Raw genomic sequence first — 52,189 nt, forward strand, 5'->3', positions numbered from 1 at the left:
TTCCTGAAGTACGATCCGGTTGTTCGCAAGCACGTGATGTACAAGGAAGGCAAGATCAAGTAATCCCTCCGGATTGTTTGAACTGCTGTTCCACACAGAACCCGCCGCAAGGCGGGTTTTGTGTTTCAGTGCCGTGAAAAAGTTCCCGACCTGCCTGCATGAACACATGCAGCGGCAGCATCAGTGGGGTACAAGTCATCGCCTACAATCGGACAGATGAGTGCAATCGATACGCCCACTGTGTGTGAAGTAGCCATCGTCGGCGGCGGTGCCGCTGGTGTGTTGGCCGCCATCGGCATCCTGCGCGGCGCACGGCGGCCGCTGCGCTTGTTGATGATCGAGCCGTCGTTGCCGCTGGGCCGTGGCGTGGCCTACGCCACCCCGCGCGAGGAGCATGTGCTGAACGTGCCCGCCGCGAAGATGAGTGGCTTTCCTGAACAGCCCGAGGATTTCCTCGATTACCTGGGTACTGTGCCGGCCTTCGCAGGTATCCCGCGGGAAACCCTGGCGGCGCAGTTTGTATCGCGCGGCCACTACGCCAATTACCTGCGCGAGCGTCTGCAGCAAGCCGTGGATACCAGTCCGGCACAGCTGGAAATCATTGCCGCGCGCGTGCAGGCCTTGCAGCCGGAAGTGGATGCGGTGCGGCTGCGACTGGATTCGGGGCGCGACGTGCAGGCTGGCAAGGTGATTCTTGCGGTCGGCAATGCGCTACGGCCCTTGCCGGCGCGTGGTGCCAGCAGCCTGCCCGAAGCCAAGCGCATCGAGGCCTGGGATTACGCTGCGATGGCGGATATTCCCGTTGCAGCCGACGTGGCGATCATCGGCTCCGGCCTGAGCATGGCTGATGCGGTGGCCACGCTGCAGGCCAACGGCCACCGTGGGCGCATCCACGTGATGTCGCGGCATGCGTTGCTGCCGCTGCCGCATGCCAAGGGCGCACCGGCCGACTACGACCCCGCGCCGCTGCTGGTGATGAACCTGCGCCAGCGCCTGCATGCCCTGCGCCAGCATGCCGCCGACGCGGCCGTGCGGGGCATTCCTTGGCAGAGCGTGATGGAGCGCATCCGGCCGCTGGGCCAGGCCCTGTGGCAAAGCCTGTCGGCCGACGACCAACGGCGCTTCCTGCGCCATGTGGTGCGCTACTGGGATGTACATCGGCACCGCATCTCCGCCCCGCTGCATGCGCAGCTGCTGGACGTGCAGCGGCAGGGCCGCCTGCAGCTGCATCGCGGCCGCCTGGAGACCGCCGTGGCCGAAGGTGCGTGCGTGCGCCTGGCTGGGTTGGACCGCTGGCGCAGGCCGCTGCAGCTGGAAGTGCAATGCGTGATCAACGCCACCGGCGTGGAGATGCGTGCGCAGGCCATGCGCAACCCGCTGCTGCAGCAATTGCTGGGCAGTGGCGTGGGGCGGGCAGGACCGCATGGCATCGGCGTGGATACAGCACCGGATGGCCGCCTGGTCGATGCCGAGGGTGTGGTCGAACCGCGCGTACAGGTGATTGGCAGCCTGTGTATCGGCAGCCTGTGGGAAAGCCTGGCGATTCCTGATCTGCGTGGGCAGGCGGCGGTGGCGGCAAAACAAGCCCTGTAGTGCTTCTGCCCCCTCCCTTTTGCGCAGCAAAGGGGAGGGTTGGGGAGGGGTTGGCTTTTGAGGTCTTTCCAGCACTGCCGGCTTCGCGGCTTACGCCGCTCTAAAGGGGGGCTGGTAAAGCCCCTGCCGAGCATGGCTCGGCACTACAGGTAGCGTTGGCCGGCTTCCCGTAAAATGGGCGCATGGATGTCTCCCACTTGCTCGACGGGCTGAATGCAGCCCAGCGCGAGGCCGTTTCCGCGCCTCCCGGTCACCACCTGATTCTTGCCGGCGCCGGTTCCGGCAAGACGCGTGTGCTTACCCACCGCATCGCCTGGCTCAACGAAGTCTGTGGCGTGCCTACCCACGGCATCTTCGCGGTCACCTTCACCAACAAGGCCGCAGGCGAGATGCGCCATCGCATCGACGCGCAGCTGGCCAACGGCAGCCGCGGCATGTGGATTGGTACCTTCCACGGCCTGGCCCACCGCTTGCTGCGTCTGCACTGGGCCGAGGCCAAGCTGCCCGAAGCCTTCCAGGTGATGGATTCGGACGACCAGCTGCGCCTGGTCAAGCGCGTGGTGCAGCAGTTGGAGCTGGACGACGGCAAGTATCCGCCCAAGCAGGTGATGTGGTGGATCAATACGCAGAAGGATGAAGGCCGCCGACCGCAGCACATCCAGCCCGAGCCGCATGACCAGTGGGGCGAGACCCTGCGCCAGGCCTATGCGGCCTACCAGGAGCGTTGTGATCGCGCCGGCCTGGTCGACTTCGCCGAGCTGCTGCTGCGCGCGCACGAGCTGCTGCGCGACAACCCGGCGCTGCTGGCGCACTACCGCGCCCGTTTCCGCGAAATCCTGGTGGACGAGTTCCAGGACACCAACGCCATCCAGTACGCCTTCGTGCGGGTACTGGCCGGCGACAGTGCGCATGTATTCGTGGTCGGTGACGATGACCAGGCCATCTACGGCTGGCGCGGGGCCAAGGTCGAGAACGTGCAGCGCTTCCTCAAGGATTTCCCGGGCGCGCAGACCATCCGCCTGGAGCAGAACTACCGCTCCAGTGCCAACATCCTTGGCGCCGCCAACGCGGTGATCGCGCACAACCCGGACCGCATCGGCAAACAGTTGTGGACCGGCAGCGGCGACGGCGATCCGATCGACCTGTTCGCCGCCTACAACGAAATGGATGAGGCGCGTTACCTGGTCGAGCGCGCGCGCCAGTGGGTGCGTGATGGCGGCAGCTATGGCGATATCGCCGTGCTTTACCGCAGCAACGCACAGTCGCGTGCCTTCGAAGAAGCCCTGCTCAGCGAGCAGGTGCCGTACCGCGTCTATGGCGGCATGCGCTTCTTCGAGCGTGCCGAAATCAAGGATGCGCTGGCCTACCTGCGCTTGATGACCAACCGCAACGACGATGCCGCGTTCGAGCGTGCGGTCAATACGCCGACGCGTGGCATCGGCGAGCGCACGCTGGATGAAGTGCGGCGCATCGCGCGCCAGCAGGCGCTGTCGCTGTGGGAGGCGGCGATGCTGGCCACGCAGGGCAATGACCTGACTTCGCGGGCAAAGAATGCACTGGCCGGCTTCCTCAACCTGGTCCAGCAGATCACGGTGGAAACCGCTGAGATGGACCTGGCCGAGCGCATCGAGCATGTGCTGTCGCGCTCGGCGCTGCGTGAGCACTGGGGCAAGGAAAGCCGCAACGCCCTGGATTCGGAATCCCGCATCGACAACTTGGACGAACTGATCTCGGTGGCCTCGCGCTTCGTGCGTCGCGAAGACGACATCGAAGAAGGGGCCGAGGACATGACCGAGCTGGTAGCGTTCCTGTCCTATGCCTCGCTGGAAGCCGGCGAAGGCCAGGCGCAGGCCGGCGAGGAAGGTGTGCAGCTGATGACGCTGCACTCGGCCAAGGGCCTGGAGTTCCCGCTGGTGTTCCTGGCTGGCATGGAAGAAGGCCTGTTCCCCAGTGCACGTTCGCTGGAAGAAAGCGGACGCCTGGAAGAAGAGCGGCGTCTGGCCTATGTCGGCATTACCCGTGCGCGGCAGAAGCTGGTGCTGGGCTATGCCGAATCGCGCCGCATCCACGGCCAGGACAATTACAGCCTCCCGTCACGCTTCCTGCGTGAGATCCCGCGCGAGCTGCTGAACGAGGTTCGCCCCAAGGTGCAGGTCTCGCGCCCGGCCTCGCTCGGCGCAAACCGGGTGATGGGTGGCCACGCCAATATCGAAGCGCCGCCGATCAAGCTCGGTGCCTTGGTGAATCATCCCAAGTTCGGCGAAGGCATGGTCACCGACTACGAGGGCAACGGCCAACACGCACGCGTGCAGGTCGAGTTCGCCGACGCCGGCTGCAAGTGGCTGGTGATGGCGTATGCGAACCTGACGGTGATCTGATCAAGCGGTAAGCCATGTAGCCACGTAGCCCGGGTAAGCGCAGCGCACCCGGGGAATGACGCGCGCATGAGCTAACGGGCAAAGGGCTGCCGAGCATGGCTCGGCACTACCGCTGGGACGGCGGGCCACACTGGGAGGTATGGGTCAACGTTTGAGGGTCCCGGTTTGATTTGGCGCAAGGCATGGGGGCACCATCGGGTGTGCAATGGTGTTACCACCCCTTTCATCCAAGGAGAACTGCCATGTACAAGCGCATCCTGATCGCCACCGACGGTTCCGAGCTTTCCGCCAAGGGCCTGGCCAAGGGGCTGGAACTGGCTGCCCAGTTGGGCGCACATGCCGACATCGTCACGGTTTCCGAGCCTTGGGCGGTGGGCATGTACGACGCCATGGGCTGGAGCGCCGGCTACGAGGCCAGTCCGGAATACAAGAAGGACCGCGAGGAAGCTGCGCAGAAGATCCTGCAGCCGGCCTTGGCTGCAGCCCATGCGGCCGATGTTGCCAACGTCCAGACCCACCACGTGCTGGACCGTTACGCCGCCGACGGCATCATCGACACCGCCAATGCCTGCGGCAGCGATCTGGTTGTGATGACCTCGCACGGACGCCGTGGCGTCACCCGGGTACTGCTGGGCAGCCAGACAGCCGAAGTGCTGGCCCGCAGCACGGTACCGGTGCTGGTGATCCGCTGAGGCTTTCAGCTTCCTCCCTTTCGCGCAGCGCAGGGGAGGGCTGTGGAGGGGGCTCTTGGCTGGAACCACAAAAAGCCCAAAGCAAAACCACCCCCCTCCCAACCTCCCCCTTGGCTATGCCAAAGGGGAGGGGCAAAGCTTGGCCCCCTCCCTTTTGCCGAAGGCAAAGGGGAGGGCTGGGGAGGGGTGCTTTTCGCTGTGTCTCCAAAGAAACCAGCAACCAGAATCAACAAAGCCCTCGATTAGAGGGCTTTGTTTTGCCGGGGGAGTGGGCCTGCTGGCCTTCAGGATTGGCCGCCAAAAGCACCCCTCCCCAGCCCTCCCCTGCGCTGCGCGCAAGGGAGGGAGCTAAGGCTCACCAGCTATACAGCTTCCAGTACACCGGCTTGGTGCCGTCCTTGTCGCCGTCCATGCGGCCGTCGCCATCGCGGTCGTACATGTAGAACGGGGCACCACGGGACGGCGTCACCTTGACCATGCGCAGGGTGCCACCCACGCGGTACTCCTCGACGGTATCGCCGTTGTCCATCGACTTGCGGGTGATGTCCGCACCTTTGACATCTACCGGCGGCGCGCCGTCGCCCAGGGTGGCGCAGCCAGCCAGGGCCAACAGGGGGATCAGCAGCAAGGGCTTCATGGTGGTGGTTCCTTGGATGGGATGGCCTGATTATGCCTGTCCACGTGCAGCAGCGGCCCGCCGCGTAGAATCAGCGCATGAGCAGATTAGTCCTTATTGACGGTTCCAGTTACCTGTACCGCGCGTTCCACGCGCTCCCGCCACTGACCAATGCAAATGGCGAGCCCACCGGCGCGCTGTTCGGCGTGGTCAACATGCTGCGTTCCACGCTGAAGGAAAAGCCCGAATACGTCGCCTTCGTGGTGGATGCGCCGGGCAAGACCTTCCGCGATGACATGTATGCCGAGTACAAGGCCAACCGTCCGCCGATGCCCGACGACCTGCGCTCGCAGGTGCAGCCGATGTGCGACATCGTGCAGGCGCTGGGTATCGACATCCTGCGCGTGGACGGTGTGGAAGCCGATGACGTGATCGGCACCCTGGCCCTGGCCGGTGCCAAGGACGGCCTGGAGGTCACCATCTCCACCGGCGACAAGGATTTTGCCCAGCTGGTGCGTCCGGGCGTGGTACTGGTCAATACCATGACCGGCAGCCGTACCGATTCGGACGCGGCGGTGATCGATAAGTTCGGCGTGCGTGCCGAGCAGATCGTCGACTACCTGGCGTTGATGGGCGACACCGTGGACAACGTACCGGGGGTAGAGAAGTGCGGCCCCAAGACCGCTGCCAAGTGGCTGGCCGAGTACAACGACCTGGACGGCGTGATTGCCGCCGCCCCGACCATGAAGGGCAAGATCGGCGAGAACCTGCGCGCTGCGCTGCCGCGCCTGCCCTTGAACCGTGACCTGGTCACCATCCGCACCGATGTGCCGCTGGAACAGGGACCGCGCGACCTGAAGCTGCGCGAGCAGCATGTGGAGGCGCTGCGCGAGCTGTATGCGCGTTACGGCTTCACCCAGGCCTTGCGTGAGCTGGGCGGCGTGGCCGCGCCGGACGTGGCTGCCGACAGCAAGCCCAGCCTGCGTGGCACTGCTGCCGGCTATGCCAAGGCAGCCGACAGCGAGCCGGTGAGCGGCCTTGATCCGGCCATGGCGGCCAAGGGTGAATACGAGACAGTGTTCACCAGCGAACAGCTGCAGGCCTGGGTTGCGCGTCTGCAGGCCGCCGACGAATTCGCCTTCGATACCGAAACCGACGCGCTGGATGCGATGCGCGCCAACCTGGTCGGCATCAGTCTGGCGGTTGAGCCGGGCAAGGGCGCCTATATCCCGGTGGGCCACACCTATCCGGGTGCGCCCGAGCAGCTGCCCCTGCAGCAGGTGCTGGACGCGCTCAAGCCGTTGCTGGAGGACGCCGGCAAGAAGAAGCTGGGCCAGCACGGCAAGTACGACATCCACGTGCTGCGCCGCCATGGCGTGGACGTGCAGGGCTATGCCGATGACACGATGCTGGAAAGCTTCGTGCTCAACTCCACTGCCACCCGCCATGACATGGATTCGCTGGCGCAGCGCTACCTCGGCTACACCACCACCAAGTTCGAGGACGTGGCCGGCAAGGGTGCCAAGCAGATCTCCTTTGCCCAGGTTGGCATCGACGAAGCCGGTGCCTACGCCGCCGAAGACGCTGACATCACCCTGCGCCTGCACCGTGTGCTGGGCCCGCAGCTGGCGGCGGTGCCGTCGCTGCAGAGCGTGTACCGCGATATCGAAATGCCGCTGGTGCCGGTGCTCGCGCGCATCGAGGCCAATGGCGTGCGCATCGATGCGGCCGAGCTGAAGCGGCAGAGCAATGACCTGTCCGCGCGCATGCTGGCCGCGCAGCAGAAGGCCACCGAGCTGGCCGGGCATACCTTCAACCTGGATTCGCCCAAGCAGCTGCAGGCGGTATTGTTCGACGAGCTTGGCCTGCCGGCGCTGGTGAAAACCCCCAAGGGCCAGCCCAGCACGAACGAAGAGGCGCTGGAGGCGATTGCCGAGCAGCATGAGTTGCCGCGGGTGATCCTGGAATACCGCGGCCTGACCAAGCTGCGCAGCACCTATACCGACAAGCTGCCGGAGATGGTCAACCCGGATACTGGCCGCGTGCACACCAGCTACCACCAGTCCGGTGCGGCGACCGGGCGGCTGTCTTCGTCAGATCCCAACCTGCAGAACATCCCGGTGCGCACCGAGGATGGCCGCCGCATCCGCAAGGCCTTCGTCGCCCCGCCGGGCCGCAAGCTGATGGCCTGCGACTACTCGCAGATCGAACTGCGGATCATGGCGCATCTGTCCGAAGACCCGGGCCTGGTGCGTGCGTTCGAGCAGGGCGCCGACGTGCACCGCGCAACGGCGGCCGAAGTGTTCGGCCGCGCGCTGGACGAGGTGACGGCGAACGAGCGCCGCGCCGCCAAGGCGATCAACTTCGGCCTGATGTACGGCATGAGCGCCTTTGGCCTGGCCAAGAACCTCGGCATCGACCGCGGCCAGGCGCAGGATTATGTCGCGCTGTATTTCAGCCGTTATCCGGCGGTGCGTGACTTCATGGAGCGCATGCGTGCGCAGGCACGCGATCAGGGCTATGTGGAAACCCTGTTTGGCCGTCGCCTGTATTTGAATGACATCCATGCCCGCAACCAGGGCCTGCGTGCCGGCGCCGAGCGCGCCGCCATCAATGCGCCGATGCAGGGCACCGCGGCGGACATCATCAAGCGCGCGATGGTCAGCGTGGACGCCTGGCTGCAAGGGCACAGTGACAAGGCCAGGATGATCCTGCAGGTGCACGATGAACTGGTGTTCGAGGCCGATGCCGCATTCATCGACACCTTGCGCGCGGAAGTCGAGTCACGGATGGCGTCGGCTGCGACATTGCGTGTACCCCTGGTAGTGGACACCGGAATCGGGGAAAACTGGGATCAGGCACACTGATTTTCCAGTTTCTTAACGTTAATGCGCCAGTTTATGAAACGGTGCGTCACGGCGCGCCGTATTCAAGAAAACCCCTTGTTTTTAATGGATGAATCCCTCTTAAATATTTTTGGGAGGAAGACGGATTCTTCACGATTCATCAAGGTTGAAGGTGGTGATATAGCTCTCGACAGGCGCAACGTCTGTCGCGGATCTCTCCCATCCCCTGGAGCAGATCTCGGAGCGGGGATTCCTCCCCAAATGCCCGCTCCCCGGCCCCGTCGACCCCCCCCTGGTCGGCGGGGCTTCTTTTTTGTGGCAAATGAAACCGATTGTGGCGACCTTGCGGCCGCCGCATTTGTCGCAGCATCTTTATCCGCGTTGGCAGAGGATGGCCGCATCGGTTGATGGAGGGGAATCATGTCTGACCTGTTTGCACTTGCCATGCCGTGGTGGGAATTCATCCTGCGCGCGATCATCGTCTATGTCGTGGTGCTGGCGATGGTGCGGGTGGCCGGCAAACGCGCACTGGGGCAATTCACACCCTTCGACATGTTGTTGCTGGTGCTGCTGGGCAATGCCGTGCAGAACGCCTTGCTGGGACAGGACACGTCATTGGGCGGTGGCCTGCTGCTGGCGGCCACGCTGATCGTGCTGAATTACTTCGTGGGTTGGATCACCACCCGTAGCCCCATCGTCGAGCGGGTGATTGAAGGCGAGCCGGTGGTGCTGGCGCGTCACGGCCATGTATTGCAGAACGTGTTGCGCCGCGAGCTGGTAAGCAAGGCCGATTTTGCCAAGGCCATGCGCGACGCCGGCTGCGATGAGGTGGAGGAAGTCGACGTGGCCCTGCTGGAAACCAATGGCCATATCACCATCATCCTGAAGAAGGACAGGTAGTGCCGAGCCATGCTCGGCAGAGGCATTACCGATAGGGCCCAATTGTAGTGCCGAGCATGGCTCGGCACTACGGTTGGGGATTGCTTGTAATGCTTTTGCCGAGCATGGCTCGGCACTACAGGTTGTGGTGCTGCTTGTAAGGCCCCTTGCCGAGCATGGCTCGGCACTACAGCCAGTCGCGTGGGACCAGGTAGTCGGCCAGGCGGGCTTCGTCGCTGCCGGTGTCCGGCTGGTAGCCATACTCCCAGCGCACGCGCGGGGGCAGGCTCATCAGGATGCTCTCGCTGCGGCCGCCGCTTTGCAGGCCGAACAGCGTGCCACGGTCGTAAACCAGGTTGAACTCGACGTAGCGGCCGCGGCGGTAGAGCTGGAACTCGCGCTCGCGCTCGCCGTACGGGGTGTCCTTGCGGCGTTCTACGATGGGCAGGTAGGCATCGAGGAAACCATCGCCCACCGCCTGCATGTAAGCGAAGTCGGTTTCGAAATCGTGGTGCAGGTCATCGAAGAACAGACCACCGACGCCACGGGTCTCGTTGCGGTGCTTGAGGAAGAAGTACTCATCGCACCAGCGTTTGTGCGCGGCGTAGCGGTCGGCGCCGTAGGGGGCGCACAAGTCGCGCGCAACGGTGTGCCAGTGCAGCACATCCTCATCGAAGGGATAGAACGGGGTCAGGTCGAAACCACCGCCGAACCAGGCAGCGACCTTTCGCCCATTCAACTCGGCCTGGAAATAGCGCACATTGGCATGCGTGGTGGGCAGGTAGGGGTTGCTGGGGTGGAATACCAGCGACACGCCACAGGCCCGCCACGAGGCACCAGCCAGTTCGGGCCGATTGGCCGAGGCCGAGGGCGGCAGGCGGGTGCCAGCGACATCGGAAAAACCAATGCCGGCCTGCTCGAACACCGCGCCATCGCGCAGGATGCGGGTGCGGCCGCCACCACCTTCGGCACGCTGCCAGCGGTCTTCGTTGAAACGGGCCTGGCCGTCGGCCTGCTCGATGGCGGCGCAGATGCGGTCCTGCAGGCCGGTGAGGTAGTCGCGTACACGGTCGAATTCGTTCATGTGCGTACTGTAGCGCAGCCGCGCTGGCTGGCCTGCTGCAGCGGCGGACATGCAGCGGGTTCAGCTGAAAATGCGGCGGATTTCCGGCCGGTACAGCTTGATGACCAGCCAACCGTGCAGCAGTGCGATCACCAGCGCGCTGCCGCAGGTGAGCAGCAACATGCTCCAGCGGCCTACCAGCAGTTGCACGCGCAGTTCGCGGCTCTGCTCCGACTGCAGGATGTCGGCGGGTATCACGCTCTGCAGGCCAAGCATCACCGCGTCCACCAGCGGTATGACGGCCAGGTTGGCCACGGCGATCAGCACCAGCAACATGACAAAGCCGATGCGGCCCCATTCGCGGTGCTTGAGCAACCCCCAGGACACCACCAGCAGCCCCACCGACGCCAGCAGCATCAGCAGGCTCAGCAGTGCGGCATGGCGGCCCAGCCAGAAGAACACCGCGGGTACCGGCAGGCCTTCGCCCTGCATCCAGCCGACGATGTCCAGATGGCCCAGGCCTACCACCACCACGATCTGGCACAGGCACCACAGGATGGACAGCACCGCCATCAACAGCGAGAGCTTGGCGGTGGTGTCGATGAAGCGGAGGGGGCTGTCGGGGCGGGGGCGGGGGGCAGTCACATTGGCTCGCAGGTCGGGCGGTGCCGAACTATCGCCTGATTCAGCCGGCCTGCCCAGCACGGTGCTGTAGCGCACGTGCGGCAGGCAGGATGTGCTGGGCGCTGAGCGGGGCCAGTTTCACCCCATGCGGTGGCTGCAGCGGGATCCAGGCCAGTTCGGCGATCTCGGCCTGCACGCGGGGTGTGCCGTCATCCAGCTGCACCAGGAAGGCCTCACCCTGCACCCGGCGGCCGGGTTCGTTGACCGCATCGTTCTCGAACACGCCCAGGGCGATGGCGTGTTCCACATCCACGCCGATGTCCAGCTCCTCGCGCAGTTCGCGTACCAGCGTCTGCAGGGCGTCTTCACCGGGCTCGCGCTTGCCGCCGGGCTGGATGAAGGTATCCGAGCCGTGCTTGCGCACCACCAGCACGCGCTGCTGCGGATCGAGGATGACGGCGGTGACGATGCGGATGGGGTTTTCAGTCGTGGACATGTGCTTCCAGCGGGTGGGGCTCCGTGCGGGGAATGGTACTGGAGGCTTGGGTGGTGCTGGAGCAAAGGCAACAGCAAGAGCAAGAGCACGCCTCCCCAACCCTCCCCTGCGCTACGCGCAAGGGAGGGGGCAGCCTGGCTCCCTCCCTTTGGCGCAGCCAAGGGGAGGGTTGGGGAGGGGCGCTCTTTGGCTTTACGCAAAAAACCACCGCACCCCACAAACAGCAAGGGCGCCTCGCGGCGCCCTTGCAGATGTTTACTTCAGTTCCTGCTCGAACAGCTTGAGGATGCGCTTGTACTGGTCCAGCCAGGAGTCGGCACGCGTATAGCCGTGGCGTTCCAGCGGATAGGGCGCGATCGACCAGTTGTCCTTGTGCAGCTCGATGAGCTTCTGGCTCATGTTGACCGAGTCCTGGAAGAACACGTTGTCATCCATCATGCCGTGCGCGATCAGCAGGTTGTCCTGCAGGCCCTCGGCATATTCGATCGGCGAGGAGATGCGGTAGGCCTCCGGGTCGATGTCCGGGGTGTTGAGGATGTTGGCGGTGTAGGCGTGGTTGTACTGGTGCCAGTCACCGACCGGGCGCAGCGCGGCACCGGCCTTGAACGTGCCCGGCGAACGGAACAGCGCCATATAGGTCATGAAGCCGCCGTAGGAGCCGCCGTAGATGCCGGCGCGTGCGCGGTCGCCCTGCTTGGTCTCGACCAGCCAGTCCAGGCCGTCCAGGTAGTCTTCCAGTTCCGGGTGGCCCATGTTGCGGTAGATGGCGGTGCGCCAGTTGCGGCCATAGCCCTCGCTGCCGCGGTAGTCCATGTCCAGCACGATGTAACCCTTCTGCACCAGCAGGTTGTGGAACATCTGCTCGCGGAAGTAGCTGGAATAACGCGCATGCACGTTCTGCAGGTAGCCGGCGCCGTGCACGAACATGGCGATCGGGTACTGCTTGCCCGCTTCCAGCTTTTCCGGGCCGTAGTACTTGGCCCAGACGTGGCCGGCGCCGTGCTTGGACGGCACCTGCACCATCTGCGGCTGCACCCACTCGCGGGCCTTGAACTCGGCGCTGCGGGTGTCGGTCAGCTGGCGGGCTTCACCGCCGCTGCTCGGCAGCACGGCGATCTGCGCCGGCAGGTAGGGCGCGGAATAGCGCACCAGCAGCTGCTGGCCATCCGGCGACAGGCTGAAATCTTCCACGCCATCGAGCGCGGTTACTTCGCGCACGGCACCGCCGTTGGCGTTGACGTTGCACACTTCGTAATCGCCCGGCCACTTCTGGTTGCACAGGAAGTAGAAGCTGTTGCCGTCGGCGCTGACCACCGGTGCCGAGGTTTCCCAGTTGCCGGAGGTGATGGCCTTGGGCTTGCTGCTGCCGGTCTGCGTGTACAGGTGCGAGTAGCCCGATTCCTCGGACAGCAGCCACAGGGTGCGGCCGTCCGGCATCCAGCCGTAATCGTTGAAGCCCCAGTTGATCCAGCCGGCGTCGGTCAGGCGGTGGCGGTTTTCCAGGCGTGCGCTGGTGGCGCTGGTGGTGGCGATCCAGCGGTCCTTGTTGTCATTGGCACGCAGCATGATCGCGGCCTGGCTGCCGTCGGCGTTCCAGCGGATGCCGCCGCCCATGAAGTCACTCATCAGCTCCAGCGGGCGGTTGCCCTTCAGCGCGTCCTTGCCGGCCTTGCGGCGCAGTTCGGCCAGCGGATCGGTGGCGATGCCGGGCAGGTTGTCCAGCGACAGTGGCTGCACCTTGCCGGTGGCGGCGTCGGCCAGCCAGAACGCATGCGGCTCCGGATCATTGCGGCCGACGCGGGTGCGGGTGTCCTCGGCTTCCTCGTAGCCCGACTCGGTGACGTACAGCGGCATCTTGCCGCCGCGGCCTTCGTCGTAGCCCTTGGGCTTGGTGACCACGATCAGGTGGCGGGCATCGGGCGACAGCGCGCTGCTGACGATCTCGACATCGGCGCCGAGGAAGATCGGTGCCGCGGCGCGGGTCGGGTCGGCCTGGCGCCAGCGTTCGCCCTGCTCGCGCAGTTCCTCGCGCTGCGCGCGGTCGCTGCGCAGCGTGGACAGGGTGCGCATCTGCTGGTCGCGCAGCACATCGGCCTTGGGGGCGTCGGCCGGGTTCTTGTCGGCCTTGAGCTGGGCGACCTGGCTTGTGGCGTTGTTGCGCGGGTTCCAATGGAACCAGTTGTTGCTCACCTGCCAGATGACGCCACCATCGCTGGCGAAGTTGACGTCGCTGGCGCGGTCGTTGCTGCGGGTCAGCTGGGTCAGTGCGCCGCTGCGCAGGTCGCGCACGAACACGTCGCCGTTGCGCACGAAGGCCATGCGCTGGCGGCTGCTGTCATAGACCCGGTCGGCGGCATCGAGGGTGCCGCGCTGGTCATCGGCGACCTGCTGGCCGACGCCACCGCTGAGCGGCAGGCGGAAGCTGTCGCGCACCTGGCTGCCCTGGCGCTTGAGCGTGTATTCCACCTGCTGGCCGTTCCACGACCACCAGGCCGATTCCACCGGCGGCCCGATCCAGTCGGGGTTGGCCATGGCCTGCTCGATGGTGATCGGCGTGGGCGCGGCATGGGCGCTGCCGAAAGCGGTCAACAACAGCAGGGACAGGGGCAGCAGCTTGGGCATCATTCGGCACCGGTGAAAGAGAACCCCGCAAGGGTAGCAGCGACCACCTGCGGCAGGCTGGGCCACAGGTCATGGGGGCCGGGTTCGGCGGCTGAGCTGCCGGAATCGGCAATGTTTCAGCTGCCCGAATAGCTGCTGCAGAAGGGTAGTGCCGAGCCATGCTCGGCAGGGGCTTTACCGGTAAGGCCTCAGCCGAGCATGGCTCGGCTCTACAGGACCAGCCAAATGCTGACCCCTCCCCAAGCCCTCCCCTTGGCCTTTGGCCAAAGGGAGGGGCTAGAGCCGCTGCGACTTTTTGACGCACTGCGACATCCGGTCACATCCGGTCTTAACCAATACCGGACCAGAATTGCCCCAATTAAAGGTTTTGCGGAGAAGCGCCGTGGAAGCGCTGCTGTTGTCGCGGATCCAGTTCGGATTCGTCGTGAGTTTTCATGTGTTGTTCCCGGCCTTCACCATCGGCACTGCCAGCTGGTTGGCCTTCGTCGAATGGCGCTGGTTGCGTACCCGCAACCCGGTCTGGCGTGAGTTGTTCTTCTTCTGGCAGAAGATCTTCGCCGTGTCCTTCGGCATGGGCGTGGTCAGCGGCATCGTCATGGCGTTCCAGTTCGGTACCAACTGGCCGCGGCTGAGCGAGGTAGCCGGTACGGTGATCGGGCCGTTGCTTACCTACGAGGTGCTGACCGCGTTCTTCCTCGAAGCGAGTTTCCTCGGCGTGATGCTGTTCGGCTGGGAGAAAGTGTCGCCACGGCTGCACTTCTTCTCCACCTGCATGGTGGCGCTGGGTACCTTGTTTTCCACCTTCTGGATCCTGTCTTCCAACAGCTGGCTGCATACCCCGGCGGGTTACACGCTGGTCGATGGCATCGTGCATCCGCAGGACTGGTGGCAGATCGTGTTCAACCCGTCCTTCCCGTATCGCCTGGCGCATATGGCGCTGGGGTCGTTCATTACTACGTGTTTTGTCATCGGCGGTGTCGGCGCCTGGTACCTGCGTCGTGGCGTGCATGTGGAAGCGGGCCGCAAGATGCTGGTGGCCGCGGTCGCATTCGCCGCATTGACTGTGCCGGTGCAGATCTTCGTTGGCGACATGCACGGCTTGAACACGCTGGAACACCAGCCGATGAAGATCGCGGCGGTGGAAGCGCACTGGCATGAAACCAGGCCGGGCGAAGGTGTGCCTTTGGTGGTGTTCGCGGTGCCGAATGAAAAGGAAGAGCGCAACGATTACGAGATCGCCATCCCCAAGCTTGGCAGCGTGATCCTGACCCACAGCATGGACGGTAGCTTCGCGCCGTTGACCTCGGTGCCGGCCAGCGAGCGACCGCCGGTGGTACCGGTGTTCTATGCATTCCGCATCATGGTTGGCATCGGCACGCTGATGCTGGTGTTGGCCTGGATATCGGCCTTCCAGTTGTGGCGTGGGCGCCTGCTGCAGTCGACCTGGTTGCTGCGCGGCTGGAACTGGATGCTGCCCAGCGGCTTCGTCGCGCTGGTGTCGGGGTGGTTCGTCACCGAGATGGGCCGGCAACCCTGGGTGGTTTACGGGTTGCTGCGTACTGCCGATGCGGTCGGTACGCAGAGTGTGTGGATGACGGTGCTGTCGCTTGCCATCTACGTGATCGGCTATCTCTTCGTGTTCGGCTGGGGCATCTGGTACCTGGTCAAGATCATGCGCAGTGGGCCCAAGCCACATGACCCGCCGCCGCGCGACGACGGCATGCATACCCCGGCGCGGCCGCTGTCCGGCGCCAACGAACCACTGGAGGAGCGCTGACATGGAGATGACAACCTGGCTGCCGGTGGCATGGTTCGCGGTGATTGGCTTCGGCGTGCTGATGTACGTGGTGCTGGATGGCTTCGTGCTCGGCATCGGCATCCTGGCGCCGTTTGCCGAGGACGAGCAGCAGCTCGACGTGATGATGAATACCGCCGCACCGATCTGGGACGGCAATGAAACCTGGCTGGTGCTCGGCGGCGCAGGACTGATGACGGCGTTTCCGCAGGTGTATGCGGTGCTGCTGTCGGGCCTGTATCTGCCCGTGTTGTTGCTGGTGATGGGACTGGTGTTCCGCGGCGTGGCCTTCGAGTTCCGCTTCAAGGCGCACCGTTCGCGTGCGTTGTGGAGCGTGTCGTTCGCGATGGGCTCGCTGCTGGCTTCGTTCGCGCAGGGCGTGATCCTGGGCGCGCTGGTGCAGGGCCTGCCGATGCAGGACGGGCATTACAGCGGCGGTGCATTCGGCTGGTTCAGCCCGTTCTCGATGCTGACCGGGGTGGCGGTGGTCACCGGCTATGCGCTGCTTGGCAGTACCTGGCTGATCCTCAAGACCGAGGGCCGGGAACAGGTGCTGGCGCGCTCGCTGACGCGGCCATTGATGGTGGCGGTGATCGTGTTCATGGGCCTGGTCAGCACCTGGCTGCCGTTCCTGCAGTCGCGGGTGATGGAGCGCTGGTTCAGCGATGGCAACTTCTGGTGGCTGTCGCCGGTGCCGCTGCTGACCCTGGCCGTGGCGGTGGCGCTGTGGCGCAGCGCCATGCACCCACGCCGCGACCTGCCGCCGTTCCTGCTGACCTTGGCGCTGTTCGTGCTGGGCTTCATCGGCCTGGTACTGGGCATGTGGCCCTACCTGCTGCCGCCGCACCTGACCCTGTGGCAGGCCGCCGCGCCGGCGTCCTCGCTGGGCTTCAGCATGGTCGGACTGGTGCTGCTGCTGCCGGTGATCCTGGGTTACACGGTGTGGTCGTACAAGGTTTTCCGCGGCAAGGTCACGGCCGAAACCGGCTATCACTGAACCCCGGCGACATGGCCCGGCTTGCCAGCCGGGCCGCGCAGGGCCAAGCTGGCCGCCCCGTTGTGGCCGGCGTCGCGATGGGCTGTCCATCGAACGAGGTCCTGGTAGTCGCATGTCGGTTGTTCCCGAGCAGTTGTCATCCCCGTCCCGCCACCCGCTGGCCAATGGTGGCCTGCAGCGCCTGCTGGCGGTCGGCGCGGACAGGTCGATCGATCTGCAGACCTTCTTCGCGCATGTGCATGGCGTGGCCGCACTGCTGCCGGCGGGCCAGCATGCGGTCAACCTGTGCGACGACCGCTATCGCTTCCTGGTCGCGTTCTGCGCAGTGGCGCTGCGCGGTCAGGTGAACCTGCTGCCTTCGTCGCGCGCGCATGCGGTCGTCGCCGATGTGCAGCAACGCTATCCGCAGACCTACTGCCTGGCTGACGATGCACAGCAGGCGTTGCCACCGGACAGCTTCGTCCTGCCAATGGAATTGCCGCGTCTTGACGGCGTGTTGCCGCAATTGGCGGATACGCAGCTGGTGGCGATTGGCTTCACCTCCGGCAGCACCGGTGCACCCAGCGCCAACAGCAAGACCTGGGGGTCGTTCCTGACCAGCACCGCGCAGAACCTGCAAGCCTTGCAGGACCTGTGGGGCGAGGCGCAGCCGGCGCTGGTGGCAACGGTGCCGTCGCAGCACATGTATGGCATGGAGATGGCGGTGCTGCTGCCCTTGCTGGCGCCGGCGACCTTGCAGGCAGGGCGTCCGTTCTTTCCGCAGGACGTGGTGCTCGCGCTGCAGCAGGTGCAGGCACCGCGGGTGCTGATCACCACCCCGGTGCACCTCAAGGCGCTGGTGGAGTCGGGCGTGGGCTTGCCGCCGCTGGCCGGCATCGTCACCGCCACCGCGCCGCTGTCGCAGGAACTTGCGGCAGCAGCCGAACAGGCTTTTTCCACCGAGGTGCGGGAGATGTTCGGATCCACCGAAACCTGTATCTTCGCGCGTCGCCGTACCGCGCTGGAGACGGCGTGGACGCTGTTGCCCGGTGTGCAGCTGGAGCCGCAACCGGATGGTACGTGTGTGCATGCGGCGCATCTGGCAACGCCGGTGGTGCTGGCTGACCTGGTGGAGCTGTTGCCCGACAACCGTTTTGTCCTGCGTGGGCGCCGTGCCGATCTGCTGGAAATCGCCGGCAAGCGTGCTTCGCTGGGCGACTTGACCCGCAAGCTGCAGGCCGTGCCCGGCGTGGCGGATGCGGTAGTGGTGCAGTTGGCGCCTGAGCCCGGCCATGCGGTGGGGCGCATCGCCGCGCTGGTGGTGGCACCCGAACGCGAGGAAGCCGAGATCCTGCGGGACCTGCGCGAGTTGATGGACCCGGTGTTCCTGCCGCGGCCGTTGCGCAAGGTGGCGGCATTGCCGCGCAACGATACCGGCAAGCTGCCGCGCGACGCGGTATTGGCACTGCTGCGGCACTGAAGGCGGGGCTGGGCCGGTGCAGGCGGCGCCGGCGCGGTTCAGGCGTCGTGGACGCCGTCGATTTCAATGCGCAGATCGCGCCGGCATACCGCTGCGTGCAGGATGATGCACGGTACCTGCGGCGGCAGATGGGCGGCCAGCATGGTCCGCACGCTGGGCAGTTCGGCGGCGTCGCGCACATAGACCTTGAGGCGGCTGCCAGCGCCGAAATGCGTGGGCAGCGTCGGCCGCTGGGCGCGCGCGGCGCCGATCAGGGCATCGAAATTGGCGAAGGTTTCCTGCAACTGGCGCTGCGTGCAGTCGCTGTGCAGGGTGGCATGGCCCACCACGCTGGCGGTGCCGGACAGCAGCAACGGCAGCTGGCTGCCGGGGGCGGCAAGCATGGCACGGGCGAAACTGGGCGATTGCCGGCCGTACTGGCGCGGATAACGGTAGGCACTGACCTGTCGCGGGTTTTCCAGCGGCGTGCCTGCACTGCATGCAGCCAGCCAATACACCTGCAGCACGCGTATGCCGTCGAGCCGGCCGATCGCCGTGGCCGCAGGCAGGGTGCGGGTGTCGATGTCACCGATTCCGCGCGCGCGGCCTACGCAGAACTCACGGTAGCGCTCGTTGTCGCCTTCGCCATCGGTGATGGCGTCCAGGTAGTTCCAGATCCGCAGCAGGTGCGGATAACCGTGCACCGGCAACGTCTGCAGCAACTGTGCGTAGGCGTACTCGGCAGCCCCGGCAATGCCGCCATGGCTGCTTTCCTCGACCTGCAGCGCACCAAACATCAGCGTGCCGTCGCTGGCCCAGGCCACGCCATTGGCATCGCGGCCGCAGCTGACCGGCTTGTCGCTGCGCCACACTTCCAATTGCGCCACCCCGTCAGCCTGCAGTGCCACCTGCAGGTAGCGCGGATCATCGCTGGCTGCTGGTGCGGTACCGGCGTGGAAGCCGAACACGGCCAGCACCTGCGGATCGGCCAGCAGCGCAGGCAACCGTGCCGGATCGGCGTAGTCCACCTGCAGCGAGGCGGCCACCGCCGCCGAGCTCTGTGCATTCATCTCAACGCCCCGTGACATGGGCAGGCAAACAGGCGCGGCGCGGGGCCGGACGGCAGCGGAACAGGCGGCAGGAGTGGAGCGGGAACGTCATTGCAAGGCGTATCGGTGTCACGGAGACGGCAATGATACCCCGGCATCTGTACCCGTCATGCTTGCGCAACAGTCGGCGATGCCGGATCGTTGCGCCTCTATTTGCCCTGGGTGTGGAAATGTCGCAACAAAGTGAAGCCGAACGCGAACTGGCCGGTCTGCTGGTCGAGAGCCTGAACCTGGAAGACGTGGATGCGGCGCAGATCGACCCGGAGGCCGCCTTGTTCAACGATGGCCTGGGCCTGGATTCGATCGATGCGCTGGAGCTCGCCCTGGCCATCAGCAAGCGCTATGGCTTCCAACTGCGCTCGGACAACGAGGACAATCGCCGCATTTTCGGTTCCTTGCGGGCCCTGTCGGCGCATATCCAAGCCAACAAGACGGTCTGAACGGCGTGACTGCTGCCAGCCCTGAACCCGGCCACGGGCCGGTGGCGCTGGCGCTGCGGGTGATCCTGCTGCTGGCCTATCCGGTGCTGTCGCATGTGGCCAGCCTGCGCAACGAGGGCATGTGGGCCGCGGCCGCCCTGGCCGGGCTGGTGCTGCTGTGCCTGCTGGAACCGCTGGCGCGGCGGCAGGCGTGGGCATGGGGCCTGCTGGCGGCCAGTTGTGCGTTGTTGTGGTGGCTGGGCGGTTCGGCCTGGGCATGGATGCTGCTGCTGGCGCCGCCGGTGGTGTTTCCGCTGCTGGTGGCCTGGGGTTTCGCGCGCTCACTGCTGCCGGGGCGGATTCCGCTCATCACCCGCATCGTGCAGGCCCTGTACGGCCGCGCCGGCATGCCGGTAACCGCGGCACTGGAGCGCTATACGCGCCGCCTCAGTGCTGCCTGGGCGCTGGTGCTGGTGCTGCTGGCGGCGGTGAATCTGGGCCTGGCGATGAGTGCCGTCCCCGACGGTCTGCTGGCCGCCTTCGGCATCCAACCGTGGTGGCCGGTGACCCATGAACAATGGTCGTGGTGCGCGAACATCGCCGATTGGGGCCTGATCGGTGGCTTTTTCGCAATGGAGTACGCCGTGCGTTCGCAGTTTTTCCCGCAACGGCCCTACCGCAATGCCTGGGATTTCCTGCGCCAGATGGGCCAGCTGGGCCCGGCGTTCTGGCGCGACCTGCTGCGCTGAAACACAAGGCTGCCGGTATCCTGTGTGCCAAAGTCGCCGGTACAGCACCTGATGCAGTTCAGTATTCCCTCCGATCATCCCTGCCTGCCCGGGCATTTCCCCGGCCGGCCGCTGGTGCCTGGCGTGGTGGTGCTGGAGCAGGTACTGCAGGCGGTGGCGATCGAGCAGGGGCAGGCGGTCGGCGCGTTGCGCCTGCCGCAGGTGAAGTTCATGGCACCACTGCTGCCGGATCAGCAGGCATGGGTGGAGCTGGAAGGCCAGGCGCCACGCTGGAAATTCCGCGTGTTGCGCGAGGACCAGTTGCTGGTGCGTGGCGAGCTGGTGTTGGCCGAAGGCGACGCAGGCGCATGAACGAGGCGGACTGGAAGCATCGTCCCGAAGGCGGCGGACGGTTCGCCATTCGCCTGATCGGCGGCATCGCGCGGCATGGCGGGCGCGGCATCGCGCGCGCCTGCCTGTACCCGATCACCCTGTACTTCTACTGTGTGCGGGGTGCCGAACGGCGCGCGTCCGCCGATTACCTGCGGCGCCTGCGCGGGCGTCCGGCGCGCGCGCTGGAAGTGGCCCGGCATATCCATACCTTCGCCGCCACCATTCTCGACCGGGTATTCCTGCTGGCCGGCCGCACGGGCTTGTTCGACATCCGCAGCAGCGGTACCGAGCCCTTGCTGCAGCAACTGGACCAGGGGCGCGGGGTGCTGGTGTTCGGTTCCCACCTTGGCAGCTTCGACGCGCTGCGGGTACTGGCCAGGATGCGCCCGGACCTGAAGCTGCGGGTGCTGATGGACCGCGCGCACAATGCCGCCATCACCGAACTGCTGGCCGAACTCGACCCCAAGCTGGCTGATTGCATCATCGATGCCGCACAGGAGGGCACCGCGATCGTGCTGGCCATCCAGCAGGCATTGGAAGATGGCGCGATGGTGGCATTGCTGGTGGACCGGGCGCGTCCCGATGAACCGGCCGTCGCCGCCCCGCTGCTGGGCAGTGACGCTGCATTCCCGGCAGCGCCGTGGTTGATCGCCAACGCATTGAAGGCACCGGTGGTGCTGGCCTTTGGCCTGTACCTTGGCGGCAACCGCTACGACTTGCGCTTCGAGTCATTCGCCGAGGTGGTGGACATCCCGCGCCGCGGCCCGGCGGAGATTCTTTCCACGCTTATCCACCGTTATGCCAGCAGGTTGGAGCATCACCTGCGCGAGGCCCCTTACAACTGGTTCAATTTCTATGATTTCTGGCATCCCCAAGACCGTGCGACGCCTGCTCCCGTGCCTGCTGACCGGCCTGCTGGCCAGTAGCCCCGCCCTGGCCAGTGGCGTCGACGCCACATGGATACTGCGGCAACTGGCGCAGCCGGCGCCCAGCCAGACCAACTTCGTCGAACTGCGTGGCTCGGCGTTGCTGAAGGAGCCGCTGCGGGTCGAAGGCCAGTACCGCCGCCCGGATGCCGGCACGCTGGTCCGCGAGGTGCGCACGCCCTATGCAGAGACAACGACCATCGCCGATGGCCAGGTCAGCATTGCCCGCGCCGGCAAGCCGCCGCGGGTGTTCGCGCTGCAACGCGTGCCCGAACTGGCCGATCTGCAGGCCAGTTTCGGGGCGATGCTGGCCGGTGATCTGGCCGCGTTGGAGCAGAACTACCGCCTGCAGCCCTCCGGCAGTGCGCAGCGCTGGCAACTGCAGCTGACGCCCAAGGCAGAGGCCTTGGCCCGGCGCGTGCGGGCGGTGACCCTGCACGGCCAGAACGCGGAGCTGCGCTGCATCGAAACCCAGCCGGCCAAGGGCGAAGTGCAGCGCACCTTGCTGGGCGGTGCCGCCACCGCCGCGGCCGCCGTTCGCGACGCCGCCGCGTTGAATGGGCTGTGCAGTGCCGGTGGCACGCGTTGAAGCTGTCATCCGCGCAGCGCATTGGCCTGGCCATTGCCTGGTTGCTGCTGCTCGGCGTGCTGGGCATGTGGATCAGCAGCCGCATCCAGGTCAGCGGCGACCTGCGCCAGTTCATGCCCGATGCGCGTACCCCTGCGCAGAAGCTGCTGCTGGATGAGCTGGGCGAAGGCCCGGGTGCGCGGCTGTTGCTGGTCGCACTGTCCGCGGCCGCACCCGAGCAGCTGGCGCAGCAGTCGCGCGCGCTGCGTGCAGCATTGGCCGCCGATGCGCAGTTCGAGCTGGTTGCCAATGGTGAGCAGGCCGGGTTGGAGGCATTCCCCGAGCGTCTGCTGCCCTACCGCTACCTGATCGAGGCATTGCCGGCAGATGCGTTTTCCAGCGCCCGCCTCGGTGAAGAACTGCAGGCGCGCCTGCAGGACCTTGGCTCGCCTGCCGGTGGTTTGATCGAACCCCTGCTGCCTTCCGATCCCACCCTGCAGGTGCTGCGCGTGGCCGAGGCCCTGCAACCAGCCAATGCGCCGCAACGTATCGATGACGTCTGGTTCGATCGCGCCGGCAAGCAGGCGTTGCTGCTGGTGCAGACCCATGCGGCCGGCTTTGATCCTGGCGCCCAGCAACTGGCGGTGGATACGATCAACAACCGATTTGTCGAGATCGCCGCCGACAGCGGCAGCCGCATCGAGCTGAGCGGGCCGGGCGCGTTCTCGGTCAAGATCGGCAACCGCACCGCCAGCGAAGCGGGCATGATCGGCACGCTGGATACCATCGGCATGATCCTGCTGCTGTGGTTCGCCTACCGCAGCTGGAAGATGCCCATCCTCGGTTTCCTGCCATTGGCCAGTGCCGGCCTTGCCGGCCTGTGCGCGGTGGCGCTGGGCTTCGATGGCGTGCACGGCATCACCATCGCTTTCGGTTTCACCCTGATCGGCGTGGTGCAGGACTACCCCATCCACTTCTTCAGCCACCAGCGGCCGGGCCGCTCGGCCTGGGACAACGTACGCGCGTTGTGGCCAACCCTTGGCACCGGCGTCATCGCCACCTGCATCGCCTACCTGACCTTCCTGTTTTCCGGCGTCGACGGGTTGAAGCAACTGTCGGTGTTCACCATCACCGCGCTGGTCACGGCCGCGCTCGCCACCCGCTACCTGCTGCCGGCGCTGATCGACCCGGCCACGCGCGATTTCGCTGACTCGGCATGGCTGGCGCGGGTGTGGCGGCACACCCAGCACCTGCCCCGCCCGCGCTGGTCATTGGCGCTGCTCGCGGGGCTGGCGCTGGCGGTGGTGGCGTTCGCACCCGGTGCGTTCTGGCAGAACGATCTGGGTCGGCTGACGCCGGTGGATCCACAGGACCTGCTGCGCGACGCGCAGCTGCGCAGTGAGCTGGGTGCGCCGGACGTGCGCTATCTCATCACCGTGCGCGGGGCCGACGCCCAGTCCGTGCTGGCTGCCAGCGAGAAGCTGCGCCCGGCCCTGGATGTGCTGGTTGCCAATGGCGAGCTGGAACGTTACGACATGGCCGCGCGCTACCTGCCCAGCGCCGCCACCCAGCGGCAACGCCAGCAGCAGCTGCCCGACGAGGCAGCGCTGCGCACGGCATTGGCCAGTGCGGTGGCAGGCACGCCCTTCATCGAGGATGCATTCGCGCCGTTCGTCACCGACGTGATGCGCGCGCGCGTCGCGCCGCCACTGCAACCGGACGATCTGCAGGGCACGCCGCTGGCGACGGCGGTGGATGGGTTGCTTGTGCAGGGCCAAGGTCATGCGATCGCGCTGGTGTCGCTGAGCGGCCTGCGTGACGTGGCAGCGGTGGCCAGTACCGCCAGCCTGCACGGTGCGCAGTTGCTGGACATGAAGCAGGCGTCCGAATCGCTGGTGGCCGACTACCGCAACCGCGTGCTGTTGGCGCTGGCGGTGGCCGTGCTGTTGCTGGCGCTGACCGTCGGCGTGGCGTTGCGCTCGCCACGGCGCGTGTTGCGGGTGCTGCTGCCGATGCTGCTGACTACCGTGCTGGTGCTGGCGGTGCTGCGGGGGCTGGGCGTGGAGTTGAACCTGTTCCACCTGATCGGCTTGATCCTCGCCGCCGGCCTGGGCCTGGATTACGGGCTGTTCTTCGAACACGCAGGCGACAGCCATGCCGACCAGCTGCGCACCTTGCACGGCTTGCTGGTATGCAGCGTGATGACCTTGCTGGTGTTCAGCCTGCTTGGCTTGTCCTCGATTCCGGTGCTGCGTGCGATCGGCAGCACGGTGGCATTGGGCGTGGTCTGCAATTTCGTGCTGGCCCTGCTGATATCGCGGCATCCGCTGCAGGAGGCTGGACATGCTGGGACGTGAGGAAATCCTGCAACTGGTCCCGCATCAGGGCGGCATGTGCCTGTGGGACGAGGTCGTGAGCTGGTCGGCGCAGGACATCGCGCTACGGGCTTTCAACCACCGCGATGCGGCGCATCCGCTGTGCAAAGACGGCCAGCTGCGCGCAATCCACCTCTGCGAATATGGTGCACAGGCGATGGCCGTGCACGGTGGCCTGCGCGGGCGCGAACGGGGTGGCGCGGTGCTGCCGGGCGTACTGGTCGCGCTGCGCGACGTGCAGCTGCATGTGGCGCGCATCGATGACCTGGTCGATGCACTGGAGGCGACCGCGCAGGTGCTGGTGGAAGGCGAGGGCAGCCAGCAATATGCCTTCCGCATCCATCACCAGGGGCAGCTGCTGGCCGAAGGCCGCGCCGCGGTGATGCTGCAGTTGCCGTGAGAATCCAATGAAACGCAGTGGAGCGAATCCATCATGAGCAAGCAACGACGTGCCCTGGTAACCGGTGGTAGTGGCGATCTGGGCGGTGCCATCTGCTACCAGCTGGCTGCCGATGGTGCCCACGTGATCGTCCATGCCAATGCCAACCTTGCCCGCGCCGACGCGGTGGTGGAGCGGATTCTCGCCGCCGGTGGCAGCGCGCAGGCGGTGGCCTTCGACGTGGCAGACACCGATGCGGTCAGTACCGCGTTGGAGGCATTGCTGGCCGATGGACCTATCCAGATCGTGGTCAACAATGCCGGTATCCATGACGACGCGCCCATGGCCGGCATGGATGCGCAGCGCTGGCAACGGGTGATCAACGTCAGTCTCAACGGCTTCTTCAACGTCACCCAGCCGCTGCTGTTGCCGATGGCACGTACCCGTTGGGGGCGCATCGTCAGCGTGTCTTCGGTGGCCGCGGTGCTGGGCAATCGTGGCCAGACCAACTATGCCGCGGCCAAGGCAGGCCTGCACGGCGCAAGCAAGTCGCTGGCGCGGGAAATGGCCAGCCGTGGCATCAGCGTCAACGTCGTCGCGCCCGGGGTGATAGAAGGGCAGATGGCGGCCGATGCGTTTCCGCCCGAACTGATCAGGCAGACCGTACCGGCCGCGCGCGCTGGCAAACCGGAAGAGGTGGCGGCGCTGGTGGCCTTTCTGTGCAGCGATGCAGCCGGCTATATCAACGGCCAGGTGATCGGCATCAACGGCGGCATGGGCTGAGCGGGGTCGCTCAGTTGGCGACGTCGGTGCTGTCGATGACCGGCGGATTGCGGCGGATGGTGCGGTATACCCGCCAGACGTGGCCATGGCGCAACGCCAGCAGGACGATATGGCTGGTGATGCGGTACAGATCCTGCAGCGGCTTGAAGTGGCTGGGGCGGAACTGTTCGTCGCTGTCGGCACAGCGGTAGCGTGATTCGATCGGCACCGATACGCAGCGTGTCCCCAGCTGGCGTGCTGCGGAAATGACCACCTGCGCTTCGAACACGAAGCCTTCGGCGCAGATATCGCGCAGCGCGATCACCTCGGCCGGGTAGAAGCGCTGCCCGCTCTGGCTGTCAGCAACCTGGTAGTGCGTGCCCCAGGCGATGCCCCAGTCACCGAACTCGTTGGCCAAGCGCCGGTACAGCGGCTGCGAGGCGCGCTTGCGCAGCCGCGCACCGATGATGATGCAACCCGGGTGGCGATTGGCGCTGGCCAGCAGGCGAGGCAGATCGGCGGCGGCGTGCTGGCCGTCCCCATCCAGGGTCAAGACACCTTGCAGGCCACGGCGGCAGGCTTCGGCAAAGCCGGTGCGCAGTGCATGGCCCTTGCCCCTGCGCTGCGGATGGCGCAGCACGCTGACCGGCAGGTCGGCGATGCAGGCGGCGGTGTCATCGGTGGAGCCGTCGTCAACCACGATCACATGGGGAAAGTACTGCAGCACACCCTCGACCACCTGGCGTATGCGCAATATCTCGTTCAGTGCGGGAATGACGACTGCAACGGTTGCGGGTGTCAACGGCGCGTTGTCACTCATGGCTGATGCCGATCTCCAGCCATTGCTCGCCACCGGCCGGCATCCACAGCATGTCCTGGTCCATTGCCAGCGCCTGCAGCAACGGCAACAGCGGGGACATCGCATTGGCGGCGTAAAGCTGCATCAGGGGGCCGGCGTCCGGCTGCGGCAGGTCTGCCGCTGGCGCTTGGGCATGCAACCTCAGCTTCAGTGTCGGCAGGCCGGCGCAGGCACTGCGTGACAGCACCAGTGCGGCGCCCAGCAGGCCTTCACTGGGTGATACGTCGGCCAACGGGCCAGTGGCGCTGCCATCGTAGGCCACCAGCAGCACCGCCGGCTCCCCGGCGTGCAGTTGCGCCAGCGCCTCCAGGAGTCCCTGTGCAAAGCTGTGATCGCCGGCGCTGATCGCGGTAGCGGCGGCATGGGTGCCTGCGCCGATGGTCCAGTAGCCGGCTGCGGCGTTGTGTACCGAGTTGTGGAAGCGCGTGGGTGAGATGGCGTACGGATCCTCGGCCAGCGTGGCGCACATGTAATCGGTGATGCTCAGCTCGCCATGGTTGGAGGTGAACACCGAGGGCAACGTCGCCGGGTCACGGTCGGCAGCATGGCACGCGGCCAGCGCCGCCTCCAGCGCAACGGCCACGGTGGCGGGCGCCCGGCGCCGTTCATTGGCTGCCAGCAACTGCGGCGAGGGCCGAGCGGGCGGATCGAGTGCGCGCTCGCCGCTGCGCATCCAGGCGCACGCGCTGTCCCAGTCCGGCAGCCCATTGCCCCAGAAACCGATACCTTCCAATGTGGCTTCCAGCATGTGTTTCATCCTGCCCTGCCAAATACCAGCGAGCAGTTGTTGCCGCCGAAGCCAAAGGAATTGTTCATTGCGTAGTGGATGTCCGCCTGGGCGTTGGCAAACCGGATCTGTGGGCCGCAGGCCGGGTCCGGGATTTCGCTGTTGAGGGTGCCGGGCAACAGGCCGTCGGTGAGTGCCAGCAGGGCAAACACGGACTCGACGATGCCGGCCGCGCCCAGGGTGTGCCCCGTCCAGCCCTTGGTCGAGCTGGCGTGCAGGCTGTCGGGGAACATCGCCGCGACGGCTGCTGCTTCGATGCTGTCATTGGCAGGCGTGGAGGTGCCGTGCAGGTTCAGGTAGCCGACCTGGCCGGCATCGATGCCGGCGCGCTGCAGCGCGGCCTGCATGGCCAGGCGCGCACCCAGGCCTTTCGGGTGCGGCGCCGACATGTGGTGGGCGTCACTGGATTCACCATAACCGAGGAGCTGCAGCTTGCTTGCCGGGCCGGCATCGGCGCGTTCCAGTACTGCGTAGCCGCCGGCCTCGCCCAGCGACAGTCCAACCCGGCGCGCGTCGAATGGCTGGCACGGGGTGGGTGCTACCAACTGCAGTGCGTTGAAGCCGAACAGCACGCTGCCGCACAACGTATCCACCCCGCCTACCAGCGCGGCATCGGCGAGCCCGGCGTCGATGAGGCGCGCCGCCTGCGCGAAGACCTTGGCGCTGGATGAGCAGGCGGTGGCAACGGTCACGCACGGGCCGCCCAGACCCGTGGCGGCCTGCACGAAGTCCCCCAGTGAGTGGGGTGTATGGATGCGTGAGCGCTGCAGGTCGGAAGGGAAATGCCGGTGTCCCTCGGCGTCGACCTGCAGCCGTTCATAGGCTTCTTCGGTCGCGCCGATGCTGGAAGTGGAGGTGCCCATCACCACTGCCACCCGTGCGTTGCCGTGGCGTGATACCACCTGTTCCAGTGCCGCGGTGATGCCATCATGGTGCAGGGCCATCCAGGCCAGTGCATTGTTGCGGCAGGCAAACGCCTGAAGGTGGCTGGGCAGCACCACTTCTTCCAGTCCACCCACACGGCCGATCCAGCAGGGCAGGGAGGCATTGCCAAAATCATTGCTGCGCAGCCCGCTACGCCGCTCCCGCAGGGCACGGCGCTGTGCCTCCAGCCCGGACCCCAATGCTGTGGTGGCGGTATGGGCAAGGATGTTCAAGGGGCGCAGTCGTGGCGGTGATGCGGGGCGCACGCGATCTTCCATGGGTTCGACGGGGCGGGAGTATATCGACAGCGGCCTGTCAGGCGGCTTGATCAACGGTGCAGCAAACCGGGACACAACAAAATATTGATGTCTCTGAATGGAAGGAATGGAGGAAAATGCCCGCCACGACGGGCGCGGCTCCTTTCAACAGCGCCAACTTTCCGACACAATCCCTGATCCCCATGCAGGGCAAAGCCCGCTGGCATGCAAGCCTACGTCTATAAAAGCCAACGCAAGCAGGACACCTACGTCTACCTCGCCAAGCGTGATGATTTCGACGCGATCCCGGCCTCGCTGGGCGCCACGCTGGCTCCGTACACCTTCGTGCTGGAGGTTGCCCTGACCCCCGAACGTCGCCTGGCCCAGGCCGACGCCGCACAGGTGCGCGCCAATCTGGCCGAACGCGGTTTTCACCTGCAGGCGCCGCCGATGCCCTTGGCGCCGGTAAAGATCGCACGCATCGACGGTCGCGATGACTGAAGCCCTGCGTACCCGCGCTGTCGCCGTTGCCCTGGGCATCGGCCTGCTGCTGACCCTGCTCACCGGCTTCGGTGGCGTGGTGGCGGCCGTGTGTGGCGTGCTGGCGCAACCGGCGTTCGCCCTGGCGGTGTCCTGGGTGCGCCGCAGCCGCACGCTGGCGCCGTCGGCGACCTTGTTCAAACGACAGCTGCCAGGCCTGTTGGGGCTGTGGGTGGCTGGCCCGGCGGTCTTGGCGCTGCTGGTGTCCTGGCCGCTGGCGGCGTTGCACGACAGCGGCAGCCTGGCGGCCGTGCTGGCGCTGAGTGTGGCGGTCAGCGTGGCGGTGCTGGCGCTCTGGCGCACCTGGCCGTTGTGGCATGCGCTGGAGCGCGAGGACAGCGAGCTGCGTGCGCAGTGGCATTCCCTGGCCGGTCGCGGCCTGGATTCCTGGCACGGCCTGGGTGCGGCCGCCGTGTTGCTGGTGCTGTGCGCGGCAGTGGTGGCACCGGCCTGGCCGGCCCTGCTGCCCAGCCACCTGCGCTGGCCGCTGGCCGTTGCCAGCCTGCCGTTGATGCCGGCGCTGCACTACCTGCTGCAGGCCATGCGCGCGGCGCCGGCGCTGGCCACGGTGCCGGCCGAGCCGCAGTTGGGTGAGCGTGTCGAAGGCTTCGACCCGTTTGCCGAGGCGCTGCAGGCCCCGCAACCGCTGGAGCCGCTGGACCAGCATGAACTGGTGCCGCAGCTGTATGCCGCTGCCCGTGGTGGCCGCGTCGACCGTGCCCTGCAGCTGCTGGATGCCGGTGCCGACGTGCATGCCGCCCCGCCGGCCGACTCGCGTGACCAGCGCAGCCTGGTGGTATTGGCGGCGGTATTGCCGGACCTGCGCCTGCTGCGCGCGCTGATCAGCCGTGGCGTGGACGTCAACCAGCCGCATTGTGGGGTGACCCCGCTGCTGGCCGCCACCCGCGACAGCTGGCACGGCCGTCCCGAGGCGGTGATGACGCTGCTGGCCAATGGCGCCGACCCGCGTGCCACCGATGCCGAGGGCAACACCCCGCTGCACCATGCCGCACGCAGTTCCGACCCGGGCGTGGCTGCGCTGCTGCGTGACGCCGCGGCCGAGATCGATGCCCTCAACCATGAAGGCCACAGCCCCTTGGCAGTGGCCTGCCAGGCCGGCAACTGGCGCCTGGCCAAGTTCCTGCTGGAGCGGGGCGCCAAGGTCGAGCCCAGCGACGGCGTGCCGGTGCTGGTGCAGGCCGCGGCCACCGACGACGACGATCCGGCGGGCGTGCAGCTGCTGCTCAAGCACAAGGCGCGGCTGGATGCGCGCGACCGCCAGCGCCGCAGCGCGCTGCATGAGGCCGCCTTGGCCGGTCATGTCGATATCGTCGAAACCCTGCTGAACGCCGGCGCCAACATCGAGCCGCGCGACGCTGCCGGCCGTACCCCGTGGCTGGATGCCGCCGCGCACGGCCGTGCCGGTGTGCTCGAACGCCTGCTGGCACACCAGCCCGACGTCACTGCGGTGGACGGCGAGGGCAACAACGCCGTGCTGCTGGCCAGCCGCGCCGAGCAGGTCTCGGCAGCGCTGATCCGGCGCCTGCTGGACCTGGGCATTGCCGCCGATACCGTCGGCAGCGATGGCCGCCGCGCCATCGACCATGCCGCCGCTGCCGGCCGCTGGAGCATTGTCTCGCTGCTGGACCCGAGCTACCCGTTGCCGGCCGCGGTCAGTGATGCCGCCCAGGCCAGCACCGATGGCGAGGGCCAGGCCGCACCGGTGCTCAACGACCGCGCGCCGTTGGCCCTGCTGCGCGAGGCGCTGGTGTTCGGCAATGTCGACGGCATGGCGCCGCTGGCCAAGCTGTGCTCGGCCGATGAATTGGGCGGTCTGCTGCATGATCCGGAACTGGCCCTGCAGCCGCGGGTGGTCGATTGGTTGCTGGGCCACGGCGCCGCAGCGGAAGTTCTGGACGCCTGCGGTGACACGCCGATGTTCGCACTGCTGTCGCGCGGCGTGGATGCGATCCCGACCTTGCAGGTACTGCTGCACCACGGTGTCTCGCCGGCCGGCAAGGGTGGCCTGACCCGCCTGCTGGCGGCCTGTGCGCAGCATGACCACGGTGCCCGCAGCACCGAACAGTTCGCGCTGGAGTTGCTGGAGCGCGGTGCCGACCCGTTTGGTGCCTCGCCTGCCGGTGATCCGGCCTTGTCGCTGGCGGTCCGCCTGGGTTGGCTCAAGCTGCAGCATTGGCTGCTGCTCAACGGCGCCGACCGTGAAGCCCGCGACAGCCACGGCATGACCGCCCTGCACCTGGCCACCGCGCTGGCACGCGAGGCCGCACTCAAGCAGCTGGTGCTGCAGGGGGCATCGCCGGATGCGCGCGCTGCCGATGGCCAGACGCCGCTGGGCGTGGCCCTGTCCAGTGGTCGCCGTGATCTTGCCGACCTGCTGGACTGGCGTGGCTGGTCACTGCCGCTGCGCGCGCTGCGCGATGCCGATGTACCGGCCGCGGCGATGGCCGGCGACGCCGATGCGGTGCGCCGCCTGATCAACCTGGGCTTTGCCGTGGACGCGGTGGACGCGCAGGGTTGCAGTGCACTGTTGCGGGCTGCCGGTGGTGGCCACGCGGCGGTGGTCGATCTGCTGTTGTCGCTGGGCGCTGATCCGCAGCACGCCGCTGCCAGTGGCGCCACGCCGCTGTCGGCCGCGGTGAGCATGCGGCAGACGACGATTGTCGCCGCGTTGCTCGCGGCCGGTGCCAAGCTGGAGCACCGTCTGCCCGGCGGGGTGACGGTGCTGATGCTGGCTGCCGCGCTGGGCCTGCCGGATATCGTCGCGCGCCTGCTTACCGCCGGTGCCGACGTGCATGCCGGTGACGACCAGCAGTTGGCACCCTTGCATTGTGCTGCGCTGTACGGCTTCACCGCACGTGATCGCGGCCGTTTGCTGGCCCTGCTCGATGCCCTGCTGCTGGCCGGTGCCGAACCGGACCAGGCCTCGGCGGGCACGGTCACGCCGCTGTTGCTGGTGCTGGGCGCCCGCGCCGAGCCGGGCACCGCCTGCGACGAGCACGTGGTGCTGGCGGCGGTGGAGCGCCTGCTGGACGAGGAGGTATCGCTGGAGGTGCGCGACCCGCGTGGCTTCGGCCCGCTGCACCTGGCCGCCCTGCATGGCCTGCCGTTGCTGGTGCAGCGCCTGCTGCGGGCCGGCGCCGACCCGGAAATGCGCGATGCACTGAACCGCACGCCGCGTGACATCGCGATCATGCGTGGTTTCGTCGACGTGGCCGGTGAGTTCGAGCCGGCGGTGCCGGGGGTATCGTCGATGGCCCGCTTCCTGCGCGACAGGAATTGATTCTGCTGCGAATTGAGGGCGGCTGATTCGGGGCTCGCAGAAGCGTGCGTCTGCCGGCAATGCGAGCTGCCACGGTGCAGGAAGCCCGTGCCGGCCACGGTTGCCGGCTTTCAGCGTTCAGTTGCTGGCCTTTGCCAAGCCCCAATCACCTCAGCCCCTGCCTTCATCCGCGTCCGCTTCAAACAGCTGCATCAGATCCGCGCGTGCGTCGCGCGAGGTCTGCATCACCGCTGCTTCATCGTCATAGACCAGGTGCTGGGCCTTGAGCAACTGCTCGTCGTGCTCGCGAAAACGCTGCACGTGGTTGCGGGCCACGCTGTCGGGAATGCCCAATGCGGTGAGTACGCGCTCACTGGCCTCCAGGCTGGAGCCGAACACCTCGCGGAACGGTTCGGCCGACATGTCCATCAGCTTCCACGCGTGCTGGCGGTTGCGTGCGCGTGCCAGCACGGTGGCGCCCGGGTACAGGCGGCGCACCAGGCGCACCGCGCGCAGGTTGGTTTCCGGGTCGTCCATGGCCATAACAAACACCCGGATGTGCTCGGCACCGGCCGAGCGCAGCAGCTCCGGGCGGGTCGGGTCGCCGTAATACAGCTGGTTGCCGAAGCGGCGCATGTCCTCCACCGTGTCCGGGTCGGCTTCCAGCGCGACGAACGGAATGCGCTGCGCGGTCAGCAGGCGGCCGATGATCTGGCCGAAGCGGCCCATGCCGGCGATGAGTACCTGCGGTCGCTGCGCGCCGGCATCCTTCAGCTGGGCATCCGGTGCATGTTCCGGCGCGGCTGCCTGCGGCTTGAGCTGCAGCAGGCGCTGCAGGGCCAGCAGCAAGAGCGGGGTGATCGCCATCGACAGGCTGACGATGGCCACCAAGCGGTCATGGTTGATGCGGCCCAGCAGGTGCGCACGTTCGGCTTCGTTGAACACCACGAAGGCGAACTCGCCGCCCAGCCACAACACGCTGGCCAGGATCAGCGCATTGCGCAGCGGCAGCTTTGCCAGCTTGCCCAGCAACAGCAGGATGGAAAACTTCACCAGCAGCAGGATCAGCACGCCGGCGGCAATCAGTTCCGGCTCGGCGGCCACCCGTGCCAGGTCGATGCCCATGCCCACGGCAATGAAGAACAGCCCCAGCAGCAGGCCCTTGAACGGTTCGATCTGCGATTCGATCTCGTGGCGGAACTCAGAGTCGGCCAGCAGCACGCCGGCCACGAACGCGCCCAGGCTGGCGCTGAGCCCGGCCTCGGCCATCAGCCAGGCGGTGCCCAGCACCACCAGCAGGGCGGTGGCGGTGAACACCTCGGGCATGCGGGTGCGCGCCACCACCGCGAACAGCCGCCGCAGCAAGGGCCGGCCCAGCACGATGGCCGCGGCCAACGCACCCAGGGCAACGCCGGCGTCCTGCCAGGTAAGGGTTTCGTTCTTGACCCCGCCCAGCAGCGGGATGGCGGCCAACAGTGGAATCGCCACCAGGTCCTGGAACAGCAGGATGGCAAAGCCCAGCCGGCCGTGGTCGGAATTGAGTGCCTTGTGCTCGGACAGCAGTTGCAGCCCCACCGCGGTGGAGGACAGCGCCAGGGCGGTGCCCACCACCAACGCGCTCTTCCACGAGAAATGATTGAGCAGCAGCAGGCCGCCGAGTGCGGCGGCGCTGAGCAGCACCTGCAGCGCGCCAGCACCAAACACCGTGCGTCGCATCACCATCAGCCGCGAGGGCGACAGTTCCAGCCCGATCACGAACATCAGCATCACCACGCCGATCTCGGCGGCATTGAGGATGCGGTCGGTGTCCTGCACGAAACCCAGCACCTGCGGCCCCAGCACCACGCCGGCAGCCAGGTAGCCGAGCACGGCGCCCAGCCCGAAGCGCTTGAATACCGGCACGGCGATCACCGCCGCAAGCAGCAGTACCAAGGCTAGTTCGAGACCGGTGCCATGCATGGGGTGTTCTTCGGATGCACCGGTGTACCCCGGCAGCACCATTATGCGGACTGCACCGTCAACGAATGCGAATGCAGGCCCAATCATGATCAGGACAATGTGGCCCAAGGTTGACCTTGCGCGCCAGCAGGGCCAGACTCGCCGCGCTGCCGGCGTTTCCGAGCGGCATATCCCGGAGTCCAACCCCATGTCCAGCGACAGTAGAAGTCGACCGCGTTCGACGCCAGTGATGGCAATCGCCTGAGTGGGGTGATTTGCCTGTGCTGGCGTTGCGGACGCAACCAGGAACAGGTCAATCACGATGAACCAGAAGCAGCTTCTGCGGCCGGTGGTGGATGCAGCCACCCTGAGCGCCCCCATTGCCAATTTCAACACCGCCGACGCGGTGGAATTCCTCAATACGCTGAGCGTGCCGGCCGCGGCCGACGTGCTTGCCGCGGTGCCGGTGGCGCGCGCGGTGAAGTTGCTGGAGGCGCCCGAACTGCAGCGTGCCGGTACCCTGGTGGCGGCCCTGTTGCCGGTGCGTGCCGCGGCCCTGCTGGGGCTGATGGCCGATGACCGCGCCACCGACATCGTCCATGAACTGGATGCTGCCGAACGCGCCCGGCTGATTCCGCTGCTGGCGCCGGAGGCGCGGCGCGCGATCCAGCAACTGCTCAGCTACCCGCCCAACACTGCCGGTGCGCTGATGACCACCGAATTCGTCGGCGTGCCAGCCGACTGGACGGTGGCGCAGACCCTGCAGCATATCCGCGAGGTCGAGCGCAGCCGCGAGACGGTGTACGCCATCTATGTGCTGGACCCGCTCACCCGCCAGCTGCAGCAGGTGGTGACGATGCGGCGCCTGATCACCGGCGAGCCGGACGATTCCATCCTCTCGGTAGCGCAGGTCAACCCGCCGGTGACGGTGGGGCCGCTGCTGGACCAGGAGGAGGTGGCGCAGCAGATCCGCCGCCACGACCTGTTGGCCATCCCGGTGGTGGACGCGCAGTTGCAGATGCTGGGCATCGTCACCGTCGACGACATCCTTGATGCATTGATCGACGAATCCACCGAGGACGTGCACAAGTTCGGCGGCCTGGAGGCGCTGGACAAGCCCTACATGCAGATCGGTTTCCTGGAGATGCTGCGCAAGCGCGCCGGCTGGCTGAGCGTGCTGTTCCTGGGTGAAATGCTGACCGCCAGCGCCATGCAGCACTACGAGGATGAGCTGGCACGCGCGGTGGTGCTGACCCTGTTCATTCCCCTGATCATGAGCTCGGGCGGCAATTCCGGTTCGCAGGCCACCTCGTTGCTGATCCGCTCGCTGGCGCTGCGTGAACTGCGCCTGCGCGACTGGTGGAAGGTGGCCCTGCGCGAGTTGCCGACCGGCGTGGTGCTGGGCTCGATTCTTGGCCTGCTGGCCATCGTGCGCATCACCGTCTGGCAGCTGGCCGGTCTGCACGACTACGGTGAGCACTGGAAGTTGCTGGCACTGACCATTGGCGCGGCACTGATCGGCATTGTCACCTTCGGCTCGCTGTCCGGCTCGATGCTGCCGTTCGTGCTCAAGCGCCTGGGCTTCGACCCGGCCAGCGCCTCGGCACCGTTCGTGGCGACGTTGGTGGACGTAACCGGGCTGGTCATCTACTTCAGCATTGCCGCAATGATCCTCGGCGGCACGCTCCTCTGAATGTAGTGCCGAGCCATGCTCGGCAGGGGCGTTACCGGCAACCCCAACGGCAAACGCAAAAATCACCCCTCCCCAACCCTCCCCTGCGCTGCGCGCAAGGGAGGGGGCGGTTCGCGGCCATGTGCCAGTTCGTCGCTTGTCTCCCTCCCTTTGGCGTAGCCAAGGGGAGGGCCGGGGAGGGGTGCTCTTCGCCGGCCCCGCCCCACGCTTGATCCTGCGCAGCCCACCCCACGCCGCAGCCGTGTACCTTTGGACCGGTTACCCGCAACAGGCGTCGCAATGAGTACCTATCACCTGCAGACCGTATTCCGCCCGCGTTCGGTGGCCGTGGTGGGCGGCAGCCCGCGTGATCGCTCGGCCGGCCGCGCGGTGATCCGCAACCTGCGCGCCGGCGGCTTTGCCGGGCAGATCGGCTGGGTCAGCCCGCGCTACGCCGAGATCGACGGCATGCGCACGGTCAAGCGGCTCAAGGACCTGCCGTGGATCCCGGACCTGGTGGTGATCACGGTGCCGGCCAGCATCCTGCCGCAGGTGGTGAGCCAGGCCGCCGAGCTGGGCGTGGCGGGGGCCATCATCCTCACCTCCGGGCTGGGCAAGGGCCCCGGTTCGCTGGCCGCGCAGGTGGAAGCGGCCGCACGGCCCAAGGGCATGCGCGTGCTGGGCCCGCACTGCCTGGGCGTGATCGCCCCGCATGCGCGGCTCAATGCCAGCATCGCCGCACACACCCCGCAGGCCGGCGATGTCGCGCTGATCTCCGAATCCAGTGCGATTGCCGCGGCGCTGGTGGAGTGGGGCGTGGCACGATCGATCGGCTTCTCTGCGGTGGTATCGCTGGGCGATGCGCTGGACGTGGATTTCGGCGACCTGCTGGATTACTTCGCCACCGATTACCGCACCCGCGCCATCCTGCTGTACGTCGATCAGATCAGTGATGCGCGCAAGTTCATGTCGGCCGCCCGTGCGGCGGCGCGCGCCAAACCGGTGGTGGTGGTCAAGTCCGGTCGCCAGCCCAAGCGCGGCGACGGCGAGGTCAGCACCCATTCGCAGGCGCTGGCCGCCTCCGACGCGGTCTATGGCGCCGCCTTCAACCGTGCCGGCCTGCTGCGCGTCAACGCGCTGGACGAACTGTTCACCGCCGCCGAAACCCTGGGCCGGCTGGGCACGTTCCCGGGCCGCCGCCTGGCCATCCTCAGCAATGGCGGTGGCGTGGGCCGGCTGGCGGTGGACCAGCTGCAGGCACTGGGCGGCACGTTGGCCGAACTGTCACCGGCAACCATCGCCCAACTGGACAAGGCATTGCCGCAGGGCTGGTCACGCGACAACCCGGTTGACATCGTGGTGGATGCCGACGGTGGCCGCTATGCATCGGCCATCGAGGCCCTACTGTCCGACGATGCCAACGATGCGGTGCTGGTGATCAACGTGCCCACCGCATTCACCTCGTCGGCCGAGGCCGCGCAGGCGCTGACCAGCACGCTGGGGCTGCGCTCGCGGCAGCTGCGCGACAAGCCGGTGTTCGCGGTATGGCTGGGCAATGACGACCGCGCCACCGTTACCCTCAACACCGCGCGGGTGCCGACCTATCCCAGCGAGGCCGAGGCGGTACGGGGCTTCCAGCACCTGGTGAAGTACCGCGAGGCGCAGGCTGCGCTGATGGAAACCCCACCCAGCCTGCCCGCCGATTTCGTGGTGGACGTGGCTGCCGCGCGCGCGCTGGTGGAGACGGCACTGGCCAACGACCAGCAATGGCTGGACCCGGTGGCTACCCACAAGCTGCTGCAGTCCTATGGCATCCCCTCGCTGGAGGTGATGGTGGCGCGCGACGCGCACGAGGCGATGGACCTGGCCCAGCCACTGCTGGAAAAGGGCCTGAGCGTGGCGGTGAAGATTTTTTCGCCGGACATCCCGCACAAATCCGAAGTCGATGGCGTGCGCCTGAACCTGAGCACCTTGCGCGCGGTACAGGCCGCGGCCACCTCCATCCTGCAGCGTGCCCGCGAGCAGCGCCCGCAGGCGCGCATCGAGGGCGTGCTGGTGCAGCCCAGCCTGACCCGGCCCAAAGCACGCGAACTGATTGCCGGCATTGCTGACGACCCGGTATTTGGCCCGGTGGTGGTCTTCGGCCGCGGCGGCACCGCGGTGGAAGTGATCGACGACAAGACCCTGGCACTGCCGCCGCTGGACCTGCGCCTGGCCCATGAGGTGATAGGACGGACCCGTGTATCGCGCATCCTCAAGGCCTATGGCGATGTGCCGGCGGCGGACGAGCGCGCGGTGGCGCTGGTGCTGGTCAAACTGGCGCAGCTGGCGGCGGATATTCCGGAGATCCGCACGCTGGACCTGAACCCATTGCTGGCCGACCGCAATGGCGTGATCGCACTGGATGCACGCATCGCCATCACCCCGGTGCGACGGCTGCACAAGGGCCGTGGCCACCCGCGCTTTGCGATCTTCCCGTATCCCACCGAGTGGGAGCGCACCATTGCCCTGTCCGACGGCGGAAAGGCCTTCATCCGGCCGGTGCGGCCGGAGGACGACGGCCTGTTCCGTGCCTTCTTTGCCCGCGTGACCGACGACGACCTGCGCCTGCGCTTTTTCCAGTCGGTGAAGCACTTCAGCCACGAGTTCATCGCGCGCCTGACCCAGCTGGACTACGCCCGCTCCATCGCCTTGGTGGCCATCGACCCGCGCAGCGGCGAGATGCTGGGTGCGGTGCGCCTGCATGCCGATGCCGATTACGACCGTGGCGAATACGGCATCCTGATCCGCTCCGACCTCAAGGGCCACGGCATCGGCTGGAAGCTGATGCAGATCATGATCGAGTACGCCCAGTGGCAGGGTCTGAAGGTGGTGGAGGGGCAGGTGCTGCGCGAGAACACCACGATGCTGGCGATGTGCCAGAGCCTGGGGTTCAAGGTGAAATCCGACCCGGATGACTCGACCATCATGAATGTGACGCTGCCGGTGGGTGAGGTTAAGAGCTGAGAGCTGAAGGCCAAGAGCCAAAGGCACCCCTCCCCAACCCTCCCCTGCGCTACGCGCAAGGGAGGGGGCAGATCAGCTCCCTCCCTCCCTTTGCCGAAGGCAAGGGGAGGGTTGGGGAGGGGTGCTCTGCTTCGCTCCCTCCCTTGCGCATAGCGCAGGGGAGGGCTGGGGAGGGGTGCTTTGGCTCTGGCTTTGGCAGTTGCCCAACCCCACCCCTCACCCCCAAACCACCCCAAGGCGCGACAATAGCGCCATGCAAACGAACCAAGACCCAGCAGCCAGAACCCCGCTGCTACTGCTGCCCGGCCTGCTCAACGACGCCACGCTGTGGCAGGCCCAGCTCGAAGCACTCGCCGACATCGCCGATTGCCAGGTCGGCGACCTCACCCAGCAAACCACCATGCGTGCCGTCGCCGAAGACGTACTGGCCAAGGCACCCGCACAGTTCGCCCTGGCCGGCTTCTCCCTCGGTGGTTACGTCGCCCAGGAAATCCTGCGCATCGCCCCGCAGCGGGTGTTGAAACTGGCGCTGCTGGATACCTCGTTCAAACCCGACTCGCCCGAGCGCGCCGCACAACGCCTGGCACAGCAGAACAGCGTTCGCCTGCCCGGTACCTTCCATGGTTTCGGCGACAAACTGATGCGCAGCTACATCGATGCATCGCGGCTCGAGGACCATGCATTGGTGGATACCGTGCGCAGCATGACCGCACGCCTCGGCGCCGAAGTCTTCCTGCGCCAGAGCCAGCTGCAGCGTGCCGACGGCAGCGAGGTCCTGCGTGCCTGGCAGGGCCCGGCCTTGATCGTCTGTGGGCGCAACGATGCAATCACGCCCTTGCCGGTCAGCGAGCAGATGGCTGCGCTGATGCCGCAATCAACGCTGGTGGTGATCGAGGACTGCGGTCATCTGGCACCGTTGGAGAAACCGGCGGAAGTGAACGCTGCGATGCGTGCCTGGCTGCTATCCACGCCAGGCTGATCGATCTCAATCCCAAGCCGGCGCGATGCCCGGGTTGGCCACGCGTTCGCCACGATCCAGCTCCCCGATCCGAGCCATGTCCTCGGCATCCAGCCGCAGCTGTGCCGCCTGCAGGTTGCCGGCAAGGTTCTCACGCTTGGTCGACGACGGAATCACCGCATAGCCCTGCTGCAAGGCCCACGCCAACGCGACCTGCGCGGTGCTTGCCTGGTGCTTGTCGGCAATGGCCTGGATCACCGGGTCCTTCAGCACCGCGCCATAGGCCAGGCTCATGAACGCGGTGACAGGGATGCCCTGCTCACGCAGGTAGGCGATCAAGGCGCGGTTCTGCAGATAGGGATGCACTTCGATCTGGTTGGTGGCGATGGCATCGGCGCCGAGGATGGCGATGGCCTGGCGGGTCAGGTCGATGGTGAAGTTGGAAACACCGATCGCCTTGGTCAAACCCAGCGCCTTGGCTTCGCGCAGCGCACCGAGGAACTCGGCCATCGGCACTTCGTCCTTGGGCGAGGGCCAGTGGATCAGCGTCAGGTCGACGTGATCGGTGCGCAGCTTGCGCAGGCTCTCGCGCAGGCTGGCAAGCAGGTCATCTTGGTGGAAGTTGCTGATCCAGATCTTGGTGGTCAGGAACAGCTGCTCGCGCGGCACCGTGCCGCTGGCGATCGCTGCACCAAGGTCGGCTTCGTTGTCGTAGATCTGTGCGGTGTCGAAAGCGCGGTAGCCAAGCTCCAATGCGTTGTGCACGGAGTCGGTGAGGACCTGGCCCTTGAGGCGATAGGTGCCAAGGCCGATAGCGGGAATGTTCATTCAAATCTCCTGAAATTCGCACTCACAGGCTACGCCGCGCAGCGCGAACGAAAAGGTAAAAGGGAGTAACAGCGTGTTCCGTCAGTGCGCGCTGACGGCAATGCCCTCGGCGCGCACATCCAATCCATCGCGGCCATCCAGCCGGCCACTCAGTGCCGTCAATGCCAGCGCACCCAGCACCACCAGCGCGCCCATCCACGGCGTGTGCATCAGGCCGATGTGATCGACCACCAGGCCGCCGAGCGAGGCACCCAGCGCGATGCCGATGTTGAAGGCGGCGATGTTCAGGCCGGACGCAACATCCGTTGCCTGCGGCACGAAGCGCTGTGCCTGCTTGACCACATACACCTGCAGGCCCGGCACATTGCCGAACGCCACTGCGCCCAGCGCCAGCACCGTCAACAGCACCAGCCAGCGGTTGTAGGCGGTGAAGGTGAGCGCCAGCAGCACCACGGCAAGCAGGCCGAAGATCAAGGTCAATGCGGGCACCGGGCCCCGGCGGTCAGCCAGACGCCCGCCCCACAGATTGCCGATGGCCACCGACACACCGTAGACCAGCAACACCGCGCTTACGGCATTGGCCGAGAAGCCGCTGACGTCCTGCAGGATCGAGGCGAGGAAGGTAAAGGAAAGAAAGGTGCCGCCATAGCCCAGCGCGGTCATCGCATAGACCAGCAACAGTCGTGGTTGTGCCAGCACCGCGAACTGTTGCCCAAAGGTGGCCGGTGCGCTGCGCGGCAGGTTGCGCGGCACGAACAGCAGGCTGCCGAGCAGGGCGATCACGCCCAACGCAGCCACCGTCAGGAAGGTGGCACGCCAACCGAGGTGCTGCCCGATGAAGGTGCCCAGCGGTACGCCGGTCACCAGCGCCACCGTCAGCCCGGTGAACATGATCGCGATCGCGCTGGCGGCCTTGTCCCTGGGCACCACCGAGGTGGCGATGATCGAGCCGATCGAGAAGAACACACCATGCGCCAGCCCGGTCAGCATCCGCGCCACGATCAACGAGCCATAGCCCGGCGCCATCCACGCAATAAGGTTGCCGACGGTGAACAGCAGCATCAGCGCGACCAGCAAGGCCTTGCGTGGCACCCGTCCGGTCAGGGCGGTGAGTACGGGCGCACCCACCGCAACGCCCAGCGCATACAGCGAAACCAGCAGGCCGGCCGAGGGCAGGCTGACCTGCAGGTCGGCGGCAATGGTCGGGATCAGGCCGACGATGACGAACTCGGTGGTGCCGATGGCGAACGCACCCAGGGTCAGCGCCAGCAGGGCAAGGGGGATACCGCGGGACATGGGCGATTCCTCGGAAAGGGGCGCGCAGTCTGGCCGGGTCACTGTTGCCGAAAAAGCCGGTTTGCACCCAATGACTATTGAATTCTGGTCAATAATGGATCCGCCCTCCCGCTGCCCTTGATCCGATGAAAACCACTCTCGACGAAATGCAGGCCTTCATCGCGGTGATCGATACCGGCTCTATCACCGCCGCCGCCGAGCAGCTGGGCCAGACCACCTCCGGCGTGAGCCGCGCATTGGGGCGATTGGAGGAGAAGCTGGGCACCACCTTGCTGACCCGTACCACCCGCCGCCTGCAGCTCACCGCCGAGGGGGAGTCCTTCCTGGCGCAGGCGCGCGCCATCGTCGCCTCGGTGGATGCCGCCGAGGAACAGATCGCCGCGCGCCGTGGCACGCCCTCGGGGCGGTTGCGGGTGGATGCGGCCATGCCCTTCGTGCTGCATGTGATCGCGCCGCTGGTGGCCGAGTACTGCAGCCGCTATCCGCAGGTCGCACTGGAGCTCAACAGCAGCGAGCGTTACATCGACCTGCTCGAGCGCCGCACCGATATCGCCATCCGCATCGGCCCCTTGGCCGACTCCACCCTGCATGCGCGGCCATTGGGCCACAGCCGGCTACGGGTGCTGGCCAGCCCTGCGTATCTGCAACAGCACGGCACGCCGAAGACGGTGGCGCAACTGCAGGCGCATGCGCTGCTCGGCTTCAATGAACCGGACTCGCTCAACACCTGGCCATTGCCGGACGCCGATGGTGGCCTGTTGCATGTGCGGCCAAGCCTGGCGGTGAACAGTGGCGAGATCCTGCACCGCCTGGCGCTGGAGGGCGTGGGCATCGTCTGCCTGTCCGATTTCCTGACCGAACAGGACCGTGCCCAGGGCAGTCTGGTGCAGGTGCTGCCAAAGCAGACCGTGGAAGTGCGACAGCCCATCCATGCGGTGTATTACCGCAACACCGCGGTGTCGGCGCGGATCCGCTCGTTCCTGGACTATCTGGGCGAGGCCATGGCGAAGGCGGCGTACACGCAGTAAGCCGGCGCAGCTGACAGGCTGGTGTTGGGGCGATGAGGCAGTGCAGGGCGGCCACCCTGTAACACCCACCCCCGTCGCGGGTGCAGGGGTGGGTGTGTTGCAGGCGCTGCCGTGGTTTGGCGGCGTGCGCCGCGGCTACCGCCGCTTGTCAGTGCTGCTCGGCGTGATGCCAGGCGTGCCGCACCAGCCAGCGTGCTTCGTCCCAGGACACGGCCAGTGCCGGGTTGTGCCGGTGGTAGCTGTCCTGCAGCACTTTGTAGAGCTGTTCTTCAGTGGCGCGTGGATACGCCTGGTACACGTCATAACCCATTTCCAGCAGTCGCTGGTAATGGTCGAAATCGTGCTGGCCAAGGTGGCCGATGGCATGTACGCCGCGCCAGTAGGTCAGCTCGGCGTCACGGTCGAAATTGCGTTGGGCTGCGGATGTGGTCTGCATGGGTAGGACTCCATTCGCGGTCTACCCCCTGTCCAGCGATGCTAAGTCCGGCGCAGGGGGGAATCAAGCAAGCCGGTTCACGTTTCGGCACTGGCGCTGTCCAGCTGCGCCAGCTCAACCGGGGTCAATGCCAGCTGCGCCGCGGCAAGCACTTCCTGCAACTGCGGCACGCTGGTGGCGCTGACGATGGGGGCGGTGATGCCGGGGCGGGCGATCAACCAGGCCAGGGCAACCTGTGCGGGTGTGGCGTTGTGGCTGGCGGCCACGTCGTCCAGCGCCTGCAGGATGCGCAGGCCACGCGGGTTGAGGTACTGCGCGGCCACCTTGGCACCGCGCGCAGCGCTCTTGCCCACGTCTTGGGCTGTACGGTATTTGCCGCTGAGGAACCCGCTGGCCAGCGAGTAGTAGCTGATCACGCCCAGGCCTTGTTCGCGCGCCAGCGGCTCCAGTTCGGCTTCGTAGCCGGCGCGGTCGTACAGGTTGTACTCCGGCTGCAAGGTCTCATAGCGCGGCAGGTGATAGTCGGCTGACACCTTGAGTGCCTCGCGCAGGCGCGCGGCACTGTAGTTGGAGGCACCGATGGCGCGGACCTTGCCGGCCTGCACCAGGCGCGCGAACGCACCCAGCGATTCCTCCAGCGGCACCGACTCATCGTCTTCGTGTGCCTGGTACAGATCAATGACGTCGGTCTGCAGGCGGCGCAGCGAATCCTCGATGGCGGCATTGATGTTGTCCGCCGACAGGCCGGGGCGTTCTGCCCACTTGGCTACCTTGGTGGCGATGACTACCTTGTCGCGTTTGCCACTGTGCTGCAGCCACCGGCCGATGATGGTTTCCGACTCGCCGCCGCGGTTGCCCGGCACCCAGGCCGGATAGACATCGGCAGTGTCGACCAGGTTGAAGCCGGCATCGACAAAGGCATCCAGCAGGGTGAACGCGGTTTTTTCGTCGGCACTCCAGCCGAACACGTTGCCACCGAAGGCAATGGGACTGACCTGCAGGCCGGAGCGACCAAGTTCGCGTGACGGGGGCATGCATTCCTCCTTTGTTGTCCAGTTCTCCAGCATAGACGCAAGGCGTTCCAATTCCGTGGCAAAGCGGTGAAAACAGCGTTCCGTTGTGCTTGTCCGCGCTAACGTGTTGTAAACATTTCGTGCTGCAGTGCGATTGCAACGGCGTGCTAGGCTCGGCGTCTCAACCGCCGGAGACTCACATGAAAACGCGTGCGCCCCTGTTTTGTGCCTGCCTGTTGGCGGTGGCTTCGGCCCTGCCGTTTGCCACCCTGGCCAGCGAAGCTGTTGTTGCTGCCGACAGCGCCCAGGTGGCTCCGGAGCTGCAGGCGGCCATTGCCGCCAACTGGCGCAGCCCGGCTAACGTGGCACGTGACAACTACCGTCATCCAGCGCAGACACTGGCTTTCTTCGGCCTGCAGCCGAACCAGACCGTGGTCGAGATCACCCCGGGTGGCGGCTGGTATGCGGAGATCCTGGCGCCCTACCTGCGTGAGAACGGCAGGTATGTGGCAGCAGTGGTGGACCCGGCGGCGTTGCCGGCCGGTGGTGGCCGTGATTATCAGCAACGGTCGCGCGATGGCCTGGCCAGGAAGTTTGCCGATGCCCCGGCGCAGTACGACCGCGCGGTCGAAGTGGCCTACGATCCGGCCGCACCGGTGCTGGGTGCACCGGGCTCGGCCGACCTGGTGTTGACCTTCCGCAATGTCCACAACTGGCGTGCCAATGGCCAGGCCGAAGGCATGTTCAAGGCCTTCCATGACGTGCTCAAGCCCGGCGGCACGCTGGGTGTGGTCGAACACCGCGCCAAGGCCGATGTGCCGGCAGACGACAAGAGCGGCTACGTGGGCCAGGCGCAGGTGATCGCGATGGCCGAGGCGGCCGGTTTCAGCCTGGTCCAGAGCAGCGAGATCAATGCCAACCCGGCCGACACCAAGGACCATCCCAATGGTGTCTGGACCCTGCCGCCGTCCAACAACCATGACGCCGCCGATGCCGCCAAGTACAAGGCCATCGGCGAAAGCGACCGCATGACGCTGCGCTTCGTGAAAAACTGAGCGCCGCTGGCGGGGTGGCTGCGCGCGGGGCTTTGCCCCATCATTGCGCGCATTCCCCCCCTTCGAGCCATCCCGCCGTCGCGGGGACAGGCTTGTTTCCCGTCGCCACGGGAAGAGAACGTTCAATACCGTCCGCTCATGCTCATCGCCTTCAACAAGCCCTTCAACGTGCTGTGCCAGTTCACCGATCGCAGCCAACCGCCGCGGGCGACGCTGGCCGGCTTCGGGCTGCCGGCAAACGTGTATGCGGCGGGCCGCCTGGATTACGACAGCGAAGGCCTGTTGCTGCTCACCGACGATGGCAACCTTGCCCATCGCCTGACCGACCCGCGGCACAAGCAACCCAAGACCTACTGGGTGCAGGTGGAGGGCGTCCCGAGCGCGGAGAAGCTGCAGGCACTGCGCGATGGTGTGCAGCTCAATGACGGGCCCACCCTGCCGGCACAGGCAAGGCTGCTGGAGCCCGCCCCCCGCCTGTGGCAGCGTGACCCGCCGGTGCGGTTCCGCAAGACCGTGCCCGATGCGTGGTTGGCGATCACCCTGCGTGAGGGGCGTAACCGCCAGGTGCGGCGGATGACGGCGGCGGTGGGCCTGCCGACCTTGCGGCTGGTGCGCGCCTCGATGGGGCCGCATGCGCTGGATGCGCTGCAACCGGGGCAATGGCGCCGCATCGACGGCTGACTGCAATGAAAAACGGGAGCGCTATGCGCTCCCGTTGCTGTTGCAGCCGACTCAGGCGTCGCTGCCGATATCGCTGGTTTCGTCGGTGACGCTGGCCGCGTGGCGGCGGCGCTGCGCGATCTGCCGCGACTTGGCCTCGATGGCTTCGTTGTCGCGCTTGTTGCGGCGGTACAGCGCATAGCCGAGCAGACCCAGGCCAACTGCGGCCACGGCAACCGTGGCGGTGGGGTTGCGCTTGGCGACGCGGGTGACCGCACGGCCGCCGGTCTTCATCGCACCAATGGCGGCGCCGGTCTTGAGCCACTCGGCGGCGCTGGAGCCACCGTGCTTGATGTTGCCGCCGGCGCTGTTGACCAGTTCCAGGGCGCGTTCCAGTGCCGGTCCGGTGATGTCGCTGAACTTGCTCATGTGGGGACTCCATGTAGATGAGGGTCAGACGCCTAGTGTTGCCGCATAGGCGTGTAGGGGATGTTAGCCGGGAAGTGATGACCGTGGCTGTGGCAGGCTGAAGCTGAACTAACGGTGACGGCATACGGCAAAAGCTACCCCTCCCCAACCCTCCCCTGCGCTACGCGCAAGGGAGGGGGCCAAAGCGGTTGCGCTGCAATCGGAAAGCTTGCCAGGACCCACCCCCTCCCTTTGCCGCAGGCAAGGGGAGAGTCGGGGAGGGGTGCTCTTGCTCTTGCTCTCGCTTTCGCTTCTGCCTCTGCCAGCCCCCAGTCCCAACTAAGTCCCCCGCGGCTTCGCTCTATGCGTAGCGGTAGCGCTCCACGGATCATCCGGCCACGGGTGCCTTGGGTAGCGCCCCTTCATTTCCTTCTTCACCTCGGCATAGGTGTTCTGCCAGAAGTTGCGCAGGTCACCGGTCACCTGCAGCGGCTTGCCGCCCGGTGACAGCAGGTGCAGCAACAGCGGTACGCGGCCATCGGCAATGCGCGGCGTATCGGCCAGGCCAAACAGCTCCTGCAGCTTCACCGCCAGTACCGGTGGGCGCGGGCTGAGGCCATCGTCATCGAGCGCGTATTCGATGGGCCGTTCCATCCCCGATGGCACGCTGATACGCGTGGGCGCATGCCGGTCCACCAGCTGCCGCGTGTTCCAGCCGATGCCGGATTTCAGTGCTTCGCCCAATTCCTGCTCGGACAAGGCTTCCAGCCGCGTCTTGCCGTTGAATGCAGGCAGCAGCCAGTGGTCCAGTGCATCCAGCAAGGCCGTGTCGGAGAGGTCGGGCAGCTCCAGTTCCGGCATCCACTTTCTCAGTCCCATCACCCGCCAGCGCCATTGCTGCAGGTTCCCCGTCCATGGCAATGCGTCCAGGCCCAACTCGCGTACCGCATCGGTAAGCGCACGTGCGGCGCGCGCTGGATCCACCTGGCCGGCGGGGCGGCTGTCCAGCACGATGCGCTCGAAGCTGCTTTCACGACGCGCTTCGAGGGCGCGCTTGGTGCTGTTCCAGCGCACCACGTCCTGGGTCTTGAAGCGCCCGGGGAAATCGCGGCGCAGGCGTTGTTCGTCCACCGGTACCGCGCGCAGGATCAAGGCATCGCGCGGGTCATGGCGCAGCTCGCTGATCACCAGCCAGGGTTCGCCGCGCAGGTCGCTGTTGTCGAACTGGCGTGCGCTGCGGCCATTGGCCAACTGGTAGCGCTGTGGATCGTTCGGGTGCTGGCTGGCAATGCGGTCGGGGAAGGCATGGGCGAGCAGGTCGCCGAGCTCATGCGCCTCGATATCGGCTGGCGGTGTCGCATCGCAACGCAGGCGACGGCGCCATTGCTTGGCAGCGGCATCAATCGCAGCCAGTCCACCGCGGTTGGCGTCGTAAGGCGCGCGGCCATTGCGGAAGGCGGCAAGGGCGCGCCAACGCGCGGCCAGTGCATCACCGCCCTGACGCAGTGGATCGCGAGCTTCCAGCAGGGCGGCTATATCTGCCGCCAGGGCCTGCTCGCGCGGATTGCCGGCAGACAACAGCATCGCCGCCATGCGCGGATGCGTGCCCATCGCCAGCATGCGCTTGCCCAGTGCGGTGATGGTATTGGTGTCGCTCAGCGCGCCCAGCCGCTGCAGCAGTTCCCGCGCGGCCGACAGTGCGCCGGTCGGTGGCGGATCGACAAAGCGCAGTTCATCGCTGCCCCAGGCCGCCAGTTCCAGGGCCAGCCCGGCCAGTTCCACCTGCGCCATTTCCGGGCGGCGCTGCGGCTCCAGCCGCTGCGACTGCGGCCACAGCCGCCACGCCCAGCCGGCGGCCACACGACCGGCGCGGCCGGCGCGCTGGTCAGCCGAAGCCTGCGAGATGGTCACCGCATCCAGCCGCGAGAAACCGCTGTTGGGGTCGTAGCGCGGCTCGCGCGCCAGGCCGGCATCAATCACCACCCGCACGCCGGGCAGGGTGACCGAGGATTCGGCCACGTTGGTGGCCAGCACCACCCGACGGCGGCCGTCGGGATCGGGTTGCAGCACGCAGGTCTGTTGTTCGATCGGCAGCTCGCCGTGGAGGGGGAGCACCTCATAGCCTTCTCCCGCCGGGAGAAGAGCCTGTCCCTGCGAAGGCGGGGATGGCTGAGCGCCGGATGAGGGTGCGGGCGAAGCCTCCGGCAATGGGACAGGGCGGGTGGCTGCGCCACCTACCCTCTCCCCAACCCCTCCCCCGGAGGGGGAGGGGCTCAAAGCGGCCTGCACTCTGGCAATCTCGCGCTGCCCGGGCAGAAACACCAGCACGTCGCCGGGATGCTGGGCCACGGCCTGTTCCACCGCGCGGCGGGTCTGTGCTTCCAGGGTTTCGTCGCGTCGCGGCGGGAAGTGGCTGACGTCCACCGGGTAGCTGCGGCCTTCGCTGGTCAGACGCGGGGCGTCCAGGAACTGCGCCAGCCGCTCACCGTCCAGGGTGGCCGACATCACCACGATGCGCAGGTCCTCGCGCAGCTGCGATTGCACGTCCAGCGCCAATGCCAGGCCGAGGTCGGCCGACAGGTGGCGTTCGTGGAATTCGTCGAACAGCACCGCGCCCACGCCTTCCAGCAGCGGGTCGTCCTGCAGCATGCGGGTCAGGATGCCTTCGGTGACCACCTCGATGCGGGTACGCGCCGAGACCTTGTTCTCGAAGCGGATGCGGTAGCCGACGGTCTCGCCGACGGGTTCGCCCAGCTGCCTGGCCATGAAGGTGGCGGCACTGCGCGCGGCCACGCGGCGCGGTTCCAGCATGATGATCTTGTTGCCCTGCAGCCACGACGCATCCAGCAGCGCCAGCGGCACCTGGGTGGTCTTGCCGGCGCCGGGCGGCGCTTCCAGCACCAGCCGCGGCTGCGCGGCCAGGTGCTGGAGGATGTCGGGGAGCAGCGGGGTGATGGGGAATGCTGGTGCCATCGGCACATTGTAGAAGCCGTGCACGAGAAGCGCCGCCCGAAGCACGGTAGCCCGGGTAAGCGCAGCGCAGCCGGGGCTCTTCGCGGAGTCATCGGGTACCTCGCACAGAGCCCCCGGGTGCGCTGCGCTTACCCGGGCTACGGGGCTCCGTTCATGCTGCACAGGGCTCGCCTGCGGCCAAACCTCTACAATTCCCCCTTTCCGCCTCACCGCACCCAGCTCAATGCAACTGATCGACATCGGCGCCAACCTCACCCATGAATCCTTTGATCGCGACCTTGACGCGGTGCTGGAGCGCGCCCGCGCTGCGGGCGTGGTGCAGATGGTGATCACCGGTGCCAGCCGCGAGCACTCGCCGATGGCCTTGGCGTTGGCGCAGCGTCACCCCGGTTTCCTGTACGCCACCGCAGGTGTGCATCCGCACCACGCCAGTGAGTACACCGACGAATGCGATGCGGAAATGCGCGCACTGCATGCACACCCGGAAGTAGTGGCGGTGGGCGAATGCGGCCTGGATTTCAACCGCGATTTCTCGCCGCGCCCAGCCCAGCGCAAGGCCTTCGAACGCCAGCTGCAGATCGCCAGCGAGAACGGCAAGCCGCTGTTCCTGCACCAGCGCGATGCGCACGATGACTTCATCGCGATGATGAAGAACTTCGATGGCAAGCTCGGCCCGGCGGTAGTGCATTGTTTCACCGCCGAGCGCCGCGAGCTGTTCGATTATCTGGACCGTGACTGGTACATCGGCATCACCGGCTGGCTCTGCGATGAGCGCCGCGGCGCGCACCTGCGTGAGCTGGTCAAGCACATCCCGGCCGAGCGGCTGATGATCGAGACCGATGCGCCCTACCTGCTGCCGCGCACGATGCGGCCGCTGCCCAAGGACCGCCGCAACGAGCCGGCCTTCCTGTCGCATATCGTCGAGGAACTGGCCCGCGACCGTGGCGAAGATGTGGCGGTGACCGCTGCCAACGCCACTGCCGCCACCCGTGCGTTCTTCCGCCTGCCGCCGGTCTGACGGCAGGCGCTGGTTTCAAACGGCGCGCTGCGCCTCATAGGCCTGCAGGTGGCAATACGCGGCCTGCAGCAGCGGCGCGGACTGGCCAGCGGCAAGCGCCCGGCCCAGCATGTCACCGACGATATGTGCCGCTTCCACCCGCTGCCCGGCTTCCAGATCACGCAGCATCGAAGCCTTGATCGGTGAACCCGGTTTGGTGATGGCGCCCAGCGCGATTTCCTGCGCTTTCGCTGGGATCGGCTGCCCGGCCTGTGCGGCCACGGCCAGACATTCGCCGTACAAGGCCTGCATGAAGGTGGTGCCGTGGTCGCTGGCGACGATAGTGCCAACGTCGGCGCGCATCAGGCAGGTGCCGGCGGCCAACGCGGTCAGGAAGGTGTATTTGATCCATTGCTCCAAGGCGATATCGGCCGAGGCGACATGGTCGATGCCGGCCTGTTCGCAGGCCTTGGCAAGTGCGCTGACGCGGGCGCTGTCGGTGTCGCCATCGCGTTCGCCGAAGGTCAGCTTGGCCGGTTTGTCCAGATGCAGCACGGCGCCATCGTCGGCCTTGGTTGCACTGATGAAGCACAGCCCGCCGAGCACGTGCTCGCGCCCGAAGCGCGCGTCCAGTGCGGTGTAGTGGCGCAGGCCGTTGAGGATGGGCAGCACCGTGGTGTTGGAACCTACTGCCGGTGCGATGGCTTCGATCGAGCTGTCCAGGTCATAGGCCTTGCAGCTGAGGATGACCAGGTCGAAAGGGCGCTGCTGCGCAAGCTGCGGCAGTGCGTCGGCGGTGACGTGGGCGACCGCGAAGGTGGCATCGCCGAGCGGGCTGCGGATCACCAGACCATCGCGTTCCAGCTGCGCGGCACGGTTGGGTCGCACCAGGAAGGTGACATCACCACCGGCCTGGGCCAGCCGGCCACCAAAGTAACCGCCGGTACCACCGGCACCGAGAATCAGGATGCGCATCGGGTTGGATATCCATCAACGAAGGGGAGTGAAGACATCATAGGTGTTCGGCGTGCGGTTGATATTGTAGGAGCGGCGTGAGCCGCGAAGCTGTTCCCCCTCCCTTTGCCGAAGGCAAGGGGGTGAAGAAGGCCTGCTTGCGCGCCATTGGCGCGCGGCCTGATGAACGACCGAAGGCTATGCCTTCGGGCCGGACGGGTTGGGGAGGGGTTGTGCTTTTGGCTTTTGGATCTTTTGCTTCGCGGCTTACGCCGTTCCCACAAGAACCAAAGCAAAGAGCCAAAAAAAAAGCGCCTTTCGGCGCCTTCTTTCAGCTGCGCAGGCCTACGCCCCGTCGCAGCAGCCACAGGGCCACGGCGGTGAGTGCGGCGACAAAGCCCAGCATCAGCGCGTAGGACACCCACAACGGCACGTCGCTGCTGCCCAGCAGGCCGTAGCGGAACGCATTGACCATGTAGAAGATCGGGTTGGCATGGGTCATCGCCTGTGCCCAGCCCGGCAACAAGGTCACCGAGTAGAACACGCCGCCCAGGTAGGTCAGCGGGGTCAGGATGAAGGTCGGCACGATCGCCACGTCATCGAACTTCTTGGCGTAGACGGC

General features: G+C 66.6%; 45 protein-coding genes. 27 read left to right on the forward strand and 18 right to left on the reverse strand.

Annotated elements, in window-relative coordinates; all coding sequences use genetic code 11:
* The first annotated feature begins 3 nt into the window (after positions 1 to 3).
* The 4 genes from rpmG (at position 4) to B2527_RS01340 (ending at position 4,663) form a co-directional block, all read left to right on the forward strand.
* Positions 4 to 63 (forward strand): 50S ribosomal protein L33, encoded by a 60-nt coding sequence (gene rpmG / locus B2527_RS19550; RefSeq protein ID WP_414716961.1) that lies wholly within the window; start codon positions 4 to 6, stop codon positions 61 to 63.
* Between the two features lie 153 nt (positions 64 to 216).
* Positions 217 to 1,593 carry an FAD/NAD(P)-binding protein gene (locus tag B2527_RS01330; protein ID WP_293705701.1) on the forward strand — a complete coding sequence of 459 codons (1,377 nt, stop codon included), beginning with the start codon at positions 217 to 219 and terminating at the stop codon, positions 1,591 to 1,593.
* Between the two features lie 182 nt (positions 1,594 to 1,775).
* Complete coding sequence (gene uvrD / locus B2527_RS01335) at positions 1,776 to 3,971, forward strand: DNA helicase II (RefSeq protein WP_293705703.1); 2,196 nt, start codon at positions 1,776 to 1,778, stop codon at positions 3,969 to 3,971.
* Between the two features lie 242 nt (positions 3,972 to 4,213).
* Positions 4,214 to 4,663, forward strand: a complete 450-nt coding sequence (locus B2527_RS01340; protein ID WP_293705704.1) for a universal stress protein — start codon at positions 4,214 to 4,216, stop codon at positions 4,661 to 4,663.
* A gap of 355 nt (positions 4,664 to 5,018) precedes the next feature.
* Here the strand turns inward: B2527_RS01340 and B2527_RS01345 are convergent, their stop codons facing one another.
* Positions 5,019 to 5,300 carry a DUF2782 domain-containing protein gene (locus tag B2527_RS01345; RefSeq protein WP_293705705.1) on the reverse strand — a complete coding sequence of 94 codons (282 nt, stop codon included), beginning with the start codon at positions 5,298 to 5,300 and terminating at the stop codon, positions 5,019 to 5,021.
* A gap of 77 nt (positions 5,301 to 5,377) precedes the next feature.
* On the opposite strand from B2527_RS01345, the gene polA reads away from it, so the two are divergent.
* Together polA and B2527_RS01355 are read left to right on the forward strand one after the other, a co-directional pair.
* Complete coding sequence (gene polA, locus B2527_RS01350) at positions 5,378 to 8,146, forward strand: DNA polymerase I (protein WP_293705706.1); 2,769 nt, start codon at positions 5,378 to 5,380, stop codon at positions 8,144 to 8,146.
* 399 nt (positions 8,147 to 8,545) lie between these two features.
* Positions 8,546 to 9,025, forward strand: coding sequence for a DUF421 domain-containing protein (locus B2527_RS01355; RefSeq protein WP_293705708.1), 480 nt, complete (start codon positions 8,546 to 8,548; stop codon positions 9,023 to 9,025).
* Positions 9,026 to 9,191: 166 nt separating this feature from the next.
* Here B2527_RS01355 and hemF read toward each other — a convergent pair whose 3' ends face one another.
* The 4 genes from hemF to B2527_RS01375 form a co-directional block, all read right to left on the reverse strand.
* Positions 9,192 to 10,088, reverse strand: a complete 897-nt coding sequence (hemF, locus tag B2527_RS01360) for an oxygen-dependent coproporphyrinogen oxidase (RefSeq protein WP_293705709.1) — start codon at positions 10,086 to 10,088, stop codon at positions 9,192 to 9,194.
* 60 nt (positions 10,089 to 10,148) lie between these two features.
* On the reverse strand, positions 10,149 to 10,712 hold the full coding sequence (locus tag B2527_RS01365) for a hypothetical protein (protein WP_293705710.1): 564 nt from the start codon (positions 10,710 to 10,712) through the stop codon (positions 10,149 to 10,151).
* 40 nt (positions 10,713 to 10,752) lie between these two features.
* On the reverse strand, positions 10,753 to 11,187 hold the full coding sequence (locus B2527_RS01370) for an NUDIX hydrolase (protein WP_293705711.1): 435 nt from the start codon (positions 11,185 to 11,187) through the stop codon (positions 10,753 to 10,755).
* A 255-nt stretch (positions 11,188 to 11,442) separates the two neighbouring features.
* On the reverse strand, positions 11,443 to 13,809 hold the full coding sequence (locus B2527_RS01375; protein WP_293705712.1) for a S9 family peptidase: 2,367 nt from the start codon (positions 13,807 to 13,809) through the stop codon (positions 11,443 to 11,445).
* 382 nt (positions 13,810 to 14,191) lie between these two features.
* Here B2527_RS01375 and B2527_RS01380 point away from each other — a divergent pair, with 382 nt between their 5' ends.
* From B2527_RS01380 to B2527_RS01390, 3 genes are all read left to right on the forward strand, one after another.
* Positions 14,192 to 15,586 (forward strand): cytochrome ubiquinol oxidase subunit I, encoded by a 1,395-nt coding sequence (locus B2527_RS01380; RefSeq protein WP_293705713.1) that lies wholly within the window; start codon positions 14,192 to 14,194, stop codon positions 15,584 to 15,586.
* A gap of 1 nt (position 15,587) precedes the next feature.
* On the forward strand, positions 15,588 to 16,601 hold the full coding sequence (gene cydB / locus B2527_RS01385; protein WP_293705714.1) for a cytochrome d ubiquinol oxidase subunit II: 1,014 nt from the start codon (positions 15,588 to 15,590) through the stop codon (positions 16,599 to 16,601).
* Between the two features lie 112 nt (positions 16,602 to 16,713).
* The gene (locus B2527_RS01390) at positions 16,714 to 18,060 is read left to right on the forward strand and encodes an AMP-binding protein (protein ID WP_293705715.1); all 1,347 of its coding nucleotides are present in this window, start codon (positions 16,714 to 16,716) and stop codon (positions 18,058 to 18,060) included.
* 38 nt (positions 18,061 to 18,098) lie between these two features.
* Here B2527_RS01390 and B2527_RS01395 read toward each other — a convergent pair whose 3' ends face one another.
* A complete protein-coding gene (locus B2527_RS01395) occupies positions 18,099 to 19,109 on the reverse strand; it encodes a pteridine-dependent deoxygenase (RefSeq protein ID WP_293705716.1) in 1,011 nt (336 codons plus the stop codon).
* Positions 19,110 to 19,318: 209 nt separating this feature from the next.
* Between B2527_RS01395 and B2527_RS01400 the strand changes: the two genes are divergently transcribed.
* The 8 genes from B2527_RS01400 (at position 19,319) to fabG (ending at position 25,719) form a co-directional block, all read left to right on the forward strand.
* Positions 19,319 to 19,588, forward strand: a complete 270-nt coding sequence (locus B2527_RS01400; RefSeq protein WP_293705717.1) for a phosphopantetheine-binding protein — start codon at positions 19,319 to 19,321, stop codon at positions 19,586 to 19,588.
* Between the two features lie 5 nt (positions 19,589 to 19,593).
* A complete protein-coding gene (locus B2527_RS01405; RefSeq protein WP_293705718.1) occupies positions 19,594 to 20,316 on the forward strand; it encodes a ketosynthase in 723 nt (240 codons plus the stop codon).
* A 51-nt stretch (positions 20,317 to 20,367) separates the two neighbouring features.
* On the forward strand, positions 20,368 to 20,667 hold the full coding sequence (locus B2527_RS01410) for a 3-hydroxyacyl-ACP dehydratase FabZ family protein (protein WP_293705719.1): 300 nt from the start codon (positions 20,368 to 20,370) through the stop codon (positions 20,665 to 20,667).
* Positions 20,664 to 21,614, forward strand: a complete 951-nt coding sequence (locus tag B2527_RS01415) for an acyltransferase (protein ID WP_343124732.1) — start codon at positions 20,664 to 20,666, stop codon at positions 21,612 to 21,614. The genes B2527_RS01410 and B2527_RS01415 overlap by 4 nt, the downstream gene beginning before the upstream one ends.
* Entirely contained in the window at positions 21,544 to 22,203 is a 660-nt protein-coding gene (locus tag B2527_RS01420) for a LolA-related protein (RefSeq protein ID WP_414716958.1), read from the forward strand. Before B2527_RS01415 ends, B2527_RS01420 begins: the two co-directional genes overlap by 71 nt.
* Positions 22,204 to 22,268: 65 nt before the next feature.
* Positions 22,269 to 24,539, forward strand: coding sequence for an MMPL family transporter (locus B2527_RS01425; protein ID WP_293705751.1), 2,271 nt, complete (start codon positions 22,269 to 22,271; stop codon positions 24,537 to 24,539).
* Positions 24,526 to 24,957 (forward strand): phosphotransferase, encoded by a 432-nt coding sequence (locus tag B2527_RS01430; protein WP_293705720.1) that lies wholly within the window; start codon positions 24,526 to 24,528, stop codon positions 24,955 to 24,957. Before B2527_RS01425 ends, B2527_RS01430 begins: the two co-directional genes overlap by 14 nt.
* 30 nt (positions 24,958 to 24,987) lie before the next feature.
* The gene (gene fabG, locus B2527_RS01435) at positions 24,988 to 25,719 is read left to right on the forward strand and encodes a 3-oxoacyl-ACP reductase FabG (protein WP_293705752.1); all 732 of its coding nucleotides are present in this window, start codon (positions 24,988 to 24,990) and stop codon (positions 25,717 to 25,719) included.
* A 10-nt stretch (positions 25,720 to 25,729) separates the two neighbouring features.
* Here fabG and B2527_RS01440 read toward each other — a convergent pair whose 3' ends face one another.
* Genes B2527_RS01440 through B2527_RS01450 form a run of 3 tightly spaced genes read right to left on the reverse strand, consistent with a single transcriptional unit; the run spans position 25,730 to position 28,546 of the window.
* Positions 25,730 to 26,518 (reverse strand): glycosyltransferase family 2 protein, encoded by a 789-nt coding sequence (locus tag B2527_RS01440; RefSeq protein ID WP_293705721.1) that lies wholly within the window; start codon positions 26,516 to 26,518, stop codon positions 25,730 to 25,732.
* A complete protein-coding gene (locus B2527_RS01445) occupies positions 26,511 to 27,305 on the reverse strand; it encodes a beta-ketoacyl synthase chain length factor (RefSeq protein WP_293705722.1) in 795 nt (264 codons plus the stop codon). Before B2527_RS01445 ends, B2527_RS01440 begins: the two co-directional genes overlap by 8 nt.
* A 5-nt stretch (positions 27,306 to 27,310) precedes the next feature.
* The gene (locus B2527_RS01450; protein ID WP_414716959.1) at positions 27,311 to 28,546 is read right to left on the reverse strand and encodes a beta-ketoacyl-[acyl-carrier-protein] synthase family protein; all 1,236 of its coding nucleotides are present in this window, start codon (positions 28,544 to 28,546) and stop codon (positions 27,311 to 27,313) included.
* A 204-nt stretch (positions 28,547 to 28,750) separates the two neighbouring features.
* Here B2527_RS01450 and B2527_RS01455 point away from each other — a divergent pair, with 204 nt between their 5' ends.
* Positions 28,751 to 29,026: a YcgL domain-containing protein gene (locus tag B2527_RS01455; RefSeq protein WP_293705723.1), complete on the forward strand. Its 276-nt coding sequence runs from the start codon at positions 28,751 to 28,753 to the stop codon at positions 29,024 to 29,026.
* Complete coding sequence (locus tag B2527_RS01460; protein ID WP_293705724.1) at positions 29,019 to 32,366, forward strand: ankyrin repeat domain-containing protein; 3,348 nt, start codon at positions 29,019 to 29,021, stop codon at positions 32,364 to 32,366. The genes B2527_RS01455 and B2527_RS01460 overlap by 8 nt, the downstream gene beginning before the upstream one ends.
* A 150-nt stretch (positions 32,367 to 32,516) precedes the next feature.
* On the opposite strand, the gene B2527_RS01465 is transcribed toward B2527_RS01460, so the two are convergent.
* Positions 32,517 to 34,304 (reverse strand): monovalent cation:proton antiporter-2 (CPA2) family protein, encoded by a 1,788-nt coding sequence (locus tag B2527_RS01465; protein ID WP_293705725.1) that lies wholly within the window; start codon positions 34,302 to 34,304, stop codon positions 32,517 to 32,519.
* An 85-nt stretch (positions 34,305 to 34,389) separates the two neighbouring features.
* Between B2527_RS01465 and B2527_RS01470 the strand changes: the two genes are divergently transcribed.
* From B2527_RS01470 to B2527_RS01485, 4 genes are all read left to right on the forward strand, one after another.
* Complete coding sequence (locus B2527_RS01470) at positions 34,390 to 34,548, forward strand: hypothetical protein (protein ID WP_293705726.1); 159 nt, start codon at positions 34,390 to 34,392, stop codon at positions 34,546 to 34,548.
* Positions 34,549 to 34,605: 57 nt separating this feature from the next.
* Entirely contained in the window at positions 34,606 to 35,976 is a 1,371-nt protein-coding gene (gene mgtE / locus B2527_RS01475) for a magnesium transporter (protein WP_293705728.1), read from the forward strand.
* Positions 35,977 to 36,255: 279 nt separating this feature from the next.
* On the forward strand, positions 36,256 to 38,961 hold the full coding sequence (locus B2527_RS01480) for a bifunctional acetate--CoA ligase family protein/GNAT family N-acetyltransferase (RefSeq protein WP_293705729.1): 2,706 nt from the start codon (positions 36,256 to 36,258) through the stop codon (positions 38,959 to 38,961).
* A 253-nt stretch (positions 38,962 to 39,214) separates the two neighbouring features.
* The gene (locus B2527_RS01485) at positions 39,215 to 39,940 is read left to right on the forward strand and encodes an alpha/beta fold hydrolase (protein WP_293705731.1); all 726 of its coding nucleotides are present in this window, start codon (positions 39,215 to 39,217) and stop codon (positions 39,938 to 39,940) included.
* A gap of 6 nt (positions 39,941 to 39,946) precedes the next feature.
* Here the strand turns inward: B2527_RS01485 and dkgB are convergent, their stop codons facing one another.
* Both dkgB and B2527_RS01495 read right to left on the reverse strand, forming a co-directional pair.
* Complete coding sequence (dkgB, locus tag B2527_RS01490; RefSeq protein ID WP_293705733.1) at positions 39,947 to 40,747, reverse strand: 2,5-didehydrogluconate reductase DkgB; 801 nt, start codon at positions 40,745 to 40,747, stop codon at positions 39,947 to 39,949.
* An 81-nt stretch (positions 40,748 to 40,828) separates the two neighbouring features.
* The gene (locus B2527_RS01495) at positions 40,829 to 42,043 is read right to left on the reverse strand and encodes an MFS transporter (protein ID WP_293705735.1); all 1,215 of its coding nucleotides are present in this window, start codon (positions 42,041 to 42,043) and stop codon (positions 40,829 to 40,831) included.
* 125 nt (positions 42,044 to 42,168) lie between these two features.
* Between B2527_RS01495 and B2527_RS01500 the strand changes: the two genes are divergently transcribed.
* The gene (locus B2527_RS01500; protein WP_293705737.1) at positions 42,169 to 43,071 is read left to right on the forward strand and encodes a LysR family transcriptional regulator; all 903 of its coding nucleotides are present in this window, start codon (positions 42,169 to 42,171) and stop codon (positions 43,069 to 43,071) included.
* A gap of 148 nt (positions 43,072 to 43,219) precedes the next feature.
* Here the strand turns inward: B2527_RS01500 and B2527_RS01505 are convergent, their stop codons facing one another.
* Positions 43,220 to 43,507: a hypothetical protein gene (locus tag B2527_RS01505; RefSeq protein ID WP_293705738.1), complete on the reverse strand. Its 288-nt coding sequence runs from the start codon at positions 43,505 to 43,507 to the stop codon at positions 43,220 to 43,222.
* Between the two features lie 77 nt (positions 43,508 to 43,584).
* Positions 43,585 to 44,541 carry an aldo/keto reductase gene (locus B2527_RS01510; RefSeq protein ID WP_293705739.1) on the reverse strand — a complete coding sequence of 319 codons (957 nt, stop codon included), beginning with the start codon at positions 44,539 to 44,541 and terminating at the stop codon, positions 43,585 to 43,587.
* Between the two features lie 179 nt (positions 44,542 to 44,720).
* Here B2527_RS01510 and B2527_RS01515 point away from each other — a divergent pair, with 179 nt between their 5' ends.
* Positions 44,721 to 45,575, forward strand: coding sequence for a class I SAM-dependent methyltransferase (locus B2527_RS01515; RefSeq protein ID WP_293705740.1), 855 nt, complete (start codon positions 44,721 to 44,723; stop codon positions 45,573 to 45,575).
* A 138-nt stretch (positions 45,576 to 45,713) separates the two neighbouring features.
* Positions 45,714 to 46,256, forward strand: coding sequence for a pseudouridine synthase (locus tag B2527_RS01520; RefSeq protein ID WP_293705741.1), 543 nt, complete (start codon positions 45,714 to 45,716; stop codon positions 46,254 to 46,256).
* Between the two features lie 51 nt (positions 46,257 to 46,307).
* Here the strand turns inward: B2527_RS01520 and B2527_RS01525 are convergent, their stop codons facing one another.
* Complete coding sequence (locus B2527_RS01525) at positions 46,308 to 46,664, reverse strand: hypothetical protein (RefSeq protein WP_293705742.1); 357 nt, start codon at positions 46,662 to 46,664, stop codon at positions 46,308 to 46,310.
* 318 nt (positions 46,665 to 46,982) lie between these two features.
* Complete coding sequence (gene hrpB, locus B2527_RS01530; protein ID WP_293705744.1) at positions 46,983 to 49,616, reverse strand: ATP-dependent helicase HrpB; 2,634 nt, start codon at positions 49,614 to 49,616, stop codon at positions 46,983 to 46,985.
* Positions 49,617 to 49,839: 223 nt separating this feature from the next.
* Between hrpB and B2527_RS01535 the strand changes: the two genes are divergently transcribed.
* On the forward strand, positions 49,840 to 50,634 hold the full coding sequence (locus B2527_RS01535) for a TatD family hydrolase (protein WP_293705746.1): 795 nt from the start codon (positions 49,840 to 49,842) through the stop codon (positions 50,632 to 50,634).
* A 15-nt stretch (positions 50,635 to 50,649) separates the two neighbouring features.
* Here the strand turns inward: B2527_RS01535 and panE are convergent, their stop codons facing one another.
* Complete coding sequence (gene panE, locus B2527_RS01540; protein ID WP_293705748.1) at positions 50,650 to 51,588, reverse strand: 2-dehydropantoate 2-reductase; 939 nt, start codon at positions 51,586 to 51,588, stop codon at positions 50,650 to 50,652.
* A 310-nt stretch (positions 51,589 to 51,898) separates the two neighbouring features.
* On the reverse strand, positions 51,899 to 52,189 hold a 291-nt coding region (locus tag B2527_RS01545; RefSeq protein WP_293705749.1), incomplete at its 5' end, for an ABC transporter permease.

This window comes from Stenotrophomonas sp. UBA7606 (assembly GCF_002477705.1).
Classification (GTDB): Bacteria; Pseudomonadota; Gammaproteobacteria; order Xanthomonadales; family Xanthomonadaceae; genus Stenotrophomonas.

Excerpts from the sequence above, each read along its gene's own strand:
- B2527_RS01400 (WP_293705717.1), top strand. The coding sequence starts at position 19,319 with ATGTCGCAACAAAGTGAAGCCGAACGCGAACTGGCCGGTCTGCTGGTC.
- B2527_RS01485 (WP_293705731.1), top strand. The coding sequence starts at position 39,215 with ATGCAAACGAACCAAGACCCAGCAGCCAGAACCCCGCTGCTACTGCTG.
- B2527_RS01470 (WP_293705726.1), top strand. The coding sequence starts at position 34,390 with ATGATCAGGACAATGTGGCCCAAGGTTGACCTTGCGCGCCAGCAGGGC.
- B2527_RS01355 (WP_293705708.1), top strand. The coding sequence starts at position 8,546 with ATGTCTGACCTGTTTGCACTTGCCATGCCGTGGTGGGAATTCATCCTG.
- B2527_RS01520 (WP_293705741.1), top strand. The coding sequence starts at position 45,714 with ATGCTCATCGCCTTCAACAAGCCCTTCAACGTGCTGTGCCAGTTCACC.
- B2527_RS01375 (WP_293705712.1), bottom strand. The coding sequence starts at position 13,809 with ATGCCCAAGCTGCTGCCCCTGTCCCTGCTGTTGTTGACCGCTTTCGGC.
- B2527_RS01415 (WP_343124732.1), top strand. The coding sequence starts at position 20,664 with ATGAACGAGGCGGACTGGAAGCATCGTCCCGAAGGCGGCGGACGGTTC.
- B2527_RS01340 (WP_293705704.1), top strand. The coding sequence starts at position 4,214 with ATGTACAAGCGCATCCTGATCGCCACCGACGGTTCCGAGCTTTCCGCC.
- polA (WP_293705706.1), top strand. The coding sequence starts at position 5,378 with ATGAGCAGATTAGTCCTTATTGACGGTTCCAGTTACCTGTACCGCGCG.
- B2527_RS01510 (WP_293705739.1), bottom strand. The coding sequence starts at position 44,541 with ATGCCCCCGTCACGCGAACTTGGTCGCTCCGGCCTGCAGGTCAGTCCC.
- hemF (WP_293705709.1), bottom strand. The coding sequence starts at position 10,088 with ATGAACGAATTCGACCGTGTACGCGACTACCTCACCGGCCTGCAGGAC.
- panE (WP_293705748.1), bottom strand. The coding sequence starts at position 51,588 with ATGCGCATCCTGATTCTCGGTGCCGGTGGTACCGGCGGTTACTTTGGT.
- B2527_RS01430 (WP_293705720.1), top strand. The coding sequence starts at position 24,526 with ATGCTGGGACGTGAGGAAATCCTGCAACTGGTCCCGCATCAGGGCGGC.
- B2527_RS01515 (WP_293705740.1), top strand. The coding sequence starts at position 44,721 with ATGAAAACGCGTGCGCCCCTGTTTTGTGCCTGCCTGTTGGCGGTGGCT.
- B2527_RS01425 (WP_293705751.1), top strand. The coding sequence starts at position 22,269 with ATGTGGATCAGCAGCCGCATCCAGGTCAGCGGCGACCTGCGCCAGTTC.
- uvrD (WP_293705703.1), top strand. The coding sequence starts at position 1,776 with ATGGATGTCTCCCACTTGCTCGACGGGCTGAATGCAGCCCAGCGCGAG.
- B2527_RS01410 (WP_293705719.1), top strand. The coding sequence starts at position 20,368 with ATGCAGTTCAGTATTCCCTCCGATCATCCCTGCCTGCCCGGGCATTTC.
- B2527_RS01440 (WP_293705721.1), bottom strand. The coding sequence starts at position 26,518 with ATGAGTGACAACGCGCCGTTGACACCCGCAACCGTTGCAGTCGTCATT.
- B2527_RS01450 (WP_414716959.1), bottom strand. The coding sequence starts at position 28,546 with ATGGAAGATCGCGTGCGCCCCGCATCACCGCCACGACTGCGCCCCTTG.
- B2527_RS01460 (WP_293705724.1), top strand. The coding sequence starts at position 29,019 with ATGACTGAAGCCCTGCGTACCCGCGCTGTCGCCGTTGCCCTGGGCATC.
- B2527_RS01390 (WP_293705715.1), top strand. The coding sequence starts at position 16,714 with ATGTCGGTTGTTCCCGAGCAGTTGTCATCCCCGTCCCGCCACCCGCTG.
- hrpB (WP_293705744.1), bottom strand. The coding sequence starts at position 49,616 with ATGGCACCAGCATTCCCCATCACCCCGCTGCTCCCCGACATCCTCCAG.
- B2527_RS01535 (WP_293705746.1), top strand. The coding sequence starts at position 49,840 with ATGCAACTGATCGACATCGGCGCCAACCTCACCCATGAATCCTTTGAT.
- cydB (WP_293705714.1), top strand. The coding sequence starts at position 15,588 with ATGGAGATGACAACCTGGCTGCCGGTGGCATGGTTCGCGGTGATTGGC.
- B2527_RS01330 (WP_293705701.1), top strand. The coding sequence starts at position 217 with ATGAGTGCAATCGATACGCCCACTGTGTGTGAAGTAGCCATCGTCGGC.
- B2527_RS01420 (WP_414716958.1), top strand. The coding sequence starts at position 21,544 with ATGATTTCTGGCATCCCCAAGACCGTGCGACGCCTGCTCCCGTGCCTG.
- B2527_RS01445 (WP_293705722.1), bottom strand. The coding sequence starts at position 27,305 with ATGCTGGAAGCCACATTGGAAGGTATCGGTTTCTGGGGCAATGGGCTG.
- B2527_RS01495 (WP_293705735.1), bottom strand. The coding sequence starts at position 42,043 with ATGTCCCGCGGTATCCCCCTTGCCCTGCTGGCGCTGACCCTGGGTGCG.
- B2527_RS01500 (WP_293705737.1), top strand. The coding sequence starts at position 42,169 with ATGAAAACCACTCTCGACGAAATGCAGGCCTTCATCGCGGTGATCGAT.
- B2527_RS01455 (WP_293705723.1), top strand. The coding sequence starts at position 28,751 with ATGCAAGCCTACGTCTATAAAAGCCAACGCAAGCAGGACACCTACGTC.
- B2527_RS01345 (WP_293705705.1), bottom strand. The coding sequence starts at position 5,300 with ATGAAGCCCTTGCTGCTGATCCCCCTGTTGGCCCTGGCTGGCTGCGCC.
- B2527_RS01370 (WP_293705711.1), bottom strand. The coding sequence starts at position 11,187 with ATGTCCACGACTGAAAACCCCATCCGCATCGTCACCGCCGTCATCCTC.
- B2527_RS01480 (WP_293705729.1), top strand. The coding sequence starts at position 36,256 with ATGAGTACCTATCACCTGCAGACCGTATTCCGCCCGCGTTCGGTGGCC.
- dkgB (WP_293705733.1), bottom strand. The coding sequence starts at position 40,747 with ATGAACATTCCCGCTATCGGCCTTGGCACCTATCGCCTCAAGGGCCAG.
- B2527_RS01465 (WP_293705725.1), bottom strand. The coding sequence starts at position 34,304 with ATGCATGGCACCGGTCTCGAACTAGCCTTGGTACTGCTGCTTGCGGCG.
- mgtE (WP_293705728.1), top strand. The coding sequence starts at position 34,606 with ATGAACCAGAAGCAGCTTCTGCGGCCGGTGGTGGATGCAGCCACCCTG.
- B2527_RS01525 (WP_293705742.1), bottom strand. The coding sequence starts at position 46,664 with ATGAGCAAGTTCAGCGACATCACCGGACCGGCACTGGAACGCGCCCTG.
- B2527_RS01395 (WP_293705716.1), bottom strand. The coding sequence starts at position 19,109 with ATGAATGCACAGAGCTCGGCGGCGGTGGCCGCCTCGCTGCAGGTGGAC.
- B2527_RS01505 (WP_293705738.1), bottom strand. The coding sequence starts at position 43,507 with ATGCAGACCACATCCGCAGCCCAACGCAATTTCGACCGTGACGCCGAG.